This window comes from Marivirga salinae (assembly GCF_030503855.1).
Taxonomy (GTDB): Bacteria; Bacteroidota; Bacteroidia; order Cytophagales; family Cyclobacteriaceae; genus Marivirga; species Marivirga salinarum.
Map to the genome: position 1 here is coordinate 584,216 of NZ_CP129971.1, position 57,671 is coordinate 641,886.

Annotated in this window: 38 protein-coding genes (1 of these 38 cut by a window edge); 4 read left to right on the forward strand and 34 right to left on the reverse strand. The window is 34.6% G+C overall.

Annotated features, from left to right (window positions below):
* The first annotated feature begins 327 nt into the window (after positions 1 to 327).
* Positions 328 to 1,740: an aldehyde dehydrogenase family protein gene (locus tag QYS49_RS02555; protein WP_308350070.1), complete on the forward strand. Its 1,413-nt coding sequence runs from the start codon at positions 328 to 330 to the stop codon at positions 1,738 to 1,740.
* A 140-nt stretch (positions 1,741 to 1,880) separates the two neighbouring features.
* Here QYS49_RS02555 and QYS49_RS02560 read toward each other — a convergent pair whose 3' ends face one another.
* From QYS49_RS02560 to QYS49_RS02710, 31 genes are all read right to left on the reverse strand, one after another.
* On the reverse strand, positions 1,881 to 2,264 hold the full coding sequence (locus QYS49_RS02560; protein WP_308350071.1) for a GxxExxY protein: 384 nt from the start codon (positions 2,262 to 2,264) through the stop codon (positions 1,881 to 1,883).
* 284 nt (positions 2,265 to 2,548) lie between these two features.
* Positions 2,549 to 8,353 (reverse strand): PKD domain-containing protein, encoded by a 5,805-nt coding sequence (locus tag QYS49_RS02565; protein WP_308350072.1) that lies wholly within the window; start codon positions 8,351 to 8,353, stop codon positions 2,549 to 2,551.
* 35 nt (positions 8,354 to 8,388) lie between these two features.
* Positions 8,389 to 9,555, reverse strand: coding sequence for a glycosyltransferase (locus tag QYS49_RS02570; protein ID WP_308350073.1), 1,167 nt, complete (start codon positions 9,553 to 9,555; stop codon positions 8,389 to 8,391).
* A gap of 12 nt (positions 9,556 to 9,567) precedes the next feature.
* On the reverse strand, positions 9,568 to 10,362 hold the full coding sequence (locus QYS49_RS02575) for a glycosyltransferase family A protein (RefSeq protein ID WP_308350074.1): 795 nt from the start codon (positions 10,360 to 10,362) through the stop codon (positions 9,568 to 9,570).
* Positions 10,363 to 10,367: 5 nt separating this feature from the next.
* Positions 10,368 to 11,066, reverse strand: a complete 699-nt coding sequence (locus QYS49_RS02580; RefSeq protein WP_308350075.1) for an FkbM family methyltransferase — start codon at positions 11,064 to 11,066, stop codon at positions 10,368 to 10,370.
* A gap of 109 nt (positions 11,067 to 11,175) precedes the next feature.
* Entirely contained in the window at positions 11,176 to 12,252 is a 1,077-nt protein-coding gene (locus tag QYS49_RS02585; protein ID WP_308350076.1) for a glycosyltransferase, read from the reverse strand.
* A 2-nt stretch (positions 12,253 to 12,254) separates the two neighbouring features.
* A complete protein-coding gene (locus QYS49_RS02590; protein ID WP_308350077.1) occupies positions 12,255 to 13,394 on the reverse strand; it encodes a glycosyltransferase family 61 protein in 1,140 nt (379 codons plus the stop codon).
* Between the two features lie 78 nt (positions 13,395 to 13,472).
* The gene (locus QYS49_RS02595) at positions 13,473 to 14,633 is read right to left on the reverse strand and encodes a glycosyltransferase (RefSeq protein ID WP_308350078.1); all 1,161 of its coding nucleotides are present in this window, start codon (positions 14,631 to 14,633) and stop codon (positions 13,473 to 13,475) included.
* Positions 14,634 to 14,647: 14 nt separating this feature from the next.
* The gene (locus QYS49_RS02600; RefSeq protein WP_308350079.1) at positions 14,648 to 15,580 is read right to left on the reverse strand and encodes a glycosyltransferase; all 933 of its coding nucleotides are present in this window, start codon (positions 15,578 to 15,580) and stop codon (positions 14,648 to 14,650) included.
* Positions 15,577 to 16,209 (reverse strand): acetyltransferase, encoded by a 633-nt coding sequence (locus QYS49_RS02605; RefSeq protein WP_308350080.1) that lies wholly within the window; start codon positions 16,207 to 16,209, stop codon positions 15,577 to 15,579. The genes QYS49_RS02600 and QYS49_RS02605 overlap by 4 nt, the downstream gene beginning before the upstream one ends.
* Positions 16,206 to 17,288 (reverse strand): DegT/DnrJ/EryC1/StrS family aminotransferase, encoded by a 1,083-nt coding sequence (locus tag QYS49_RS02610; RefSeq protein ID WP_308350081.1) that lies wholly within the window; start codon positions 17,286 to 17,288, stop codon positions 16,206 to 16,208. The genes QYS49_RS02605 and QYS49_RS02610 overlap by 4 nt, the downstream gene beginning before the upstream one ends.
* A gap of 158 nt (positions 17,289 to 17,446) precedes the next feature.
* The gene (locus tag QYS49_RS02615; protein WP_308350082.1) at positions 17,447 to 18,388 is read right to left on the reverse strand and encodes a glycosyltransferase family 2 protein; all 942 of its coding nucleotides are present in this window, start codon (positions 18,386 to 18,388) and stop codon (positions 17,447 to 17,449) included.
* 11 nt (positions 18,389 to 18,399) lie between these two features.
* Positions 18,400 to 19,284 carry a glycosyltransferase family 2 protein gene (locus QYS49_RS02620; protein WP_308350083.1) on the reverse strand — a complete coding sequence of 295 codons (885 nt, stop codon included), beginning with the start codon at positions 19,282 to 19,284 and terminating at the stop codon, positions 18,400 to 18,402.
* Positions 19,281 to 20,060: a sulfotransferase domain-containing protein gene (locus QYS49_RS02625; protein ID WP_308350084.1), complete on the reverse strand. Its 780-nt coding sequence runs from the start codon at positions 20,058 to 20,060 to the stop codon at positions 19,281 to 19,283. Before QYS49_RS02625 ends, QYS49_RS02620 begins: the two co-directional genes overlap by 4 nt.
* 355 nt (positions 20,061 to 20,415) lie before the next feature.
* The gene (locus QYS49_RS02630; protein ID WP_308350085.1) at positions 20,416 to 21,498 is read right to left on the reverse strand and encodes a glycosyltransferase family 2 protein; all 1,083 of its coding nucleotides are present in this window, start codon (positions 21,496 to 21,498) and stop codon (positions 20,416 to 20,418) included.
* On the reverse strand, positions 21,495 to 22,250 hold the full coding sequence (locus tag QYS49_RS02635) for a hypothetical protein (RefSeq protein WP_308350086.1): 756 nt from the start codon (positions 22,248 to 22,250) through the stop codon (positions 21,495 to 21,497). The genes QYS49_RS02630 and QYS49_RS02635 overlap by 4 nt, the downstream gene beginning before the upstream one ends.
* Positions 22,243 to 23,490 carry an ABC transporter ATP-binding protein gene (locus QYS49_RS02640; RefSeq protein WP_308350087.1) on the reverse strand — a complete coding sequence of 416 codons (1,248 nt, stop codon included), beginning with the start codon at positions 23,488 to 23,490 and terminating at the stop codon, positions 22,243 to 22,245. Before QYS49_RS02640 ends, QYS49_RS02635 begins: the two co-directional genes overlap by 8 nt.
* A 499-nt stretch (positions 23,491 to 23,989) precedes the next feature.
* The gene (locus tag QYS49_RS02645; protein ID WP_308350088.1) at positions 23,990 to 24,514 is read right to left on the reverse strand and encodes a UpxY family transcription antiterminator; all 525 of its coding nucleotides are present in this window, start codon (positions 24,512 to 24,514) and stop codon (positions 23,990 to 23,992) included.
* 228 nt (positions 24,515 to 24,742) lie between these two features.
* Positions 24,743 to 25,570, reverse strand: coding sequence for an ABC transporter permease (locus tag QYS49_RS02650; RefSeq protein ID WP_308350089.1), 828 nt, complete (start codon positions 25,568 to 25,570; stop codon positions 24,743 to 24,745).
* 733 nt (positions 25,571 to 26,303) lie between these two features.
* Positions 26,304 to 27,221 carry a HEAT repeat domain-containing protein gene (locus QYS49_RS02655; protein WP_308350090.1) on the reverse strand — a complete coding sequence of 306 codons (918 nt, stop codon included), beginning with the start codon at positions 27,219 to 27,221 and terminating at the stop codon, positions 26,304 to 26,306.
* Between the two features lie 108 nt (positions 27,222 to 27,329).
* The gene (locus tag QYS49_RS02660) at positions 27,330 to 27,950 is read right to left on the reverse strand and encodes a hypothetical protein (protein ID WP_308350091.1); all 621 of its coding nucleotides are present in this window, start codon (positions 27,948 to 27,950) and stop codon (positions 27,330 to 27,332) included.
* Between the two features lie 17 nt (positions 27,951 to 27,967).
* A complete protein-coding gene (locus tag QYS49_RS02665; RefSeq protein WP_308350092.1) occupies positions 27,968 to 28,585 on the reverse strand; it encodes a hypothetical protein in 618 nt (205 codons plus the stop codon).
* Positions 28,586 to 28,652: 67 nt separating this feature from the next.
* A complete protein-coding gene (locus QYS49_RS02670) occupies positions 28,653 to 32,360 on the reverse strand; it encodes a fibronectin type III domain-containing protein (protein ID WP_308350093.1) in 3,708 nt (1,235 codons plus the stop codon).
* Between the two features lie 335 nt (positions 32,361 to 32,695).
* Positions 32,696 to 42,640, reverse strand: coding sequence for a T9SS type A sorting domain-containing protein (locus tag QYS49_RS02675; protein WP_308350094.1), 9,945 nt, complete (start codon positions 42,638 to 42,640; stop codon positions 32,696 to 32,698).
* 21 nt (positions 42,641 to 42,661) lie between these two features.
* Positions 42,662 to 43,837 (reverse strand): hypothetical protein, encoded by a 1,176-nt coding sequence (locus QYS49_RS02680; protein ID WP_308350095.1) that lies wholly within the window; start codon positions 43,835 to 43,837, stop codon positions 42,662 to 42,664.
* Positions 43,834 to 44,871 (reverse strand): outer membrane beta-barrel protein, encoded by a 1,038-nt coding sequence (locus QYS49_RS02685; RefSeq protein WP_308350096.1) that lies wholly within the window; start codon positions 44,869 to 44,871, stop codon positions 43,834 to 43,836. Before QYS49_RS02685 ends, QYS49_RS02680 begins: the two co-directional genes overlap by 4 nt.
* Complete coding sequence (locus tag QYS49_RS02690; RefSeq protein WP_308350097.1) at positions 44,858 to 47,989, reverse strand: nSTAND1 domain-containing NTPase; 3,132 nt, start codon at positions 47,987 to 47,989, stop codon at positions 44,858 to 44,860. The genes QYS49_RS02685 and QYS49_RS02690 overlap by 14 nt, the downstream gene beginning before the upstream one ends.
* Before the next feature lies 1 nt (position 47,990).
* Positions 47,991 to 49,451, reverse strand: coding sequence for a DUF4062 domain-containing protein (locus QYS49_RS02695; RefSeq protein WP_308350098.1), 1,461 nt, complete (start codon positions 49,449 to 49,451; stop codon positions 47,991 to 47,993).
* Positions 49,448 to 52,588, reverse strand: a complete 3,141-nt coding sequence (locus tag QYS49_RS02700; RefSeq protein WP_308350099.1) for a hypothetical protein — start codon at positions 52,586 to 52,588, stop codon at positions 49,448 to 49,450. Before QYS49_RS02700 ends, QYS49_RS02695 begins: the two co-directional genes overlap by 4 nt.
* Before the next feature lie 249 nt (positions 52,589 to 52,837).
* The gene (locus tag QYS49_RS02705; RefSeq protein WP_308350100.1) at positions 52,838 to 53,029 is read right to left on the reverse strand and encodes a hypothetical protein; all 192 of its coding nucleotides are present in this window, start codon (positions 53,027 to 53,029) and stop codon (positions 52,838 to 52,840) included.
* A gap of 6 nt (positions 53,030 to 53,035) precedes the next feature.
* Positions 53,036 to 54,166: a serine hydrolase domain-containing protein gene (locus QYS49_RS02710; RefSeq protein ID WP_308350101.1), complete on the reverse strand. Its 1,131-nt coding sequence runs from the start codon at positions 54,164 to 54,166 to the stop codon at positions 53,036 to 53,038.
* A 150-nt stretch (positions 54,167 to 54,316) separates the two neighbouring features.
* On the opposite strand from QYS49_RS02710, the gene QYS49_RS02715 reads away from it, so the two are divergent.
* The gene (locus tag QYS49_RS02715) at positions 54,317 to 54,913 is read left to right on the forward strand and encodes a LemA family protein (RefSeq protein WP_308350102.1); all 597 of its coding nucleotides are present in this window, start codon (positions 54,317 to 54,319) and stop codon (positions 54,911 to 54,913) included.
* 250 nt (positions 54,914 to 55,163) lie between these two features.
* On the forward strand, positions 55,164 to 55,601 hold the full coding sequence (locus QYS49_RS02720; protein ID WP_308350103.1) for a TPM domain-containing protein: 438 nt from the start codon (positions 55,164 to 55,166) through the stop codon (positions 55,599 to 55,601).
* Between the two features lie 177 nt (positions 55,602 to 55,778).
* Here QYS49_RS02720 and QYS49_RS02725 read toward each other — a convergent pair whose 3' ends face one another.
* The 3 genes from QYS49_RS02725 to QYS49_RS02735 are packed head-to-tail and all read right to left on the reverse strand — an operon-like array spanning position 55,779 to position 57,019.
* Positions 55,779 to 56,129 (reverse strand): DUF4260 domain-containing protein, encoded by a 351-nt coding sequence (locus tag QYS49_RS02725; protein ID WP_308350104.1) that lies wholly within the window; start codon positions 56,127 to 56,129, stop codon positions 55,779 to 55,781.
* A 24-nt stretch (positions 56,130 to 56,153) separates the two neighbouring features.
* Positions 56,154 to 56,639, reverse strand: a complete 486-nt coding sequence (locus QYS49_RS02730; RefSeq protein WP_308350105.1) for a hypothetical protein — start codon at positions 56,637 to 56,639, stop codon at positions 56,154 to 56,156.
* Positions 56,639 to 57,019: a RidA family protein gene (locus QYS49_RS02735; RefSeq protein WP_308350106.1), complete on the reverse strand. Its 381-nt coding sequence runs from the start codon at positions 57,017 to 57,019 to the stop codon at positions 56,639 to 56,641. Before QYS49_RS02735 ends, QYS49_RS02730 begins: the two co-directional genes overlap by 1 nt.
* A gap of 49 nt (positions 57,020 to 57,068) precedes the next feature.
* Here QYS49_RS02735 and QYS49_RS02740 point away from each other — a divergent pair, with 49 nt between their 5' ends.
* Positions 57,069 to 57,671: the 5' portion of a 3-hydroxyacyl-CoA dehydrogenase family protein gene (locus tag QYS49_RS02740; RefSeq protein ID WP_308350107.1), read on the forward strand. The gene runs 69 nt beyond the window's last position; the window shows 603 of its 672 coding nt (coding positions 1–603); it begins with the start codon at positions 57,069 to 57,071; its stop codon lies beyond the right edge, outside the window.

A 57,671-nucleotide genomic window follows, 5' to 3' on the forward strand; every position in this document is an offset into this window, starting at 1 on the left:
GCTTCCTTTTGCAACAAAATGGTCAGACGGAATTAGAGCATTGTTTGAAGATTATTGCTTTAAGGAAATTCACCATTCTCAAATGGCTTTTTAGAACCCGTCAGACCGTGTGGACGCAGACTGTTTGCCAAGTGACGGTTCCCATCTTCCTTTAACATTCTCAACTCATCTTTTACTGAAGAGTCAAATTCAAGACAATTAGCGTCTGACCGTTATTCTAAAATAGTTAGGACTTTTCTACTTAGAACACTAAAATTCAACTGCCTTTCCGAATTTAGAATTAAAATGATAAATTGAATGTTCTAAACCGATAGTAAAGCAAACAAAATGATAGAAGCCCCGGCAATAGTTAACACGCCTCTCGATAAACAATCAGCTATATTTCAGGCGCAAAAAGCATTTTTTAATACCCAAGCGACCAAAAGTTACGATTTCAGGAAAGCTCAATTGTTGAAATTGAAAGAGATGATCAAAGCCCATGAACAAAACATCATGTCGGCTTTATCTAAGGATTTTGGCAAACCAAATTTTGAATCATATGTGACAGAAATCGGTTTTTTGTACGATGAAATCAATTTCACTTTGAAAAATTTGAAGTCATGGATGAAGTCAAAAAAGGTGGGTACTGGACTAATTCATTTCCCCTCAAAAAGTAAAATTATTTATGAGCCAAAAGGAGTGACTTTGGTGATAGGCCCGTGGAACTATCCTTTCCAATTATTGCTAGCACCGGTTATTGCTTCCATAGCAGCGGGGAATACTTGCATCATTAAACCACCAGAAGAAACCCCGCATACCTCAAACTTAGTTGCGAAACTAATTCCTCAATATTTCAAAGAGGAGTTTTTGGCTGTGATTATGGGAGAAGGCAGAATAGTGGTGCCAGAACTGATGGAAAACAACCGTTTTGATCATGTGTTTTTTACTGGAAGTGTTCCAGTTGGGCGCATAATAGCAAAAATGGCGGCAGAACAACTAGTTCCGGTCACTTTGGAATTGGGTGGTAAATCACCTGCCATCATAGATGAAAAGACGAATCTGACTGTAGCCTCCCGCAGAATAGTTTTCGGGAAATTAATTAATGCAGGGCAAACCTGCGTTGCGCCTGATTATTTATTGGTTCATGAGAAAATAAAAGATGAATTTGTGGATGAACTGCGAGCTACTATTATGCAGTTTTATGGTATTTCACCTACTCAAAGCAAAGATTTAGCTCAAATTGTAAATCAAAAAAGATATGATAAATTAAAATCCTACTTGAAGGAAGGAAAAGTGGTTTTTGGTGGGGCTTTTGATGATGAAAAAAGGAAAATAGAACCGACTATTATAGAAGGAATTACGGAAGAGGATTCCTTATTTCATGAAGAAATTTTTGGTCCAATTTTTCCTGTTTTCTCTTATAAAACAAATGAGGAGGCTTTAGATTTTATCCAAAAAAATCCTGACCCATTGGCTTTTTATATTTTCACTTCTAATAAAAAAACCGAAAATTATTTCTTGGATAGAGTGAGATTTGGGGGAGGGTCTGTTAATAATACGATTGTTCACTTGGCCAATCCTGAATTACCTTTTGGTGGGGTTGGTAATAGTGGGAATGGTAGTTATCATGGTAAAGCAGGTTTTATGGCATTTTCCAATGAGAAATCCATCCTGAAATCAGGCACTTGGTTCGATCTAAGGAAAAAATATCCTCCTTTTGATAAGAATAGTATGAAGTTGATTCGGTTTTTGATGAAATAGCCCGCTAACCCGCCAGCTGGCAGAGGAATCGCACGGAAAGGCTTTTTTTCCTCGCTAAAGCGAGAGTTTTTTCACGCGAAGGCGCTAAGGCGCAAAGTTTAACGCAACGTTAAAAATGAAATTAAATACTTTGTTAGGAATTATAAGCCATTAACTATTCTTTTGATGCCGTTTTTAAGCAGGTTTTCATTGAAGTTTATCAGCAAGCCTAATTTAATACCACTTAATCTCAAATAAGTTAACAGTTGTTTTTTATGGACAGCTTGCAATGACTCTATTGATTTAAGTTCAATAATTACTTTGTCTTCAACAATCAAATCAGCTTTGAATCCCATTTCCATGGTTTTATTATTCCATTGAACTGGAATCGGAAATTGTCTTTTGATTTCTAAGCCTTCTTCTTGAAGTTCATAAAATAATACTTCTTCATAAACAGATTCGAATATTCCTGGTCCTAATTCGGTATGGATTCTAAAACTGCAATCGAGTATTAATCGGCTGATTTCGTTTTCAGTTAGGGACATGGTTTTGGTTGTTTAAGGTTGCTTCTTCTTTCAATATTTCCTGAAAGCCTAAGGCTTTTTATTTTCACGCAAGACCTGTCCCGTACTGAAGTTGGGAGTCGCAGAGGCGCTAAGTTTTACGCAACGTTAAAAATAATATTAACTTTTAAAAAATAATTAAACTGCTAATGCAATTACTCATATAAATATATAATTAAATTTTACAATTTCTTTGCGAGGTCTTTGCGCCTTAGCGTCTTGGCGTGAGACACCAAAAGCCTTAGGCTTCATAAGCCCAGCGTGCTCTACTGAAAAATAATCTTTTTGACTTTTTCTTCGCCTTGGTAGCGGATGCGGAGGAAATAAATGCCAGGCTTGATATTATCTCTATCTATTTTGATTTCATGATAGCCGGCTTCCAGATCATAAAAATAGGTTTTAACGGTTTGGCCATTACTTTGCTCTAAGCTTAGATCGACATTGGCATTTTCGGGGATGATCAATGGCATCGTGAATTGTGTGGCAACAGGATTTGGATAGATTTCCATTATAATCAGTCCGCTTTCTATATTAGTACAGACTCTGTTGTTATTCTCATTGCTATCACTTCCCTGTGAATTATGCGGAATTGCTCGAATACAAATCTTAGCTAAGCCTCTGATTTGTTCTTCTGTCAGTTTTATGCTTAGGGCAACATTTCTATTTCTTTCTGGTAAAAGTGGTTCTTCTATGGTTTCCGTCACGGAATAACTACCCAAATCAATATCCAAATCTAATCTCTCAGGTACTAGCGTTCCTTTGTTGCTAATGTTTAATATAAAACTGGTGAACTCTTGATCTTGGGTAATTCTCAGATTATTTAATGCGATATCTAAATTAGGTTTACGTATTCTGATTTGCTCGTAATGTGTATCGGAACAGCCTGCTTCATTGGTAATAATTAGACCTAGTAGGTAAGTGCCGGGTTCTGTGATGGTGTGGTTTAATTGAGCAGAAGACGATATAGTATCGTTATTTAGGGTCCAGGTAATGTTGGATGATGGGTTTTGAGGGTTAGAAGTTAGAAGTTGGAAGTTGGAAGTTGGAAGTTGACCAACTGACTCGGTCTGACTAGCGTCTGACCTTGCTTCTGTATCCGTGTTGGCCGGTCTGACTGTCGTCTGACCTACTGATTCCGCATTGAGGTTGAGGGTGTAGGGAAATGCTGCTAAAGTTTGTTCTAATTCGAAAAAGGCTGTTGGGCTTGGGCTTACGCTTATGGTTTTTTCTATGTTTTGAATACAACCGTTTTGGGTTTCTACTTGAAGACCGAGGAGAAAGTCTCCACTATTTGGGAAGGTGTACTGCGGTTGAAAATCAGTGGATATCGTTTCCCCATCCAGGCTCCAACTATAATTTTTCAAAATATTCCCTTTTAAATCAGTTATATTTTCGAGAACAACCGCTTCGTTTGCACAAATCTTACTGACCTGAAATTCCGGTTCTGGTAATGGCAAGATCTCTATAGTTTCCGTAATGGAATTGCTGCAAAGGTTTTCATTTTGTTGACGATAGCGTAATTGATAGCTTCCAGAATTTTCGAATGCATAAGAGAAATTCTCTGACTGGGCGGTAAAGACAACAACACCTGCCTGATTTTGAAGTTCCCAGAAATGAGCTATGATATTGTCGGTATTTTCAGGGCTAAATAAAATAGGATTGTTAAGGCAGTTTTCTTCGTAAGTGAAAGCTGGTTGCGGCAAAGCATTGACCGATACAGTTTGCATGCCTGAGGAAGTACAGCCATCAGCAGTAGTGACCTGCAAGTGGACTTGGTAAGTGCCTGCTGTAGGGAATGTAAATTGAGGATTGGCTTTAGCGGACAGATCAGAAGAAGTACCCGAAATGCCAAAATCCCAAAGGTAATCGGTGATATTGGATTTCTGCAGCACCACCTCTTCATTGAATTGCACCGGTTGGTTTGCACAACCCACTTCCGATTCGAAGGCTACTGTGGCTATTGGATGGACGATAACCTCTTGCTCGAAGGTGTAATCACAACCATTGCTAGTAAAAGCAGAGAGTTGCACATTGTATGTGCCAGCTGAATCGTAACTATGGTTAGGATTTAGTTGCGTGGATTGGGTGCCATCTCCAAAATCCCATTGAAAATTTTGCAAGAACTCGCCAGTACTTTTATTCTCAAAATTAACTACCTGACCAAAACAATCATCATTATAATTGAAATCGACCAAAGGACCAGGGTTAACCGAAATAGTGTCTGTTTTTTCCACTAAGCAGCCCGCCATTTCAATTTGAAAATTGATAATGTATTCTCCTTCGGTTGCATAAATATGTTCAGGATTTTCCTCTGTTGAAGTATTTCCATCCCCAAAATCCCATTGGAATGTGGCGCTAGTAGGCAAATTAGTAGTATTTGTAAAATTTAAGGGTTTTTGAGAGCAAATACTGCCTTGGACTTGCGCTTGAAAACTTGGTTGTGGCTCTGCATAGATGGTTACACTATCTTGAAAAAGATTTTTACAGCCTGCCGTATCGGTTACGGATAGCTGAACTAAATACTCACCAGCACTGCTAAAAAGGTGTGCTGGATTGGCTTCTGTGGAAGCATCGCCATCCCCAAAATCCCAGCTATAGGAACTGATCTCGGTATTGCTTTCGCTTGAAAACTGTATAGGTGCACTTACACATAAACTTTCCCCTGTGGTAAATGCTATTTCAGGTGCTTGATTTTCTGTTACCGTTATTTCCTTGGTGATAGATTTACTCTTACCGTTTTCGTGATAAGCAGTTAGCTTGAGGGGGTAAGTGTCTGCTAAGAAGAGAGAGAGAGTCGGATTTGTTTCTGTGGAGAAATCCGTAGTTGCCGAGCATTCGTTTACAAACTCATATCTAAACAATTTAGATAGTCCAAAATTCATGGTAAAACCTAACCATCTTGAGCTGTCTCTTAAAATTTGGACATGAGCATTGCTAGTGGGAGGAATGATCTCTTTTCTTCCTAAATTTTGCATGATCGGGTTGATATTCATTGACGACCCGAAACTGAATCTGACCAGTTCACCTGCCCTGTACTGGATAAAACCATAGTACTTTTCATCAGTTTTTATCAATTGCAAACCACCAGGAGAAGTAAGGTCTAAGCTGCTAACATCGAACTCGCTTATGGCCGGAGTCGAACTTAGGTCATTTCCGAATTCTAGATAGTAAACATTACTGTTGCCAAATGATGATAAAACTCCAAAATAATTGCCGCTATCTTCAATAATATCTAAGCCCCAAAGCCTATTGCTATTAGGTACATTAATGCTGGTTGCTGTTACTGTATTATTAATAGAATTGCCAAAATCTAGCCTTGTAATACGGGTACCGTTCATTACAAAGGCAAAAATCATATCAGAATATTGCTTGACATGTATGCCATCAGGTTTACTGATTTGACCAAAGTTAGTGAGGTTTATCGCAGTCGGGGTATTTGAAAGAGACGAACCGAATGATAACTTAATAATATCATAGTTGTCATAATTAGTTACCAATGCATACCAATCATCCCCTTCTTGGATAAAATCAATAGCTACGGGACCCCTAAATAAGTCATCAATGTTGCCCAAATCAGTTAAGCCTGGTTCGGAAGAAGGATTTTCACCATAATCCAATCGATAAAGATTATTGTTGTTCCGACCGAAAGTGAACCCAAAAGTGCTATCACCGTCCTGAATAATCTTAAAAGCAATACTGTTATCAAAATTAAAGTCAATTAACTCCACTTCATTTTTATGCTGCTGCCCTAAATCAAAGGGACACAAATCCCATTCGTAACGTGCCGCATTAACAGAAGTGTTTTCTAATTCAAACTGCTCTCCCAAACAAACTTCAACAGGTAAATTAAAATCAGGGGCCGGGCTTTCTGAAACTTTGACTTCAATTGATCTCTGGGCAGTGAAAAGACAGCCGTTTTCCGTTGTGACTTCCAAATTGACTGCGTAAGTTCCTTCGCCCAAAGTATAAGTGGCAGTGTCGGTAGTTTGAATTTCACCATTAACTTCCCATTCATAGCCAAGGTTCTGGGTGCTATCAAAATCATTGTTCCAGTCAATGCCCAGGTCAAAAGGCAGGTTTTCTATGGCTTCAGTCGACATAATACTATCCACCAATTGCTCAAAAATTTGGATATTTTGTGTAGCTGTATTGTCACAGCCGCTGGCATTGCTAACCGTTAAACTTAAGGCATAAGTGCCCGGATTAACATAGGTAACTTGCGGATTTTCGGCCGTACTGCTTTCCCCGTTCCCGAAATCCCACTGATAGCCCGTAATATTGGCTCCCGTGCTTAGGTTGGTAAACTGAATGGCTTCCCCCAAACAATTGTTGTCATAGCTAAAGTCCACCTCAGGCCCCTCTATAATTTCCCAGGTGGATTGATAGGTTTGAATACAACCCAAAACATTGGCTTCCAAAGTTATAATTTTAGTGCCAGGAGTTTCAAAAGTGAAATTTGGGTTTTCTTCTGTACTATTCCCTTCTCCATTAAAATCCCATGACCATGCCACATTCCCCCCATAGTCAAAAGGAGTTGTATTGCTAAAGGCAACGGGCTCAAAAGAGCAGTACTCCGTTTTTGTCGTTATAAATTCCGGCTGGGGCTCGGGCAAAATACTTAAGGTATCATAAAATATATTGGTACAGCCAGCAGTGCTCTCTACTTCCAAAGAAATATAATATTCGCCATCTGAACCATACTGATGGCTTGGGGAAATGGCCGTGCTTGTACTCCCATCCCCAAAATCCCATAAGTAAGAAACAATATTTTCTGAAGTTGAAAATTCAAAAGGAATATTGTTAGTAACACAATAAGCTGGATCAGCTACAGTCTCACCTTGTAAAGGTTGAACGGTGATTTCATTGATAGTCGATGATGAATTACCATCTGCATCATAAGCTGTTAGTTTTATCGGGTATATCCCGTAGGATGAATAAGAAATAGTAGGCTGAAAATCTTCTGAATAAATAATGCTACTATTGCATTGAAAATTATTTTCTACTAAAAAGAACTTTGAGTCTGGGTTATTATTATCCTTTAAAACAACTCCTTTCCATTTTCCTAAATCTCTAAAAAATTTTAAAGCATATCCTTCATTATAAACATTAGACGTTCCATAAGGCTCTACATCACTTGCATTAATAGCAGCTTCAATGTTGGTCAATTTAATTTTACTTAATACACCTTGGAATGTTAAAGTATGAAGATAAACCCCCGTATCAGATTTAGTTAGAAAAATACTGTTTGGATTTCCAGAATATAAATCAGTTCCAATTACTGTTGGTTCTTCTAGATACCCACTCATTAAGTCAGGATTAAATTTTGCCCTATAAATGTTTTTACTATTAAAGTCCGAAATAAAAGAATACCAGCTGTCATTTTCTTTAATAAGCTTGGCATCCCTAGCAGATGATACTCCAGAAATGCTGCTAGTTAAAAAGGTATTTGCTTCTGTTATTGGACTTTCAAAATCATTATTGGTATTTAAAATGTTAATACTTCCATTAGGGTTGTTAACCACTAAATAATAGACGTTATCTTCCTTAAGTATTTGCATTTTAACCAGACTGTTGGATAAGCCAGATTTTAAAATAAATTCGGAAGGGGTGTTATTTAAAATACTATTCCCAAAATTTAAACTTTTTATTGAAGCATCATCGCGATTATATAAAAGTACATACCAATTATTTTGGTGGTACTGCATTTCAATTGAGAGTGCCCTCCCTAAAAAACCTGCACTTAAAGTTATTTCCTCTATCAATGTGGGTGGCATGTCAAGCCCATTCTGAAATATAAATCGATATAATTTATTTGTACTGTAACCGGCTGCAAATCCAATCCATTCACCGTTGATTTTTTTCACATCAAACGCCAAAATTCTACCAGCGCCCGTTAAATTTCCTATTTCCGAAACATTTGTGACCCCATCAAACCCAGAGAAACAAAATTCCCATTCATAACTAGTGGCATTAACAGAAGTGTTTTCCAGTTGAAACTGCTCGTCTAAACATACATCAGCTGGTAAATTGAAATCAGCTGTAGGTGTCTGACTAAAAAGCTGGAAAGACATTACAGTGCAAAAAATTGATATGTAAATACTCTTAATCAATTTAATATTTGATTATAAACTTGACTTACTTTTGCCATACCTCTTAATGATTTTCCCTTATTAATTATATTCGAAACTGAAAAATCAGTGAACTTCTTAAAATAATTTGAATCTTTCTTTTCTTTAATAAAGCCTAATTCTTCCTCTTCTATCCAATGCATTTCATCCCCCAAATTTGGAGTTATTAATACAGGTAATCCACATGCCCAATATTCCCCTATTTTTACAGGACTTAAAAACTGGCTCACATGATTACTTTTGTATAGTGCAAAAGCGAAATCTGCAATGTTTAAGTAGTTGTTCACCTCATTATAAGGGACGAATTTGAAATGTATTCGGTTGGAAGGCAATCGATATTGTTGAATCATTTCATTCAACCAAGATGAATCCGTATTTGTAAGAAGCAATAAATGAAAGTCTTTAATTTGGTTAAATGCTTCTTTAAAAATTTGAAAAGCTTCCTGCTTTAAATATAAGCCACCAAACTTGCCCGCATAAACTCCTACAGTTGCTTCATAGGGGATTTTTAGTTTTAATTTCATCTCCTCTCCCAAATTTTTATCCTTAAAAAAAATATTTTGGTCAACAGCACAAGGCACAACAAAAATCTTATCCTTTAAAATCCCTTCCACGATTAAACGACTTCGATAATTCTCTGCTACCGTGATTATAGCTTTGGAATATTTTTTTTGCTGTTTTTCCCAATACTTTTGAAATAGATATTTCAATCCATAACTTTTCCATTCTCCAGCAGCTTTCATATAATCAGCATGTGGTTCAAAAGATTCCACTATAAATGGAATTTTATTTTCTTTAGTGGCTAAATAAGCCAATGAACCAGCCGGTGCTCCACGACTAATTATAAGATTTATATTATGCTTAAGACATAATTCCTTTATTAACTTCGGGAAATGGATGAAATCATAAATTTTATTCAAAAAATTAAAAGGAAGATTCTTAGAATACAAAGGACTATAATCTACACCCAAAAATTTTATTTTATCAAGACTGTTTTTGGTAGGTTTTTCTCTTTGTGTATTAACAAAATGTAAATATTCAACATTTGGTATTTCCTTTAGAATTTTTAGATGTAGAAAAATAGTAGAATGGGTTAAGCCATCATCTAAATTCCAATAGCCAATAAAAAGAATTCTATTACTCAAATTAAAAAATTATTAAAACCAGACCTTAAATGCTTCTTGGATTGATTTTTTTCTAAGGTAAGCTAATGTCATAGCTCTTTTATATTTCCATCTAAATATCCTTAAATCAGACTTCCCTACTCCAGGCCAACTCTTAATTTGAGATTCTATAAAACGATATCCCTTTTCAAGTGCTTTCAAATTTTTCATCGCAGAATTGGGATTGTTTCGATAATACAATATTGGTTCCTCTGTGAAAGAATAAGTGCCACTTTTCTTTGATAAATTCATATAGAAAAGGAGCTCTTCTCCATGTGTAAGACCTTCTACTAAATGATTTTCAGAAATTAATTCACTTTTTATCATCCAAGTTGGCCCGAAAAAAGATTTCCCTGTTAGATGTATTAAGTCTGTAAATGGATTTCCAAAAAATGAAGGTGTCCAAATAGCCTCAATTATATTTAACTTTGAATCCATTTTAATTACTTTGCCATCTACAAAGGAGGTGTCAGGATTAGTTTTAAAAACTTTCATCCTATTTAATAAACTATTTTTTGGCATCACGTCATCTGCATCCAAAAAACAGAAGTAAATTCCTTTAACTTCCTTTAGGCCTTTATTTCTTGCGGCACTTACACCTTTGTTTTTTTGTTCATAATATCTAATTCTAGAATCATTAAATGACTTTGCGATTTTTTTTGATTCATCTGTGCTGCCATCATTGATTAAAATTAGCTCCCAATCATGGTATGTCTGATTAATTACAGATTCAATTGCCTCTGATAAAAATCTTGAAGCATTGTAAAATGGGGTGATAATGGAAATCAATTGATTTATTTTTTGGGAGAAAGCAAATAATTACATTTTGATAAATCGCTATGAATACCAAAATTTTTAATTTGAACTAAGTCACCATTTCCTTCATCTATTCGAAACAAAATGTAATTTATTTCTTTAATAAAGTTCTCAATCTCTTTTTGGCGATTAAGGCGCTCAATGTTTTCTTTTTTATAAACAGGTAAGACTTCAATGATTATATGAGGTTTATTTCTTAAAATTAATCCTTTTAACCCATCTAAAACTTCTAATTCCGCTCCCTCAACATCTATTTTAATTATTCCAATCTCTATTTTCTGAAAAATTGTGAGATCACTTGGTTTTACGGTAATGATATCTATTTGATGGTATTTACCTTTTCGATAATTCTTGATAAAACTTGCAGATGAGTCAGAAGTAGATTGGTTATCCAATAATAATTTTAGATGGTTTAATTCATTTGATAAAGCTACTGGTATAATGGTAGTATTCTTTAAATTATTCAGTTCTATTAAGTTTAAAAGATAATTTACACAGTAAGGATTAGGCTCAAAACCAACATATTCTACGGTTGGTGAAACTTCCTTGATCTTAATAAGAGTTTGTCCAACATTTACACCAACATCCACAAAAGACTTATTAACCAATTTATCTTTTAACCTGTAGAGTAAATTTGACATCCATGGCTCTGACTCTATCAATAAATCTTTTCCCATACCTTTCATTATCGGTATTTTACGAATGACCTTCCTTTTTTTTAAAATCAGTTTAAAATTAAAGGCATTTAGAAGCTTACGATTAGCCAGAAAATTAATAAATCTGTATTTAAGGGAGTAATTTCTCAATCTTTTCAATTTGCATGTCATAAGTAAATTTAGAAGCAAAATTTTGTCTCTTTAATATCTTATCAGAGGAATTCCACTCTTCCAAATTTTCTACAACTAAATTAAATTTTCTTAAAAATTCATTCTGATTTTTAGTCATCAAAATAATTCCTTCTTTAAATTGCTGTTCATATTCTGAAATCCAAGTGCTAATTATCATTTTCCCTGATGAAAAGTATTCCATCATTTTATGAGGGGTTGCATAATTGGTCGCATATGTTTCATCATATATACTTAACAAAATATCTGATTTCTTAAGGTAAGAGGGTATTTTATCAGCTGAAATTTTTCCTGTTAAAAATACATTTGACTTTTCTAATACATTACTTTTTACTGTATTAGAATTTGTATTTTTTCCACCACCTATTAAGATAAAATCTACAAATGGATGTGTTAAAACTATCTGAAGTAATAATTCCCAATCAATATGAGGCATGGATAAATTCCCCATATAGATTGCTTTAATTCTATTTTTCCCTGCTAAATCTATTTCATCAAACTTATTACCGAAAATTTGAACACCATGAGGGATTAAAATTGTATTTGAATTATGTTTCCTTAACCGGTTTACAATTTTTTGATTTACTCCTATGCATAAATCAGCAGTTCTTGCTGCAATTTTTGTATTGAAGTCCTGATTTAAATCTACAATATGTGAAATACAAAACACATTCTTTGACAATGACGAAAAATCAAAAAAAACAGAATTGTCAAATGACCAAATAATATCGAAATTGGCTTTAAGTTGGTTTTGTAGGTATTTGATTTTTTTTCTAATAATAATTTTCTGCAAAAAGGAAGGTAAAAATCTGAGTCCTTTTAAAAATCCTCTATACTGAATAGAATAAACATTATCAAATTCTGTTTCTTCATAACCAAATTTTCCAGATGGTGGATTAAGAAAAAATACTCTATTGCTTTTTTTAGCTAAGTGAACAGCATAATGATGCTTCGAAACAAAAATATGCTCCCACGACTCTGGAGAGATAATTAAAATATTTTTATTTCCAAAATCCAATCCTATAATTGTTCCTTTAAATGAAATAATATAACTTTTTCTAATTCCTTTACATTTACTTTAATATTTTGTGCTTCATCTGCTTCATCTACTTCAATTAAAATATGAAAATTTTCATTTAACTGGCCAAGTTGATGTGTTTGATACAGAGTTTGAACCATCCTATTAAAAGGGAAAAGCTCTATTATTTTGCAATTATCAGCGTAAATTAGGTTTGTGAAGCCTGCTCCATGGGCTCCAACTATAAATTCTGAAGTGGCAATTATTTTTATCTGATTCGCAACGGTAAATTTGCCCAAAACAATAGTTTCAAACCCATGGTTCTTTAACATTGAAATGACCTCTTGTTCGTTCTTAACGATTCTAGTACCAGCATCAAATTGAGAAATGTAAACTCTTCTTCTTGGGAAGTTTTGCGAATTTATCTCAAGATTCTCAAACAAGAGTTCCTTCATTTTACCTAAATAAAGTTTACTATAAACATGATATGCCCATAGATTATTTATTTTGCTTCTTCCAAATTTATTATTAACTATAAATAATTTAGAAACAAGTAGATTTTGTTTTGCAAAAAATATATCGACTTCCTTTACTCCACACAAAAGTAGGTAGGGTACTGTAAATGGTTTCTTGTTATTAACTAGTAGCTTTATATCAGGATAAGTTTTCTTCAATTCAAAAAAATCTATTACTCGAGGTAAAGAGTCTATTAAAAAGTGAAAAAAATTGTAGGTCATATTACCTGACAAATGAAAGAAAACCCCAGGTGTTTCCTTGTATTTTATACCAAATAAAAAAGGAGCTAAATGTTTAAATACACTTGATTTTCGCAGATAACCAAGTGAATCCAAAATGGTGCTTAAAACCACTTTATTGTTTTTTAAAACTATTCCTGTTTCAGGTATATATCTTACTTTTTTTAAAAAAATCACCCCATGCTCTATTTCAGTATAATTTAAAAGAAACTTAAAAAAGTATTTATTTAAATTGGGTGATATTAGTTTATCATATTTTGGGCTAAACGAAACTGTCTCTTTAAATGACAATAATGTTCTAAGAAATAAGGGTTTTTTATAAATAAAAAAATTAAGAGTCGTTATGCGACATAAAACATCTGAAAATGCTTTTTTTATTTTATTCATGAAGTTTAGGAACTTTATTAGTGTACTGTGCAAGTATGTTTCTTAAATAGAGTCTTCTTAAATACGCTAAGTTTAACTTCATTTTCTAAATTCCTCACTAATATGCATAAGTATTTTATAATATTGCAAGCCTATTTTCTTTCTACCAAAACTATTAATATATTTGGAGCTTTTAGGTGGGGAAACAGAAGTTCTTTGTAATGCCTCCATCCAATCTTCTTTCTTCCATTGATCCAAAAGTTGACCATTACTACCAATGACCTCTGGTAATCCTCCAATATTCGGAGCAATAACAAAAGCGCCACAACTTACTGCTTCTGCACAAACTACTGAAAATGTTTCATAATCAGATGGATGCAAAAAAGCTTTACACTTTTTCATATGGTATGCTATTTCGTGCGATGTTAATTCTTCTAACAGTATAATTTTATTTTCTGCTTTATTTTCAATCACAAAGTTTTTCATTTTGTTCCACAACACGCCATAACCACCTATTTTTAATTGGTAAGTATCTGATATCGATGAACTTAAAAAAGCATCCATAACCACTAAAGGATTTTTGGGAGGTTTCCACTGACTGACAGCAAAGAAGTAATTCTCTTTTTTGAAATTTTTATCAGGATAGAAAATTTTTTCATCTACAATATTATGCACAACGTATGTAGGGAAATTACTCTGGGCAAATTGCTTAATATCATTTGACAAAGCATTACTGACACTTATAACAGGAATATTCTGCTGGAAAATTCTTCTTATTCGAGGTAGTTTTTTTTTTGTCCCAAAATTAAAATGGTATGCACTCCAATGCTCTGTAATTACCACTGGTTTTTTCACCCATCTTTGAATCCAATGCCAAAACGTGAGCATTGGGTAGGCCACATGAAAGTTGATAATGTCATATTTTTTGTGTGTTCGTTTCACTATAAAGATATAAAAAACAAATAAAAAATATGTCAACTCCTTTATTAGCCAACTTCCAAAGGGCAATTTTATAATTGTCTGACATAGACTATTTGACTTCTTTTTGATTACCTCAAAGCCATTTTCACCTAAAATTTCAAAATGGATAACGAAATTTTCACACCTATTATCTAATGATTTGATATGTTTCTGAATCCATAACGCTTCATATTCATTAATGTGATTAGGATACCAATTTGTGATATGGAGTATTTTCAAAAAATTATAAAATATAAATGACTGGTCAAAACTTTTTGTGTTTAACGTCAATGATGGCAATTCGATTATTTTGTTTATTCAGTTCCCTTTGTTTTTCGCAATAGCCAAAATAAATCTCGAAATGAAATATATAAAAGAGGCAACTCAAAAAGTAACAAAAAAAAGCGCCACAACTTGATTATAAAAACTTTCTCTTGTTGAAATTTATTCAGATTATACTGAGCTTTTAGAATGTTGATCGCTTTATCAAAATTATGAGTATATTTATTTTCAAAAAAGCTATCACTTTTTAAATAAATTTCCTTTAGGTGTTTGTAATAATTATAGCTGAAAGGTCTATTGGTAACACTTTTTTCATGTTTTCTATATGCACAGGTTACATGGTTTAAGTAATAAACAGATCCTTTATCGCCTAGCATTATTGTAAATATAAAGTCTCCTGCTAAAACATTTCTGTACCACTGAGGAAAGTCAAAACTATATCTCTTCGATAGAATAGTTCCAATATGTATCTTTCTAATTTTAGCTTCTATTATTTCTTTTAGTGGAATTATTTGTGATTTATCTAAGCCTCTGTAGTCTGAGAATTTGACTAGGTCTCTACCATTTCGGTCAACCTTAATTACATCAGTGAAGCAAAATGATAAAAGTGGGTTGTCAATTAAAATGCTTATTTGCTTGTCCAGTTTCAAAGGATCAGTCCAATAATCATCACCTTCTAAATAGGCTATATACACTCCAGAACATCTACGATAAGTATCTATGAAATTATTCATCATACCTATATTTTCCTTGTGATGAATAGGTTTTATAACTTGAGGATGTATTTTTCTATATTTTTCTATTATTTCTTTTGTGCCGTCAGTTGATGCATCATTTCCGATTACAATTTCTAGTTCAAAATTACCTTTTTGATTAATAATACTTTGCAGTGCTTCAGCAATATAATTTTCTTGATTATAAGTAATTAAAGAGACACTTAGTAAAGGTTTTTTAATTGAATTCATATGTCTCTTATTATTTTCGCAGGAACTCCCACCACTAATTTATTATCAGGGATATTTTCTCTGACCACACTTCCAGCACCAATAACACAATTATTTCCTATTCTAATATTTGGTAGAATTACCGCTCCACTTCCGATAGCGGTATTATTACCAATTCTTACATTACCTGAGATATGTACTCCAGGAGAACATTCAACAAAATCTCCAATTTTTGAATCATGACCTACAGTACAGTTAAGATTAATTAATACACCTTTCCCTATTTTAATGTCTGAGGTAATAACAGAGCCGCACATTATACAAACACCTTGATTAATTTCAACACCAAAAATGCCTACAACAGCTTTTGGAGAAATAACGGTTTTTAGCTTCCCCCCTAAAAATTCAAATTTATCAGTCATTTTTCTCCTAAGCTGAGGTGATCCTAACCCAAGAGCAAAATATGGGTTTTCGGCCAAGATGTGTTTCGTTTCTTCAATTGATTTAATAATAGGAAATTTCCCAAATAAATTATCCCCAAGATCTTTAGAAATGTCATCAAAAAAGAAGATGTCTTTTTCATTATTTGATTTCTTCATCAATACAGTTAAAAGTTCCTTTGAAAATCCTTTTGCACCAATAATGATCATCCCTTGAAAAAGTTATTTATAATAAATATCACCTTATCTAATTCTTCTTGAGTGATATCGTGAAATAATGGCAAGCATAAGACGCTCTTTGAAATAATATCTGAAATAGGGCAGGCCTGTTGATTATCTAGATAATGCAAGCTTGTCAACGATGGATAGAAATAACGCCTTGGAAAAATTTTATTAGACTCTAAAATAGCTTTTAACTCTAATGTCTCACTTTCGCCGGATAAAATTATTGGATAATAAGAATAATTGTTATTAGCATTTTTATTATAAGTTGGTTTTTTAATAAATTCCCATGCTAATTTATCATCGTAATATAAAAAGGCTCTCTTCCTTCCATTAATAATTTCAGAAAAATTATCCAATACGCAGTGACCCATTGCGGCATGAAATTCTGACTGTTTACCGTTTATACCGATTCCATCAAATTCCTCATATCCTTTATGGCCAAAATTTCTTAATTGCTTGATACGATAAGCATGGTCATGTGAGTTCGTAATCAGGGCCCCCCCTTCAATTGAGTGAAAAATCTTTGTTGAATGGAAACTTATTGCAGATATGTCACCAAAGTTAAGAATTGATTCGTTTTTATATTTGACATCAAAACAGTGAGCGGCATCATAAATAACTTTTAAGTTGTACTTTTTTGCTATTGAATCTATTCCTTCTACTTCACAAGGGTTTCCATAAACGTGAGTAGCCAAAATTGCGGTGGTTTTACTAGTTATTAATGTTTCAATTTTCCTATGATCGATATTTAATGTTTCGCTATCAATATCGCAAAATACCGGTTCACAATTTTGCCATACCAAACTTGATACAGTTGCCACATAGGAAAAAGGAGTGGTAATGACTTCATTTTTTAAATCAAGAGCTTTAATGGCTAACTGTAGAGCCATTGTTCCATTATTTACACATAATAAATTCTTACTACCTAATTTATTACTTAGCCTGTTTTCTAAATCAATCAATAAACTTCCATTATTAGTTAGCCAATTACTATCCCAAATCTTTTTGAGGTAATTGTTATACTCTGCTCTATCAGGAAGAAATGTCTTTGAAACATTTATCATATCTTTATTTTATATTCAATTTGTTTTGAGGTCATTTTTTATAATATAATTCAATTTTTTATAGTGGATGATAATATTCTTATGAGTATATGAATCAACAAACAATTACAAAGAGATATCCTGATAACTGCAAACCACATATAATTCAAAAAAAAGAATTACACTATTACTTTTCGTCTTAAATACATACTAAACAGCATATTTTTAAACGTAATATAAGTCTTAAGATTGAATGGGTGCCTTCTTATACATATAAAAAATGTATGTATTGCTGCCCCATACAAACCGATAGAAATAAACCGTGCTATTGCTTGATCATATTTCAAGGTCGGATTACTATTGTACTTATGTTTTAATTTATTTTTTAGTTCTCTATATTCCCAATCTTTTCCCTCCATTAAAACATCACTACCAAACTTCTCTCGTTGATTCTTTAGGATTCGCATAATTTCAAAGTTAATAAACCGCTCATCATCGATTAAATCGACCCTATTTGTTAGAGAATCTTTATGTATTCGGTAATTATACAAGGTTGCTTTTAAATTTGTTGTGACAAAATTCTCACTTATACGTTGTGATAAATCAACATCCTCAGCATGTAAAAATGCTCTATATAATCCCCCTATATCCTCAATTATATCTGTTTCAAAAATCATTGTAGGCCCATGAAATTGGCTACCACTATTTAAACCTTCCACTATTTTGCTATAACTAGATTGCATAATAACCGGTTTTAAAAACGAACCGTCTTTATTCACAATATTAAATGAACAGCCACACATTTTAATAGACCTCTCTTTTAGAGTCTTAAGTTGCAATTCAAACCTATTCTTTTCTGACCAATCATCTGCATCATGTATAGTTAGATATTTCCCTCGACAACTTCGCAAAAGAGAATTTACTGTTGCAACTTTCCCCTTATTTACATTATTTCTGTAAATATTGATGCGAGAATCCAATTTGCTGCAATGCTGAATTATTTGCCAAGAGGCATCCTCACTTGCATCATCACAAATGTGAAGTTCCCAACTTTGATAGGTTTGATCTCTGATGGATTGAATTGCTTGTTTAACATATCTATCAGCATTGAAAACAGGCATTATTACAGATATCATCTTAAAAGATAAAACAAATTTTTAACACCCTTGCAAAGCCCAAAAAGTTTAAAATTGATTATTAAGTTCTTTATAAAAAAGAATACTGTATTTTGAGCTTTAAATATGATATGCAGCTTTCTAAAAAGCAATGTGTTAAACTCTTCAAAAAAAACATCTTTTTCATTTTTATTTAGTTTTCTTAAGAAAGAAACTAGCCAAATTAAAAATAAACGATCTGCCTTGATTTTTTCAGGTTTATTATTGCTCGGATTAGATATATGTAAATCCGATTTTCTGAAGTATATCAATTTACTATTAAAATAAAAAATCCCATTTGAATGCAAGCTGATATTTAGAATAGTTGCTATATCTGAATTCCATGCAGCAGGAAAATTAGTAATTCCTACCTTGCAATAAACACTTCTTTTATACAAAAAATCTGACATTGAAGTTTCATTGATACTAAAAGCTCTTAAAAAGTCCTTAAAATTAAGTTTCTCTGTTCCAAAATTATTTTTTTGTAACCTTTCAATATTAGAAGCTTTGTTCAGTCTAATTAGACTTTTCTCAGTATTCAAAGCTGGAATGATAAATTCTATCGTCTTTGAACTCATAACATCATCGTCTCCAAACAACCAAATCCAGCGTTCATCATTTATTAAATCAATACATCTCTCCCATTGTGCGACTAGATTTTGAGAACCTAAATTCTTATCAAATTTCTTGTACGTATATTGTACTGTTTTAAGAGTAGAACAAACAATATCTCTTAAATTATCGGGGCTATCATCATCTCCAATGTATAGTTGGAAATCTTTACAAGTTTGATCTTCAATAGACTGTAGTGTTTCTTTAAAATATTTACCTTTAAAAGCTGGTATAACAATGGCTAAACTCATTTTGAAATACGCCTCAACTTGCTGTAAATTTTATTTTTTTTGAAATGGGCTTTTTTAATTTTACTGATTTCTTTTTTATCAAATACTTTGTAAAAACCTTCAGCTGTAACCTTAGTGTTTAAAAAATCACTTACATCCTTTGCAATTTTATGTGGATTATTTTGTAAATCTTCAATATCAAATAACAGAATATCACTTGGGTAATCCTTATAAAAATCAATTAGCTGTTGATTATAAATTTTCCAGTCATTTAAAAATTGAGATTTCAATGTGGCCTTCTTGAAATGAAAATTGATTAATAAATTATACGCATTAATTATACTTCTTCGTGCTGGTGGAAATGTAGATTTATATCTTCTCAATAAAGAATCTACAACCTCGTCAGGATTTCTAAAAACTGCCAGTATTTTTAAATCTAACTCTTTTTTATACTCATTAATTAGTAAAGTTGATCTTGGCTCTTTCCAAATGAAATGCTTTTTATTCTGTAATGCAGCACCTACAATCGATAAAAATTCTTTCATGCTATTTTCCTGAAGAGTTATCGGAATGAAATTCTTAAGTCTCAATCCATCATCATTATGTCCGTGTCTCTTTATAATTTTACTTGCAAAATTAAGAAGTTGAATATTTTCATAATGCCCATATTTATTTGATAATGTGCCACCCAAGAGCTCCCCACTAAAATTTAACCCTTCAGTTGCCAACCACATAGCAGTTAAGGAAGTGCCTGATCGGTGCATACCGGCCACATAAAATACAGATTTATTTCTCAAGATACAATTTTTCTTTGATGAACTGATAAATTGATATTATTAAACTAAGGTATTTTTTGGAATCAAATACATTGTCACTTTTAAGTTTCAGTCGGACCCCATCCTCAATTTCACCCGCTAATTCTTTGTTAATGAGTAATTGAATATCAAAATTATATTTACCTTATTTGAGTAATAGTTTAGGAATACAGCATCTTTATTTTCACAATAGAGCAACTTTTATGTTCAGCTTTCAAATTTGATTGAATTCCTCATTTCGATATTTAATTTTATCTCGATATAAATTTTAAAGATTTAACAGGAGATTTTCACATGAAAAAGGCTTTAGGCATTTCGTATTTGGCACATAGAATTTTCACTTAAGTTTTTTGTTAGTTTTAACAATACCTAATCTTTTCAATTCAAGAATAACACATTTTTCTGTACCCTCACTTATTAATTTACCACCTCCCCAAATATGCAATTTATATTTGTGTAAAAGAAATTTCCTAAATTGATAAAATCCTCTTATTTTTTGCAAATTGAAAAGATAAGAAAAGTATACTAAATAAATTCTCAGCAATTCAATTGGGGTGTAAATTTTCAGCATACTTAGCCTAATAAGATTTGACCAAGCTATCTCTTTTTTATTTCTATCAAATGCTGTTATAATACCCATAATAAAAATAGATTTTAGGTTGGTCAGTAATTTCTCATTTGTCTGATCAATGAGGTTTAAGCATTTAGTTCCAAATCTTATTCTATTTTCATTTTGAATTGAAAAATGGTTTGAATTTGAAATTCTATTTATGGATCGTATTATCGCAACATTATCCGGTTTCACCGTGTTTTTTAGGTTGAGGTATCTACCTTTACTTTTCAAGATACATTCAATATGAAAGAATGTGTCTTGAAGTTGAATTAGTTCTTCGTCAAAAAGTATTTTCTCTTCAGTTAAAAACCCTGTTTTGTAAATGGGACCCATTATTTGCCATGCGCCAACGCCTCGTAACAGTTGATGAACATCAGGTTCTTCAAGAAACCTGGAGGAAAAAGCTATAGTTTGATTCACAATATTAAATATTGTCCCTGGGAAAATCAAGAACTCATATAGGTCACTATATTTTTCAAAAAATTTCGTTCTCCCCTTAAGACAGTCCGATAACAATATATCATCAGAATCTAAAAATATCAAATAATCTCCATTTGCGTTCTCTATTCCTATATTTCTGCAAGTAGGGGCACCTTTTGGCGTTCTGCTTCTTTTTAAGAATTTAAATCTGCTATCTTTTCTTAGATAGGTCTTTACAACTTCAAAGGTGCTGTCCTTTGAACCATCATCAACAATAATACATTCCCAATTCTCATAAGTTTGGGATAAAACTGAGTCAAGGGTTTTTCTAATTATTGATCCTCTATTAAATGTAGGAATAACTATTGAAACTAAAGGGCTTTTCATTTTACAAAACCTTTTGCTATGCCTTTGCCAATATTTACTATTCCTTCTATTTTAATCTCATTATTTCCCTTCCACTTTCTCAAAATTTCCATTTCACTATCTCGAAATGCATCATCTAAAAACCATAAAGCATTCTTTTTACAATAATTCAAAATAGAGGGCAAAGTGTTTAACCTTGCCTCCCACGCTCCATACGGTGCATCGATAAGTACAAAGTCTATTTCTCCATATTTTTTAATAATGTTTTCAATTAGCTCATGATTCAGCATAAAACCATTATTCCCTGTTGGGAAATTCATTGGATGATGTGTTACGTTCGTTAAATCACTCCTTAGAGCATTTAAAGTTTTTGTTAAATAGAATTGATCTTGATCAATAGAAATCAAGAGAAATTGATTTTGAGGGTACTCAGCAAAATACTGATAAAAAAGCTTGGTACTAATTCCAGAACCAAACTCCAATATAATTTTTGGTTTATTTATATTACACTCAGCCCAAAGGAAATTTAAAGTTTCAGCATCCAAAGTCCACAAATTATCTGTACTTACTTGGATTTGGTTCTTTAATTCAGAAGTTAAGATATTTTGATTATAAATTTTTAAAAGTTGGTCGTTTTCAAGACTTAAAGTATCACCCTTAAGTTTTATTCCTTTATTCATAAAAATCTGAACTGTTTTCCAATACCACCAAGGTCTCGATTTCTTTTTGGTAAAAGAATTATGCCATTTTTTGAAAGACTCGTAATTAATCATTGATTAGTCTAAAGTTTTGTTCTACCAAAACCTGTGCTTTGCCAGCAGCGGGCAATCTACCATTCTCATAATAAAGTCCACTCTCAACCATAAAACTGAATACTCCTCTTAACCAATCATCAATAACCCCATTTTGTGTTAAGTGTAATGTGAGTGTGTAAATTCCTACCACAAATGGTAATTTTTTGAATTCAATATCAATAAAATTATTTCCTGGTTTTAAACTAAAATTTTGTTCTGTGAAATTATTACTGAAATGCGTCATCCTATTACCAAAAGCATCATCTATCCCTGCTGATAATTCAATATTTTGCATTGCTTTTTGATTTAAATTTTCAATTTCAATTCTAAAAGCAGATTTATTTCCTATAGAAAAAAAATCTACAGGATTTTCGTTTTCTATAAGTTCTATTGATTTTATTTTAAGTAACCCTCTACCTTCTCTTTTAATATCGTCTGTGATAATTAATTTTCCTTCATTAGTTAAACTAAACCTGTTTTTGTATTTGTTAATAACCGTTTCCATTAAATCATTTTCAATTAATTTTCCTTGATCCAACAAGATTCCTCGATCACACAAATTCTGAACAGCCCCCATATTATGGCTCACAAAAAGCACTGTCCGTCCCTCATTTTTACTTACCGAATCCATTTTACCAAGGCATTTTTTTTGAAATTCGGCATCTCCAACAGCAAGCACTTCATCTACTATAAGAATTTCGGGTTCTAAGTGGGCTGCCACTGAAAAAGCTAATCGTACTTTCATACCCGAGCTGTAGTGCTTAACGGGTGTATCTAAGAATTTTTCTACTCCACTAAAATCTACTATTTCATCAAATTTTTGTTTGATTTCGGCTCGCTTCATGCCCAAAATAGTGCCATTGAGGTAGATGTTTTCTCTGCCTGAAAGTTCTGCATGAAAGCCAGTGCCTACTTCAAGCAAAGAGGATACTCGTCCGTTTATTTCAAAGCGGCCTTTGCTGGGGTCGGTTATGCGGCTGAGTATTTTAAGGAGGGTGCTTTTACCTGCTCCGTTTCGGCCAATAATGCCTACCGCCTCGCCTCGCTTTATTTCAAAGTCGATGTCTTTTAGTGCCCAAAAAACTTCTTTCTCACTAGCATCAGGTTTGAAAATACCTTTAAGTTTATCGCCTAAAGCATGGCGGAATTCTCCTTGCTTTTTATGTCCGATGATGTAATGCTTGCCTAAGCCTTGTACGCTGATGGCGGTGTCTGTCATGTTTTGTTATTGTTTTTGCTGCAAGGGCTTTCTGCTTTTACTTACACCCCTATAATCTCCTCGAAGGGATAGTCTCACAGATTTATTAAAGTAGTGTAAAGGAAATATTAATACTATTATATTAACCAAAAATTTAAGAAAGCAACACTTTATAATATTAAAAAAGTAAAGCAATTTGTGCTACTTCTTAATTACTAATTATTTATGGCTCCGCCCTTTCAGTCCCAGTTTTGGTACTTAGCAAGTTGATAGTGGGCACGCGTTTGGAAACGCGCGCCAGCGGAGGAGATAGTCTCACGGATTTATAGTTGTAGAAAATAATAAGTTCATCACTATTTTCTACTTTATTGGTCAGACGGTTTCAACCGTCAGACCAATGTGCTAAAATGATCCTCTCAATGGTTCAAGCGTCCGCTTGGACCAGCTATCTCCACAATACAAGCTTTTCAGTATCTGCAAACAAGCACAAGCGGACGCTTGAACCATTGCAGTAACTCCATTAGAAATGGTATTTCCCACTTTTATCGTCTTCCTCTTTTCCTAATTTCTTGACCTTCGCTTTGCTTAGTTCTGCTTTTAAGCTTAGTCCTAAACTTTCAATATATACAATTACTCTATCTTTCTGCGTTAAAATTACTTTACCTTCTTGTCCTTTCATACCTCCGTGCTGTATTTGCACTTTATCTCCTTCTTTTATAGGTTCTAGACTTACTTCTTCATATTCTCCTAACAAATTTTGTATGGCATCAATTTCAATTGGTCGGATTTTAGCATCTGCGCCCAAATAACGTACGAAATTGACTACTCCGGGAGTTTGTAATATCTTGAGCCTTTCGTGCTCCTCATTAAATTTCACGAAAACATAAGAGGGAAATACGGCAACTTTCACTTTCTTCTTCCTGTCGGACCATTGGCGAAGTACCGTTTGGGTTGGGCAATAGACTTCTATATGCTGATCGGCAAGCCTATCCGCAACCTTCTTCTCCATTCTGGATTTAGTGTAAATGGCAAACCAATATTCCATACTATGCATTATAACATGTAAAATTACGTTTTCAAACAGTTTATTAAAAGGAATTTATTTGATTTCGATGGATTGAGTTGGTGGGTTGACGAGTTAGCTTGTTAAGCCCCTTAATCCCCAAAGGGGAAATTAGTACCCCAATGTTCAACTGCGAAAATAGTCACAAGGGAGACACTTGCATCAGCTATTGACTTCACCCTAAAAGAAGATGAAAAGCCTCTAGTTTCTCTAGACAATATCTGCCATGACCTTTTCTACTCTTTTGAAATAAAGAAGTCCCGTAATGAAAAGAAGGATGACGATGCTGAAGGAAAAGTAAGCGAAGATGCTTGGTGGATCTCCACCCAAAAGGCTCCATCTAAAGCCTTCCACAATTCCTGCCATAGGGTTCGCATAATAGATAAATGAACCCCAATCAGGTAATCTTTTGATAACGTCCTTAGCTTGATAGCCCACTGGGGTAGCGTAAAGTCCAAATTGCACTAGAAATGGCACAACATGCTGAAAATCACGATAGCGTATCGTTAAGGCACTTAACCAAATCCCAACTGCCAAGGCTGAAACAATGGTTAAGACTATAAATATCGGCAAGTAAATAATATTTGCAGGTGGGATAAATCCATAATAAATCATCAAAATCACCACAAATAATAATGCAATGGCGAAATCCACAAAACCCACTAAAGCTTTAGACAATGGAATGACCAGGCGTGGAAAGTAAATCTTCTTCACCATTTCCTGGGCTCCTATGATGGAATTCCCAGATTGGTTGAGAACAAAGGAAAAATACGACCAGGATGCCATACCGCAAACTGCAAATAGAGGATAAGGCACTCCACTTGTTTCTACTTGAGCAACTTTCCCAAATACCACTGTGAAGATCGTTAGCGTTGCCAATGGCTGAATGAAAGCCCAGAGTAGCCCCAAAAATGTTTGGGCATATCGAACTCTCAAATCCCGATAGGCTAATATGTAAAACAAATCCCTGTAAGCCCACAATTCTTTCAAATTGATGTGCCATTTTGGTTTGGAGGCGTCAACAACTAATTTTTCCATGTTTATGAGTATTGAAAAGTGAGAAAAGGGTATTGAGATATCCACTTAGCTCAGCTTATACTTTAATTTACAAATATAGTAGAAAGAGTTTGGAGATGGAAGCGAGAGTTGGAAGTATGACTAATGACCATCTCCACTTAGCAAGAGGAAACACACCTGTATTCCTCGGTAAAATTAGAATACTTCTCTTTATTGGTTTAAAAGCACTTTTTCAATGTTTAATGGTGTCCCAGAGAGCAGAATCAAGCAATAAATTGCCAATTTTTGAATTTTAATACTAGCTTAATCATTCATACTTTTTCCATTGATGAAAAAGTAAGCAAAAAATCTAGGTAAAATGATGCTACTTCCCGCAAATGCCATAGCCTGCCCGCCATTTTACCCTCCAGCCCGCTTTTTCGCTTAGGGCGAAATTGGGGGAGTTAGCCATAAATGAACTCATCCGGTAAATTCAGCCCTATTATACCCTTATAATAACCTCTTTTCAGGATGCTTTTAGAATATTTGACAAAATATTTATACTATGAATAATTAGGGTGTCCCTGCAAGGAAAAAGGGTATTGAGATATCCACTTGGCTCAGCTTATACTTTAATTGACAAATATAGTAGAAAGAGTTTGGAGATGGAAGCGAGAGTTGGAAGTATGACTAATGACCATCTCTAAATTAGCAAGAGGAAGCACAAGCTGTCCTAATTACTGCTTATGTAGGATTAAAATTTATCAGGTTCTAATTAGTAAACATTATTATTAAAGGAATAGGTGTCATTTTCATCAAACCATTTTCTCAGGTCTGTTAATGCTTTTTCATAATCGTCCACCATTAATTCTCCATATTCGTCTGTAGGGATTGGGAATTCTTTGATAGCATGAGGCAGTTCTTCCATTATTCGATAAGCACAAGTGATTTTTTGGTTGCTATCGGGATTGGCTACACTGCAATTGGCTTTATCACTTTGGATTTGAACTTCCAGAAATTCAAATATTTTAGGCTGTCGAGTATAAACTAAACCTGGTACAATATCATAAGCAAAGCCATCATTGATGGGTGCTTTTTGTAAGCGGTTAATGATGTAATTGATTGCGGTTTCATCTCCCATTCGAGCTAATGCTAATCTAATATTCCATCTTGTGACTGCGCTTTTTTTTGCTACTAATAAGCTTTCAAGTCTTGGTATAGCCGAGTTGATTTGTAAGAATCCTATCAGTTTTACGAAATCATTGAAATGAGGAGTTTCAGCATTTAGATGGCTTAAAATTAGGGACTTCTGGCTTTCGGTAAATGTGGTGTTTTTGAAATTAGTTATAGCCTCAATTGCATTTCCTGCAATTCCTCTATCCACATCATTTAATGATTTGATTTGCTGATCAATAGCTTTTTCTTTTACTGCCTCAGCATCCGAAATACGTGCAAAACGATTGCTTAAGTTATAAGCTTTTGAACGAATCCGAGCCGTGCTATCGGATTGATATTTTTCCAGTTCTGAAAGTAGTTGATTGAAATCATTTTCTTGATCAAACAGGCTTTGGGGTGCTGTGGTATAGCTGCCATTTTTAGCTTCTTGAAAATATTGGTTGAGGGTAGCAACTGGTGATTGTGCCCATAAAGAAATGGTTATGAATTGTAGGGTTATGGTTAGGAGGGTTTTCATGGGGTTAGAATTTTTGTTTTTTTTTAAATAATAAATTTGTTAAAAATCTACGTCTGATTTTAATATCCATCCTGTAACTAATCGGGATCCCAAATATTCTATTTTAAGCTAATCATCTTTTTCTTTTAATATTTTAGGTACGTCACCTGACACCAAATACATTTTAGTAGGTTCATTTGGGGAAGAATAAATAACAGACTTTTCTACTATTACTTCTGCCACTTTTATATTTAAATACTCTGAGATATAGTCACGTTCAACTTTCTTTCCTTCTTGATATAGATATTGAATAGCTCTACTTGGCAATCTCTCCAAACGAGTATACTCTATCAAATCTCTTGCTTGAATATATAACCCTTTATCATCACAGCCATCATATTCGGGGGTTAAAAAATACAATGCCTTAAAGACACTATCTCGATTCATATCACCTTTAAATAATTCCACATAATAATCTCCTTGTGATTTTAAATCTTTATAATTAACTTTTCCTAACTCATTAGGATTATAATCTAAAAAGCCTATTACTATTTCTGATATCATTATTTCTTTACCATTAGGTAGATAACTTAATGTTAAACTATTATGGTTGTTCTTAACTGAAAATGACTGAAGTTCATCCTCTCTGTATATTTCCCAAATTCCTTCCATGCAATCTAACGGCAACTCTTGAGCATTGATGAAAGCTGAATTAATAAATACGCTTAAAAATAGAATTGATCTTTTCATAGTAAAAGTATTTAAAATCATTCTAAATACTCACTTAACATATTTAATCCTTTTTTTACTAATTCATTATTTGCATTCTTATTTTCCGTGATAATTTGTTTGATTATTCTCTTATTGATAATTTGTTTACCTAAATTATTTGGAGAATCTCGAAATTCCGAATAACCATATTCTAACCAATTATCATAATTGTATTTTACTACAGAATTTCTATAAATCTCATTCCAGTTTTCTTTATCATTTTCATATAAATAGGTATATAAAAATAGGTAATCAATGTCTTCTGGAAATGTTAAATTCTGTTTTATAAAAATAGCGTAATTTTCCACTTTTGGTTTTGGGAATTCAGGAATCTCTAAATTTTTAAAATATTCATAAGAATGTGGAAATTTCTTTGAAAAGTCTTCTTCTTTAAGGATCCGAACTTTAAGGTCTTTAAATTGCCTGTAATTCATGTATTTAATAGAATTAGCTATACGACTGTCAAATCGATTTTCTAATTTTTTCTGAAATTTTTTTATCCCAGAAGTATCATTCTCCAAGTAATATAGTAACTCTTGTTTGGCAAATGATAGTTCGAAAATTTCAACACTATTTAAATTGTTTTTTATGTATTTCAATACATCATTACTCATGTTTTGACCATTACATGACACAGTAATTATAAAAACTAAAAACGTTATATACAAACGTATTGATTTTTTAACCATTTGTTTCATTTTGTTCCGTTATTATTAAAGTTTTCTTTACGTTTTTAATTTCTGGATTATTAGCTTTTATTTCTATTTCTCTATCTCTCACATAATTATGTAATTCTATGGAAAATTGCTCACTATCATCCACATTATTTGTTCTCTCAGTTTTTTTTGCGTCATCCGCATCAGTTGATGGGTCATTTCGCATAACTAATATACACCCATATGACCATATTCTTGCATTTACTCCACGATGCATTAATATTCCAGCTCTTCCTGGTACATTAAACACCCTTAAAGATTTATTTATAAATCTTTCTTTGTTAGAATAAGTGGTTAAATCAAATTTATAATTACCTTTTTGTATTCTATGGCAATTTCCATTACTTTTTCTTTCTACTGTGCAACCTGTTTGACATTCCTCATTAGTACCTTTTGGCAACTCCAATGTATAACCTGAGAAAGCACCATTATCAACATCTACAATACCAACCGTTCGATTATTGTTATATTTTAACCTTCTCACTTCTATAATTATTTCGTTACTTTCAATTACTTCCGTATTATTATAAAATAAGTGAGGAAATAGATATTCTTCGAACTTTTCAGAATCCTCTTTTGGTACTATAAATGAATAAATTGATGGAAGCTCTTCATTCATTTCCTCATTTACAACATCATAATTGCCGAACTTATAAATAAAATTAAAATCATTATATTCTTCTTTTTTGTAAATATCACTACCAAATACAACTTGATTAGATTCAACATTATTTACAAATGTTAATTCAGAAATTATTTGATCATTTGTTAATTTAAAATCATAAAATATACCACATTCAACTTGTTCACCAGACCAATTTATTTCAACTAGATCAGGTTTTTCATTATTTACTGTTCGAATATCATCTAACAAATTAGTTACAAATGGAGTGCAGAAATCGCCCATCTCCCCCTCCTCATCATCCTCAAACCACCCAATCATACTTTCAGGATCATGCACCAAATCCCATTGGTATTTGTAAAGGTCGGTGCCATCAGGGCGGTAGTCCATAAGATTGTCGGTGCTGTTTTTAGAGGCTATAAAGCCTTCCTCGCTGAAGGTGTGTCTTAATCGGAAGGCTCCATGAGCCAACTCATGGGCTATTGTTTTGGTGAAGTTATCTGCATTGTCCTTGAAGATGTAGCCAAACTGTCTTTTGAAGGGCATGATGCCCGCTTTATCAGAATAGTCGCCTTCTAGTACAAACAGGTAATAGGCATCCTTGTCAAAATTATCTTTACTGCGCTTAAACTCTCTGTTGAACTGACGCATGTTCTTCGGAAAGCTTGCGAAGATGCCGCTTTCTCCTTCATCTAATGTTTCCAATATATCTGCTGGAACCTCATATGGTTCTTTCTCTTGGCTCACCTCCCATTCTGTTACTGCTGGGCCATAAATACTGTTGAGTTCCTCCTGTAATAATGAGGCATTAGGTATCTGGGCACTGTTGATCGGTACTAACACTATATTTTTTCTGATCAGCTCATATTGCTTTACTTTCAGCTTTCCGACTGTTATGCTTACTTCTTCCGTTTCACCCTCTTCATTGGTGCTTTCCTGCAGCACATATGCTGTGATTTCTTCCTCCTCTGTAGTTGTCTGGATAGTGACGGTCTTTTCTGTTGGAGACTCGGAAGGATTAGTGGCTAAATTTGAGGATAGGTTTCTAAAGCCTATCATGTCTGGAAATTCATCCTTGCCAATTATTTCTGCTGTAATGGGATCAGTTGACCCCATTTTGATGGATTTCCAAGGAATGCTATAATTCTCCCCATTGATCTGCATTTGCTCATATCTCGATGAAAGGGCCTCATGCTGTTTAAAATCAAATCCGTATTGCTGATTTTCATTTTCTTTAAATTGCACCATGAAATCAATGGGCGTATCGTCTGTTATGGTATCAGGATTAGATTGATGCGGCCCACTCACTTCCCCATTATCATTCACCACATAAACATTCCCCTTATCATCCTCTATCACGATGTTACCATCCTGGTTTTCATCTGCAGTTTCGGAATCAATTTCGGTGGTGTTGCCCTCTGTATCGGTCACGGTAATAGTGCCTTCCTCTTCGTCATATTCTACATCCGCTATTTCTCCATCTATGTCAATATCCGTCTCGGGTAAATCACCTATATCTTCTTTTTCACCATTGTTGTCCTCTCCATTTCCGAATTCCTCGCTGAGCTCTTCTCCTACAACATCTACATCCAAAATAAAGGGGCCATTGGGATTGAGGGTGCTTTCCACATTCCCGCCTATCAATTGTTTGTCGGTGTTGACTTTTATGTTGTTCAGCATGGCCTCCACTCTGGCTGAATTGAAAAGCGGTACTTCTATCATGCCCATGCCTGTATAAGTATCACCTGTTTTGATTACTTCCGTCAGTATGACGGTGAAGCCCGCTGCTGTAATTCGATCTCCTGGGTTTAATTGCTCAATAGGCTCCCTGTTTTCTATTGTTGGGAGATCGGATTCTGCCCCGCATTCAAAATCATTTAATTCTTGCTCGGGGGTGGAAAGAGTAAGGGTGCTTTCTGCCGTTCCTTCAATGGCGCCACAGCTGGGGATTACCCTGATCTGGTATTCGGTAATGGCTTGAAGGTCATAGATTACCTTGGTCTCTATATTGGTTCCATAGCTGATCCATTTTTCTTCTCCTGTCTCCCTGATCTGAGCTATGTAGCGGTTGTGGTTCCAGCCGCCTTCCCAGTTGATGCGGATGCGGTCTGTGCCTAAGGCTTCTGCCCCCAGGTTGGTGATGGGTAAGCATTCATCTCCATATTTAAACCATCTCACTTCGCTCTTGCCCTGGTTCTTGAAAAGGTCTCTTCCATTAAGATTAATTGCTTGTACCTGCCAGGCATAGCTCCTGCCGGGGATCAGCAAAGCATCGTTCAGTCCATAGAAATAACTGGTGGTCATCACAGTTCTTTCTAAAAGGGGCGGGGTGGTTCTCACCACTTCATTGGGGTTTCGTCCTTCTGGCCATATTTCCCAAAGCCTGAAAATATATTCGGTTTCAAAAGCGCTATTGGGTGAGGAAGTATGTCTGGGAGTCCATTGGAATTGTACTTGCTGCGGGTCTTGAATTCTGAGCTTTTCTTCAAAAGGTAAGTTCAATAAGGGTGGATCATTCAGCACCAGCCATGCCATGGAAGTCCCTGTATTGCTGACTTTGTTATTTCTATTATAATCCAATACTTCAATCTTAAACTCATAAAAGCCCTCCGGCAGTTTTTGGGTGGAAGCCAGTTTGTTGCGGTTGATCCCGCTGACTTCCATATTTTGGATATTGAGGTAGTTGCTTAAATCCGTTTCATCTACTTTATAAGGGAGTCCAGGTTCCAATCTGATGGGGCCGGGGCTGTAACCTTGACGAGTTCTTAACCTTATACCTGCTCCTTCAATGGTAATTCTTAATTTAGCTTGGTAACTGGTCTGGGTGAAATCTTTTAACAATAATTGAATGTTCCATTTATTTTGGTTGGCATCGCTATAATCCGAAAGGTAAAGGCTGTAGGGTGGTATCAGGTTGGAGGTGACCTGCACAGGGTCGGCTGAGTTTTGTGTATATGCAGGGAAAGATAAAAGAAAGCAAATGAGTAAGCTGGCAATTTGCTTCGAAATGTAGTTAAAGCACGCGCTGGAAGCTCGCGCTAGCTCTAGCATTTTTGCAGTAGAACTAACTATTTGCGCTAGTATTCGGGAAGGGTATGGTTTTGGTTGAAGTTTAATGTCTGGGGATGTTTTGGTTCGTTTTTATAGTTATTTTAAATCCAAAAGTATGGATTTTGGGGCGAATTCAAAAAATATAATATAATTTTTTTAGTATTGTATTGAAATTAAGCAACAGAGAAGTTTAAACTTAGGATCACGAGCTGGAAGCTCGCGTTAGCTATGGGATTAGATGTGGGAAGAAAAAAGTCTAGATTCCAGGATGTGGAAACTGGTGCCTAGAATCTAGACTCATTCATAATTAAAAAATTCGAAATTTTAAATTCTTTTTAATTAGTAACGGCAAATTTCATCATTTTGTGTTCCCCTTTTTGATTGGTTAGGATTAGATTATACATGCCTGTTTTCAATGTGGATGTATTCAGCTCATAAAAACTTTCACCTCTTCTTAATCTAAATTCTTTTATGATTTTTCCGGTTATGTCAATCACTTTAGCTTTAGCTTCCTGCTGAAGTGGGATATCCCAGCGGATATTTAAGTTATCATGCGCTGGATTTGGATAAAGCCTTATATCTAGATCACTTAATTCCTTTTCAATAGCCGTTACATTTGAAAATGTAAGCTCTGGGAAGCCATCTAAATAAGCAGACTGAAGGATTTGACCAGTTTCCGTATTCTGCAAGAATGCCACTATGGCCAAAGCATTTTCATCAGATGGACGACTCGCTTTGAAATTAACAGTCTGTTGTCCGCTAGAGCCCGAAACTTCAATACCGCTATTGCCAGGCAATAGTTTGCGTAAAACGTTATAATAAGTCACAGTAGGATCGGTGCCTTGAGCTCCATCACTGATCTCTTTTTGAAGTATTGCGACATATAAATTGACATTTTCACCTAACTCCTCATTTGATTGAAAGTTAACATCTATTCCTAATTCATTTTCATTTACCAGAGATACATCCAATTCAATCCTTGAGATACTACTACTAAATAATCTAGCACGACTTAAATCATTAGCGCCTACTTCAGTGAATTCATTTCTGATTTCACCATCTATAGCAAACTGATCTGCAAACTCATAGGCATCATAATAATATACTCTGGAAAGCATGGAAGATGATTGTTGCTGATACAAAGGATCGTTTTCGTTTACTCTGTAGTTAATCCAAGCAAAATTACCTTTTTCAGTAAACTCGGTGTTGATTGCTTCCATTTCTATAGCATCCTCAGATCTTGTGTAATCTCCAAAATACTCAATTAATACATTTCTATTCAGACTTTCAATTTTGAAATTATCAAAGGCTGCTCCATCTCCATTCCCAAAATTATTTTCACTTGAGGTTGATTTAAACTGGAACCTAAATATCAAACTGTCTCGGTCCTCTATTTCCTCTAAGGTATGTTTAGCGTTTACAGATTCAATGCTTTCTGCATTACTTTCAAAAGACCATCCAAAACCGAAAGGGTTATTATTATTCGTTCCTGGCAAAGCCTCAATAGCCGTAGCATTATACCACTCCAAGCCAGAGGAAACATTATCTGAAATATTACCTAAAACTTGCCAGGTCTTTTCAGGGTCTTCAATTGTTTTCCCATCAGTAGAATATTCCAAAATAAGACCGTCTTCATCTTCCGCCATATTAATCCAAAGATCAAAACTCACAACAGGGCGCTCTATATTACTAATATCCATGGAAGGAGAATACACATAAGAAACAATATCTGATTCATATGAACCTTCAGCATTGGTAATCCAAACCGGCTTGTTAGATTCAAAAGTGGAAGCGCCAGTCGGGATAGCAAAATCCCAAAGCCTTTTATCAGCATCAGCTCCATTTCTTTTAAAACCACTGCTCACCCAACCTTCTGTTGAATTTTCAAACTCAAAATTATATTCATTAGCTAGATCCGCTTCTGGTAAAATGATGATTTCCTTTGTTACATCAGCAGAGCAACTATTTACGGTAGAAACATTAAAATTGACGCTATAACGCCCTGCTCCGTAGCTATTGAAATCTACTGCCACAGTTGAATCGTTTAATTGAGTGATAGCATTCTTATCTACTTCTATTTCATCACCAATTTTGGTAATAGTCCACTCGGCTGTTGCCAGATTAGTTTGATTAGGCAGGCCTTTGAAAATGATATCTTCATCACCGAAAGTTGACTTGTTCCATTCAAAACCCGGATTATCTATTCTTCTGTAAGTCACTTTAGTTGGTAAACTCACACAAGAAGGGTCTTCTTCCCCTTTACTATCCACATTCAATCTGAATACATAAAAGATTCGTGTATTTCCAGCGGCAAAGAAATCTGCATCAGGAACGAAAGTATCACCAGTAGCAATAACTGCATCTGGATCGGTTGTAAAGTCATCACTCGTTAACCATATTAGTTCTTCATCAGGTTTACCACCATTATATTCAACCCTGGCAGTATCAATAACACCGTCAACAACACATAAATCTTGTGATTCTAAAACAGGTTGAGAGGGTTGTCTCCATACTACGAAATTATATATTCTAGAATTGACGCAGGAATTCTGATTTGTTAAAGTATACTCTACAAAGATTTCAATCGAATCTTGATTATTATCAGTAAGGTATTGATCCAATGGTTTAAGATTCATTTCAAAGCCCTCGATACTATTGCCTAACATAAGAGTATCTGATAATTCTTCATTAAGTAGATTGAAAGAATAATTGTCACCATTATTGCCAATTGGCTCAAACTCTAGATTTTCATCATAAGAACATAGATTAGCTTCAATATCATCAATCTCTAATACAGGTAATGGGTTTACGGTTACAATTTGTTCACCCACATTTGCTACATTATTGGCAGCGTTATTCGGATCCTCAATAGAATAGGTGATAGATATTAAACTAGGATTTTCTGTATCTGGATTATTTTCGTAAGCAGTAGCAGGATCAAAAATTACTCGTAAAACAGAAATGGTATCCGTTCCTACAATTACATCGGTATAGCCTAATTCTGTGATGCCCGGACCATCAATGGCACTTACTATAAATCCATCGGGAACAATGGCATTATCAACACTGATAGTGTCGGCTTCATCTAATTGACAATATTGTTCTGCTAATGCAGGGAAAATTCTTTCGGCATCAAAGACATTAAATGCTATCGTATCTGTAGAAGAACAGCCAAATTCATTAGTAAAAGTAAAAAAGACTTCATGTATATCTTCTTCATCCGTAATATCTGTTACGCCTAACTGGCTACTATCTAAGAAATAATCACCATTGCTGTTTTGAATTACACCACGCCCGGTAAACTGACCATTATCCGCAGTGGCCTCAACTAAGTTCCCTTCTACTCCGCCTTCTCCTTTAAGAGAAATTAATTCTGCACTATTAGATATAGTGGTAGTTGAATTATATTTAATATTAGCTATTGGCAATGGCTTTAACGTAATGAAAAATGTATCTGGTTTGCTAATACAGCCAGTGTTTGGATTAAATTCTTGAACGACTAAGGTGTCTGTAGTTTCCGATTCTACACTTCTGAAATTAACAAATACTAAATTACTATTGACAGAACCATCAAATTCATTTTCTTCTCCCGTAAACTTCCATTCAAATGTGTTTCCAGGGCTAGAAGGATTCATTCTAAATCTAACTTCCTGCTCGCTTGCGCACACAATTTCAGGACCAGTTGATTTTGTTGGATCTGGCTTGTCATTTATTCTAATATTTACTTCTCTTGGGTCTGATAAAGGTCCGCAGCCAACACCTGATAGGAGAACGGGTAAAGCCTCAACAGTTGAGCGGCCTTCTTGTACTTCCTGAGGACTTGCTTTATAAATAGGATTAAGTGCATTTGAAGTCAATGAATAAGTAGCTTGATTTTCATCATCTTTAAAGCCCCAACTGCCATCATGGTTTACTGCCTCATTAAATTCATCTACTCTAGTCCATTCAATTCCCAAAATATCTGATGCTGAACCTCCTGAAACTGCGCTATTTAATGTTGTAACTGCATATTGGACACCGTTTTCATCCTCCTCCAAACAAACTGAGACATTTTTATCGGTATTTACTGAAATGGATTCTACAAATCGAAGGATTACAAAATCATTAGTTCCAACACAAGGGTTTAAGCCTCCGGGATCATCTGAAGTTAGTTCTAGCGTAATTTCACCTTTAATACCATCAGCAAAGCTTGCATAATATTTAACCGTATCGGGTCGATCCGTTTGAACAGATTTTAGAGAAAAATCAGGTGAAAACCCACCTCCATTTGAGCTTGGTCCATCATCTATAGTCCATGTTCCTTGCTGAACATCTCCTGTAATGCTTGGGCTAGTAGTCACCAAAGTTTGATCAGAAAAATCGACTATGCTCGTATTGGCACCACAAAGCTCAATAATTCCATAATCATTCTCTTGAGATTCAAATCCACCCGCGTCAACTCTAGATCGGATAAATTTCAAAATTTCTACATCAGCACCTAAATCAGGTGCACTACAAGTATTAAGATCATCATCTTCATCCGTCAAAGACAAAATGGTGACATTGTTACTTGCAGGATTAGGAGGAACAACTGAAAAGGTTTGATTTTCTTCATAAGCCGTAATGGTGATTGGAGTTTCAGAGTTGACTTGATAAACAAGTGTATAAACTCCAGAACCTCCTACAATATCTACCGTAAATTCCACTTCATTTTCATTACCTAAATCATCAATATCGCATATTTCCGAATTAGATGGATTCACCAAAGTTAGCTGAGCGCTGCTTGGCCCAACCTTAATTGGGTCAACGGAAGTAGTACTTGCATCTTCAGTATTTCCGGCTTGTCCATTTTGTTTATCCAAGGTAATTGTTCCTGGTTCAGTTCCAGCAGGTACGGTAAACTCTATGTTTTCATCATCTATTATGGTGAAAGTAGAGATTGTAAAAGGCGTAGTTCCGTTGATGTTCGTTCTAATTCTACTAACTCCCGTAAAGTATTGACCTTGGATTGTAAAAACTTCCCCTACGCAGGCTCCAATAGAAAAATCATCTATTCTGGCAGGCCCAAAAGTGGTAAATGACCAAATATTATCGGCTGTAAACCCTGCAAATTCATTTCCAGCACGGTCTACTAAAGCTCCTGGATCAAATACGATATAGTATTCTGTGGAGTCTTCTAACAGATTTTCAAAAGAATCAAATTCTAAAGTATTGCTAGTGTTATTTGTAAAAGCAGTTCCTGCATCTAATACCGATATAACCGTGGTGGTTTGTTTATCAATTATTGAGATATTAGCAGTTTCTTGACCAGAAACAGGCTCGTTCATCTCAATAGTAAAATTCAAAGATTGAGAAACATTAAACTCTCCATTTGTAGGATTGAAAGGATTATTTGCTAATTCAGGGTCTTCGGTATCGATTGTAATACTAGTGTTCCCACTTAAAGAACTAGCACTTGCAGTCGCTGGTAAATCTAAATTAGCAGCAATCCCTACTGCATCCACAATTGTTCCTCCATTAAGGTTTAGGCTATTTATATCTGCATAATTTAAATCGGAAACATCTACAATAGCACCACCATCAGATGCCTCAACTGTATAATTAAAAGTAAGAATTGTAGAATTGGAGCCGCTTGCATATTCGGCATTGGACCCAGAATTTAAAGCCAGTAATGGTGTACCCGTAACCTCTACATCCTCATTAAACTCTATAGTTATTTCGATTTGTTCACCCGTTGAGAAAAATCCTTGATCTGGAGTTGCTGTCACATTTACAATATCTGCAGGATTTGTATCCACTTGAATAGCTGCATTATCTTGAAGTCGTTTAGGGTCAACTGGTAATACAATTTCAGCATCATTGTTTGCTAAATCTCGAATAGTGCCGCTATTCATATCAAAAGCATCCACATCCAAACCGAGTGTGTTTTCACCAGAATTAACGCCTTCAACAGTATATTTGAAATTTACTATATTTCCTGCAACGCTTTGAAATTGTGCTTGTCCGCCAGAGTTTAAATCTAATAATGGTGTTCCACTGACGTCTACATCTTCATCGAAAACCAGTTGGATATTGATTTCATCACCTGGGCCATATAATTTGTTATCACTTGTGGATACAATTTCAAGTAGCCTTGGTTTTTGAGTATCAATAGAAAAATCTCCAGATTGTTCGGTAACGGCAATATTTCCTACGATATCGGTTCCACCAGCAACTTCTATAATTACATTCTGGGTTTCTTCTTCTGTTAAATCATGTGTAAAAGTAGCCTCATATTCTGTTGCTGAATTCCATCCACTTGAAACTAAGTCTAAGTTTGCAGTACCATTCACATTAAAATTAACTATTGAGTTTTGGTCCATAGCCTCATTATAGGTGGCCGTAAGTACCAATTGATCATCTAAGCGAGAAACTTCAGCAATATTAAAGCTTATATCTATAGCTGTTGGATTTTCTGTGTCGATAGTGAATAAATCAGTTTCTGTGTAATCGCTTAATACATTTCCTGATTTATCTTCAGCATTTTTAATCAAAACATCTATATTTTCTATTAACTCATTTGCATCTGTTAAATCGAAATAGAAAGTATAAAAAGTATTATCTAAAGACCATCCTGAGTTGCCATTAGGGCCAGTTAAACTATTGGTAGGATTTTCTGCAGGATTAGGAAAGGAGATAATTGGAATAATGGAATTATCCATTATCTCATTAAAAGTAACCTTGATTTCAAGCGCATCAGTTCCGTCATCCGAATCCGACAAAACCACAGGGGTAGCGGTAATTTGACTTACTTCAGGCTTGGTAACATCCTTAAAACCATAGGTTTGGGAGAAATTAGCTGCATTTTTATTCGGTGAATTACTTAATCCAATATCTGAAATATCCAATCCTAAAGTTAAATCAGGCGTGTCAAATTCATTTACACTATTCTCTACATCTAAAACAAGAAAGTAATTATAAGTTCCTGAAGTTAGGCTCTCAGATAAACCCGTAAAAGAAATGGTATTGGCCACATTATCGACTGTTGGTGAAGAGGCAATTACACCATCTGTACCATCATAAGTATTATCATTTGAGCCTACTAATTGAATATTACTGACCTTATTTGTTAAATCAATATTAGTAGAAAATTCAATAGAATTAAATTGAGTAGATCCTAGAACATCAATTGCAAAACCTAATACTGCTTGATCAGTCGTGCTACTTTCTAGTGTTCCATTATTTAAGCCAGCAGTAAGTTCTGTTAAATCTATAGTTGGATTCACCGTTACAGAGATAGAAGAAACGTCAAAAAGATTGCTTCCATCCGTTATGGTTAAAGTGCCATCACCACTACCTTGGTAATTAAAGTTAGCAGGGAATTCGAATTCTCCATTAGTAAAACTTGGTGTTGCAGGTAAATTATTCATTGGAATATTATCTGCATTTGAAATGGTGAAATTACCATAGTTAAGATCTAAATTACCATTAATATCCTTTGCTTGTACAACTGCTTGTGGTGTTACATCTACACCAGCATTTACTGGATCAGGAGGATCTGTTGTAAATTCAAATTGGGTTGCTTGCACAACAATTTTATTATTGCCGTTTCCGGAAGAAATAGTTGTAGAAGCCGCATCAAACGTACTCGAATTATCTTCAACCAGAACATCAGCAGGAGCTAACTCAAATACCAGATTTTTATTATCAATCTCAGCTGCACTGATCACTTCATTTAACCTGACTTGAAGTTGAAATCTGACAGTTGTGCCCTCCTCTAAAAATCCAATTTCAGTATTATCATCATTTTGATTGCTTGGAATATCAACTGTAATATTATCATTATTTACCGTTACATCATTTGTTTGTGTGATGTTATTAGTCACATTAACCAATCTAGCCTCAGCAATAACATCGCTCCAGGCTATATTTAAACCTCCAAAGTAGTCTCCAGCGGCTCTTGAAAAAGTAAAATACTCAAGTTTAGTATCCACTCCATCATTACCTACTTCATTACCTCCTTCAACAGCATCAAAATCTAAAACCGTAATAAAGTTTCCACCTGTATTGTCATTATCTACTGAGCTTATAGTTGCCGCTCCTCCGTTAAAGTTCAGGGTATTATTAGATGCTACTCCATCCGTTGTTGCAGTAGTTGTTCCTGGAGAGGCAGGGGTTACATAGCAATTGCCAGATGAGTTATAAGCAAACACAGCAAAATAATATGATGTATTTATATTTAAGCCTGAAACCATAACGGAATTACCAGTTCCATTATATACAGCATTATTTCCTCCTCCTTGCACTTGAACAGCTTCAGTATAATCACTGTCCACACCTGTTTCATAAGGAGTACCTATTACCGGCTCAAAATTCACTGGACTTTCTTCTCTCACCACCACCAAATATTTATCAGCACCTGAAACAGAGGTCCAGCTTACCTCAATTGTAAGAGGGTTTATATCTGCTGCATTAATTGGGTTAAAAGAAGATTGGGCATCCGGAGGAGCACAATCAGTTGTAGCCAAAACGGTTTCTCCATTAGTATTATAGCAAAAACCATTAGGATTGTATTCGTATATATCAAATGCATAATCCGTAAGAGCATCCAGATTTGTAACTGTAACACTGGACCCACTACCGGAATAAACTACATAATTACCCGTTCCAGTTTGGGCTGTACCTCCTCCATCTTCAAAACTTGAATTTACATCGTAATTAGTATTAAGAGATGGAACTTCAGCTGCTGTCAACTCCAGCCTTGCTACCACCAATACGTCTACCGCCCCTGAACTTTTAGTCCATTCCACATCAAGTTGATTGGAGGAAATATTGATGGCTTGCTCTCCGCCTACTGAAGTGGTTGCAGGATCACAGCTCGTCTGTTGTGTTATGATTTCCTTGGAGCTATAACATTCTCCATTATCATTATATAAATAAACATCAAAAGTATAATCTTCATAATCACTTAGATTAGTCACATTTACGCCAGTACCTGTATTATTGTAGACCACATAATTTCCAGTGGTTCCAATTTGTTCAGAAGAGTAATTACTATTGGCATTATATATTTGATCATCAACTAATGTAGCTGCTATTTCACCTGTAATACGAGCTACAACTAGAACATTTAAGCTATCTGGATCATCCCAAGTGAGTTGAATACTATTTGAAGTTACGGTTCCTATTTGCAGATTGCTTACAGTTTCTGTAGGCGTAATACAGGATGTTAAAAATGTACCCTCTTCTGGAGCAGTTTGCGTAAAATAGTTTATCGTAGAAGGATCAGCAGCCTCTGCATAAGGGATTACATAATAATAATATGTTCTATCTGCCTGCAATCCTGTTAAGGTAGCTTGACTATTGGTGACAAATTTTGAACCGACATTTCCGGAGAAATTAAGATTGTCTGGAGTTGTTCCATCTATCACATTGTCTAATTCCGTAGTAATTGCATTTTGGTCCTGAGTGTAGATTACTACATAACCAGTAGCGTCCGTTACATCATTCCAATCGAGATCAACAGAATTAGCCGCTATATTATTTTCAGTGCCTAAAGTGGTTATGCCGGCAGGTGGGGCGGACAACGTCCAATATGTTCGAACTGGGGCTCCACTTTTTAGAAAATGAAATGTTTCATCATCATTTCCATTAGTATTATAAATAGGTAGTATAAATGTATATTCAACTCCAGGGCTTAATCCAGCGGTACCAATTACAGTTTTAGTATCGTCTGGTTCAAATACTAAATTAGCTCCAGCAATCTGTGTCTCAGGTCTATCACCATTTTTTAAATCGGTTAAATCTTGTGGTGTAGTACCTTCTTTATAATATAATAAAAACCCACCATTATCAGGAAAAGTATAACTATCAAAAGTAAGGTAAATGCTGTCAGTGAATCTATTAACCCCTAACTCTAGGTTATTTACATGCGATGATGGTTGTGTTGATAATGTCCAAAAAGTAGATTCTGCAGTCGATTGAGTTGAAGCAGGTGAGGTGGTACTAGCCGTAAACTTATAAAAATATTGTTCACCAGGAGTTAAACTGGTAAGTCCTTCACTTACTTCACGACTTATATTTACAGCAGTTTCTGAGCCTGAAACAGTTGTATTATATGGCCCCCCTGCTGTAGTTCCATAATCAAAAGAATAATTCACGTCCGCTGAAGCATCAGTATTAATTTCAGCATTAAGTGTAATGGACACGTCTAATGTATCAGTAGGGTCAATTAAATTTACACTACTCACCTCTTGTGCTGAAAGCTTTTCAGTTGTACAGATAAATAAGACTGTAAATAATATCAGTAAAAATTTCTTCATATTATAATTTCCTTTCAACCTCTAATTCACTAATTCGCCAAACTTATTGGTTTTAATCAATAGCAAAGTATTTTCTATTCCTATAACAGTAGATCCAATGGAATAAATTTTATCATTGACCATCACTGCATCGTGCAATTCTTCATCAGCATCACTCCCAAAAGACTTTGAAAACCCTTCTGCTCCACCTGGTGTTCTTCTTGACAAATAGAAATCTAATTGATCACTAGAGCCTTCCTCAGAAATTTCAGTTGAACCCGCTATTAAATATCCATTTTCAATTTTCTTAACTCCATTTAATTGATTTTCTCCATCTCCTCCAAAAATGAAAGGGGCAATACCGGAATATGCCCTGTAGAAAAATAACATCCTTTGTCCTTCACTATCTAGCTCCCCTAATATAATAATTTGACCATCGTCCGTCTCGATTAATTTTTTTGATACTACATCTCCAGCACCATCAAAACTTAAATCATCAGTATTTTCAATCTGATGCATCTCTCTATTATTACTTCTAACTAATACAGAATTTCCTGCATTATAAGCCCAAATCAAACCACCACTTGCATCTTCTAAAATAGGAGTAGCGGGCAAGGCTCTTGCTTTATTACTTCTATAAGTTTGGTCGATTGATAGATCGGAAGTATTCATTTCACCAAATAATGTAAACTCATCAACACCATTTGTCCATTCTGATCCACCAAAAAATATTTTAGAATTGGCTTCATCATAAGACAAGCCTGTCAATTGATAATTTTCAAGATTAGAGCTGTAATACTGACTATTTACAGAGTCGAGTTGTGCGTTTACTTCTAAGAAAAATAAACTATCATTTGATCCCACAGTACCTCCAATTAAAATTCTGTCATTGTCCATAAGCACAACATCTTTGGCATTCCAATTTTGATCAGAGTTTTCAGGATAATATTTATCACTACCGCTAATGACCTCCCCACTTAAATTCACCCTTAAGATCCGTACTTTGTTTGAGAGATTTTCCCCTTTCACTATTGTACTATTGGACACTATCAATAAACCTCCTTTAAATTCTTGTATAGATAATGGAGCATCAGTACCCTTTCCCTTAATAATTTTTATATAAGAATTTTGGGGAGCAGGTGCTAGCCCTTCTTCAGTATTACAAGCACTAAATGCAATTATTAATAAAGAAAATATGGTTACTATTAAATATTTCATTTTATTAATTCCGGATTAAAACGTGGGAAACGTAAACCTACTCTCAGTATCAGAGCATGACCCTTATATTGATTTTCAGCATAAACAGCATCTTTCAATATCCAATTGAGTTCTGCCCGATCAACATTCATATTTACTTCATCTATAAATCTATATTGATATAGGGCTTCTACAGTCACAAAGTTTCTTCCTAACCTTTTGAAATTGGCTCTTAAGCCTAAAATACCGCTTACATTAAGTTGGTTTCTATAAACCATCATGTCTATATTATTGATTTCACTGCCTGGGCCTCCTCGTACACTTAATCTGGAAGAAAGTAGGTAGTGAAAAGAAGGGCCTCCAGTGGCTTCCAATAAAAAGTTCTGTGCCATTGGTAATTTATAATTCACTAACAATGGAACTTCTACCCATTGCTGGATTTCACTTATACTTTGAATACCGGTTGAATTTCCTTCTGCGCTCTCGGTGTTTCTGTTTAGTACCGTGTTTCTAAAATTATAATGCGTTTCAAGATTAGCTGAAAACTCTTCATTAATAGGATATTGGAAAAATAAACCAACTGAAAACCCAATAGGAGGCTCATAGCTACCACTGTCTGCTAAATTATAAATAGGTTTATATTCGGTAATTTCTATTAAGTTAAAGGCAGACCCTAATTTAAACCCGTAGAAAAACTTAGGATCCGTATCATATCTTTCCGATAAAATAATGAGTTCGGTTGGGTCAGAGTCTAAATTTACTTCATATTCAGGCTCTATCTTCAATAATCTCAAATAAGAGGCTTCCGCTTTTTCTTGATCTTCATTAAATAAATAAGAAAGGGTAACTAATCTTAAAGCTTCTACTTTTTCTTCATCAGAAAAACCATTGTCAATACATTTTAATAATAACTTTGGCAAATCATTTAATTTCCCAGCATCATAAAAATTTCTGGCTTCTCTTAAATTTTGAACACAGGAAGTTTGTGCATTACTAATGAATGGGAATAAAACTACCAAGGAGATAGAAAACAATATAATTTTAATTAGCCGCATCAGAGAGTTTTTCTAAATTTTCACAGGTTTTTTCATAAGGCAAATCTTGTCCAACATAAGTGGCCCATTCTGTGGTGGTCATATTGCGATCCAATTCATCACAAAGTTGATTTCCCATTAAGTCAATAGAATAAGGCCATACATGCACCATTCCATCTTCAGAAACTGAGAAAATCCATTCATTATTCACACTGAAATCTGTTGACCATACCCAATCGCCATGATCAGATAATACAATGGGGGCTTGTGTGATTTCAGACAGATTCCAAACTCTTACTGTTTTATCTTTACCAGCTGATAGCATAGCAGCCCCATTTTCACTTATCTTCAATTCGTCTATCCCACCAATGTGTCCTGTTAAAGAATTTGAATTTGAAAAGTCATAGTCGGAGAATAATCTAACTCCTCCATTTACATCACCTATAGTTAAGAAATGATATTTTGAGGTAATTGCTGAAATAGATTGGCCATTTTGATACATAATGGTATCATTTTCCCCGCTTTTATCTATACGATATAAATCCCCATTATCAGCAGCCAACCAAATATAAGGCTTGGTTTTATCTACTGCGAAATCATTAATTTTAACATTTGATTTGTACAGATTTTGGCTTTTACCATTCTCCATGGTTTTGATTGATTTCCCAGCTTCATCCAATATCCAAAGCTTACCATCAGCGAAATACATTTTAACGAATGCACCTTTTACACCTTTAATAATTTCTGGACTTCTAGAATTTGTATTAAGATCATATTTCTCTATGATGGACTCACCGTTTTCTGTGATGAATTGCCCAGCAGCATAAATATGGTTTTGATCTTGATCAAAGATCATGGATTTCACTACTCTTCTATTTCTTAATGGTGCTATAGTATCTGCTTGCCAATGATTTTGAACTTTATTCCATTTCAAAATACTACCCTGAGATCCTGCAGTAAAAAACTCTTCATCACTTGTTCCGCCTAGTACTACTTTAGCTGATTTTTCATGCCCCTCTATTTTTTTAACTAAGGGATGATTAAATTCTTTAAGTGCATAATACAATCCATCATAAATTTCTGGATCATAATTATAATTACTGTTTCGCTCGTCAAATTCATAAGCTTGTTGAGCCAAGAGTCCTTGCAATTGCGGATCATTCAGCTGGGTTGATTTTACTGCCATGGCATTGGCAATTGCTAAATACCGCAATTGGTCTGCCTTATCTTTTTCTTGCTGAGCCACCTCTTTTTGAGCCAAAGCCTCTTTTTCCGCTTCACGAGCCGCAATTGCAGAAGCACTTGCTTTACCCTCCGCTTCCTCTGCTTCAACTCTTCTTTGCGCTGCCAATTCTGCCGCTCTAGTTGCTCTTATCTTCTCTTGTTCTGCTAATTCAGCATTCTTAACCGCTTTTTCTTGTGCTGCAATTGCTAGTTTCTCTTGAGTAGTTGCTCTTTCTTTTTCCCTTTCAGCAATTTTAGTCTGTTCCTCAGCTTCCAGTTTTTGTTCGTGTGCTATTTTAGCTTGTTCTTTTGCCACAGTTTGCTGATAAAATGCGTACACTAAAAAAAGAATTGAAACTACTGCAGCCGATGCCATAATTAAAGCTGTAACCCTTGCAGTTCTCAACCTTCTTTTTTGCTGTAGTTCTTTCGCTCTCTGTTCTATTTCATATTCCTCAGCTGAATGTTCCAGAAAAGAAATGGTCCTTTCATAAGCTGGGTGATAGCGCTGCCCCCAAATCAAAGTTGGGTTATGCTTTTCTTTCCAATTCATTGCCAATTGCAAATCTGGCGGCCTCCACAAACTGGTTTTGCCTTGTTGAAACATATCCGCAGCTTCAGCCAATCTTTTATACATGGTTACCGCATCTGCTTCATCATTCACCCAGTTTTTCAAGCGGTTCCAAATTCTCATTATACTTTCATGAGAAATATCAATAATGGATTGACTATGCAATGGAACACCATATTGAGGTGTTAATAAAGACCTTCCCGGATCACGGAACTTCTCTATTACTTGAATAATTTTTTCTTCAGAAGTATTCGCAATTGCGGCAATTTCATTGAGTTTAGTCGGCCTTCTGATTCCATAGCTACCGCCACCTCTTTTTTCAGTGATAGCTTTAAAAAGAAACTCACAAATTCTTTGTTGTTCATCATCCAGCTCTTCAAAGGCCTCATTCGCATGCATGGAAAGGGCTTCAGACATAGTGCCGATAGCTTCATAATGTTTTATATCAAGCGACTCATCATCATAATCTCTAAAATGGCTCCAATAATCCCATGTACGCATTAAAGCATGTTGCAAAATGGGTAATTGATCAGGATTATCGCCTAAGTCATTTAAAAGTTGCTGGGTTAACCTTGGAGCAATTTGAGCATTTCCTACCGCCACTGGTCCTGTAATAGCTCTCCTTTTTTGTTCCCTTGTCATTTGAGGGATCAAATATTGGCTATCATTGATTTGCCTAGTTAATTCTGGAAACTGAGAACATTCTCCAATGAAGTCTGATCTCATCGTAATAGCCACATAAATAGGTACATCCGCATGATTGATGGCTTCCATTAATAAGTTAATAAAAGCTAAGGTCTCATTAACTGATTGTAGGTTAGAAGAATCCTTAAATCGGAATAATTCCTCAAATTGATCGACTAATATTAAATAATTCTTTTCTTTATCTCCTTTGAACTGCATGATGGTTTCCACCAGCCCAACAGAGGAGCTTCTTAAAAGTGAGGAAATTATGGTTTTTTTGATTTGTTTGTCTTCTTCTGACAATTCCTTATCTACCAAATCTGTTTTGAGAAGTGCTTGAGCTAAATTATCAATTGGCGCTGCCCCAGGACGAGTCACTACCACTTCCCATTCTGTTGATCTGCCTGTTAAAAAACCACCGTATAAAATGGGTAATACACCACAATATATAAATGAAGATTTACCACTTCCTGAAGGACCAATAACACCAACAAATCGGTGTTTGGATAATTTTAATAATACCTCATCACTTTGACCTTCTCTGCCAAAAAATAAATGGCTTTCTTCAATCTTGAATGGACGCAAACCTGGGAAAGGATTGTTTTTCTTTCCGTATTTCGACTGTGGTTTTTCTAATATGGTAGTCTTTTCCTCCTTCATTTTAGCTTTCTGCTACTATTTCTAGCTGCGTTTTTTCAAATGCAACTTTAATTTCCTTTATAAATTTATTCATCTTTTTCGAATCTTCACTACTATCTACCTCAACTTCATACCGGTTAACATATTCATTCTCAGCACCTTTTGCCTTTTTCGACTTGAACATTCGGCCTAAAATGGGCTTTGATCTTCCAAAGCCAGGCGCCTTTAATAAATCCAACAATTTCATGTAAACCCATTGATGATTGACATTTTCCTGGAATACAATAGCAGCATCCATTTGTTTTAGCGCATCGATATGTTTATTTCTCAATGCCATTAAATCTCCCTTATTATCCAAGGTTAAGATTTTCACTTGCTGATCATCAATATTAGAAATGAGTTTTTCGGCTTCTTTTTGATCTGACTCATCATAAATTAAATATATGATTGGTAATTTTTGATCTTCTTGAGGATAAGTATCTCTTAACTTTTTATTGAGTCCGCTATCTAGCAGTTCTTCCCATAAGGTGTTTTTAAAATCCTCTAGAGAAGTTTGTAAAACCTCTGCTCCGAGAGAAGCTTTAGCATCTCTTTTTATATTATGAATAAATGACTTTTGTTTTTCGCTAGCAAATTTCAAGGATGGGCTAATCCAAATTAGGCGACTAAAACCTTGTGGATTCTTTTCGTAATGATCAGAGGCTAATCCGTTTTGAAGATCCATCACAGATGAGTCCGAACCATGAGGAATTGAGCCATAAGAAGCTCCAACCATATGAATAGAAAACTGGCATTTTTTTAAATCCTCCACTATAGATTTTTTCATTCCTGAAAAATCATGAGGTAATAATCCTTTAGGATAAACCTCATATCCATGTCGACTTAATTCTCTTTTAATTATGTTCCTAGCTCCTGCTAAATCTTGTCCAGTATCAGCTAAATATACTGACCTTCTATTATGAACTAAATCTCCTTTATCATCTTGATTGCTCATTTTCAAAACAGTTTCATAAATATCAAAACATAAATCCACCATTTTCATCCAATATCCTTTTTCAGCTTCTTTACTGAAAAAGTCTGAGAGTTCTTGTTCGTGGTTTTCATAATCCAAATAAAAAATATAGGCTCTAAGAGGTCTGAGCTTTTCGGGGATATCCACAAAATCTAATGGGGATTTAAATACTGGGAATATCCTATCGTGGATTTTTTCATTATTGCCATTAAGAAATAAACCTTCCAGCCTATCTAAACTGACTCCTGACAATATAAAATTTGGTGATAAAATAGGAATATAGAGGCCGTCTTTGAGTGTAGAGTTTTCCAAAGAATCTGACAACAAATTAATTTTAAATTGCCTATTCATGGTTTGCTTGAGCATCATGTTTAGGAACTTCTCAAAATAACTAACCCACCCTTTATTTTGCATGATAGGTTTATTATCATCCTCAGCGTATAAAATATTTATATTCAGTTTTTCACTCATACTAATGATTGATAATGTTGGGTTATGGCCGTAAAAATTTGATTTGTAAACTCTTGACTTCTAGACATCAGTGTATAGAAATTATTAATATTCAATTGAAAAATAACTGAATCAGATTCAGCTGTAATTTTATTTGCTTTCAGATGTTTTTCAGGAACAAATAACTCTCCATAGACATCATTTTCTTCCAAAATTATATCTGCTTCATATTTCGTTTCCAATTTGAATTTTCCTTCCGCTATTACATAAATTGCGTTATTTTCAGGATCCGTTAAATCCAATGATTCACCTTTTTTCATTCGAATCACATGCGTATTATCAGCCAAATCACATAGTTGAGCCCCGTTGATGTGTGAGAACACTTTGATTTGTTTAAGAAACATTACAATTTCAACTAAAAGAAAATACCCGTCATTTAATCCATCTTCTAATTGATTATGTGCAATGGTATCAATCAGATCCTCTTGGTCTTCTTGTACAACACGCTCAATTACCTGTTCAAATTTATTTGGAGACCTATGATAAATCAGCCATGCCGCAACTTGTTGCAACAACTTATCATCGTTAAAAATGTGGGCTATAACAGCAAAATCAGGTTCATATTCTTTTTGAAAGGCTAGATTGTAAAGTGCGCAAGCCTTTATCCATCTTGATAATTGATTAAAATCTCTATTTAAAATATTGTTTAGAAGTCGCAATGGCTCAAATTTTTCTCTTGGGTAAAAATGTTCCAAGGCTTTTATTTTCTCAGTTACTGAAATATCATCCACTAAAGGAAATAGCTTAGATTTTAATTCAGAATTAATGAACATGTCGAGCAACTCAATACCATAAGCAATACCTTCTGAGGTTTCAGAAAGTATGTTTTCCTTCACCAGCGAAACTGATTCGGTATCATAAATTAAGGACAGTAATAAGAAAATTTGTTCGTAATTATGACCTATTTCTTCTTTAAAGGCTTGCCGTAAAACATTATATCGATCTTCTTTGGGTAATTCGGTTAGAGCAGCCATGTTCCAAACGGTCTTACCAATTTCATCTTCAATTAATGTGATAATTATTTGGGCTTGGTTTCCTTCAGCATTGAAATCTTCATAACCAAAACCATTCAGCATTTCATATACTATTCTTTTGTCTGGAAAATCAATTTTCTTTAAAAGCAGCTTTTCCGCTTCTTCTCCTCCAATTTTACCCATTATCCTTACAACAGCCATTTTAATTTTGTCTGATTGACCAGATTTATGAAAAGCTGACTCTAGGTGATGTAACACATCTTCTCCTGCAGCAACCAATGCAGCAGCAGCGGCATGTCCAAATTTTTCTGAATCCAACATATCAATCAGCACATTCCATGTTTCATGGCGCTTCAAAATTCTGGAAGTTTCTATCGCTTCCATCCGAACTTTTAGATTGGCATCTTTTAATAAATCTAAAAGCAAAAATATGTTTTTAGCATCGGCATGTTGCCTGAAAATTCTTGCTGTATAAAGCCTTTTATCCGGTTCTAAAGACCTGGCCCAAGTGCTCAATTGCTCAAAAGTGACAGGAGTTACATCTCTAGACTGACTTTCCTTTAAGGCCTTTTCTGCCAATTTTCTTAAAGTTAAATCTGAGCCTTCTGAAGAAGCCTGATTTCTTTCCCCTATATATTCCTGCATTTTAGGAGAAATATCACCTTTAAATTTTTCTTTAAAAGATGAAAACTCTTCCGGTTCGAGTTTTTCCATTAACTTTAAACTATATAGGCGTTTATATTCTTCTTTACTATTAACCTGCTTTTGTAACAATCGGCTAATAGAATTTTCATTTTCATCAACCTTATTTTTTTCCTTATTTCTTACTAATGTCCCTTGAAGTGTTGATCGGTAGCCTTTATGCAATTTCTGTGTTACTAAATACCAAATTAATAATAAAGGGATTACAGCAATGGAAATGGTAAGTAGGTTGAAAACCTCTACATTATTAAGCAAAATAATGATAGCACCGGCAATCATACCAGCAAATGCATTCACTAAGCCCTGAATTTTTACTTGAATATCAAATCGATTTTCTACATCTAAGGGTAAGAAATAGAGTTTAAATGCGGGTTCATCTAATGCATCCTTTAATGAAGTAACAAATAACTTACTTACCGCAATGATAACAAAGAAGAAAATGAAAGTAGGATCATCTGGCGTGAAACCAAAACCTGCACCAACTAAACAAGCGGCACCCACCATGATCAATATTAAAATTGGATTGATCAATAATGAAACTTTCAATCCATATAATGCAATAATTTTATCCGTTGCAAAAGTTTGGAAAAGGAAGCTGAAAATAATGATAGTACCATTAAAATAAGCAAGAAAAGTAGCCAAATTACTTTCATTAAATTGAGCCGAGGCTACACTAAAGAATGAATAATCAATAAAGGTTACGGCTACAACACTTACTAAAACAAATGCTACCATCAACAGCATATATTTGTCCGTAAGTACTTTTTGATAAGGCACAAATTTATTTTTACCTGCTTTAATCAGAAATTCTTTTGAGCTATTCATGAGCCATAGGAATGATAAAAACATTCCACCTAAGCTAATCACACTCATGGTAATTAAATCCTTTTCTGCAAAATCAGGTCTGTTTAATAGATAGGGTATAATGATCAATAACGCTAAAATTGATGCTGTTAATTGTCCTGTATCAATTCCACCAATAATTCTTTTTGATTGTCTCAAATCAAACAAACGACCAAAAGCACCCCAGAAAATTAAAAGTATTAAATAAGTAAAAGGAAGTACGAAGGTAAAAGTGATGAAATATAAAGGTGAAACATCAGGAAGGTATGAATAGGCTATTTCAACACTGATTAATAGTAAGAAAATGACAAGTAGTGTATAACCTGCTAATCGAACAAAACTGGTTTTTGATTGAAAATAATTGAATAGGTATGTAGCAACTACTCCAATTAAACCAGAAACAACAATCGCCAAAGGCAAATCCGTTTCTTCATTAAAATTATTCAAAAACAGAGACTCTGCTCCAACTGATAGGCCAGACACAAAAAAGCCCATAAAGAAACCCATAAGGAGTAATAAAAATACTCTCTTGGATTCCGGCTCTTCTGCATTTAAAATGTTGAGGACCAGCTTCTTCAATTGAACTTAATTTTCTTAGTTTAACATCTAAATTAAGTCAAATATTCATATTGTAATATATTTTCTGTAAAAAAGTACTTTTTATTTCGATGAGCGGTAAATTTGGGAGGATGGTTTTCAATAAGTGTTGTAACACCTATCCATTCTTGAGTAAGATTTGCTGACCAAAATCACAATAATTGAAATTAAATTGGCTGATGAATTAAACCCTACATCTTTTTAATGGATAGTTAAGATTTAATACATGTTTTACTCTTCCTCATTTGATTTTATTTTTCTTATATATCTATTCAAAACAAAAGCAGCTGTCCAAAACGCTAAGGCCACTAGAGTATATTCCATAGCTTGCTCTCCTGCATAGCGCAAACTATAGTAAAACACCATAATCATGATGGCAACCAAGATCCAATAAATAATTCTCAATATTTTCGTGAATTCCATTTTTCTCTATTTCAATAGTTCATAAGCAGCCTCCACATAGGTATAAACATCATTTGGATGTTCATCTGTATAAAGCTTGCTTCTACTTTTTCCTAATCTTACAACCACAGCATTTTTGTCTTTTAACACAAAAATATATTGTCCTAAAATACCTCTTGCATATGGAATTTGCTTTCCATTATAGTTCAAAATCCACCACTGATAACCATAATGAGGAATGCGTTCTCCAGACCTGATCAAGCGCGCTGGCATGGTGGCCATTTCAATATAATCAGCTGGTACTACTTGTTCACCATTCCAGTTTCCTTTATTCAAAACCAACTGACCAATTCTAGCAAAATCTCTGGCAGTACTATTAAAACAACAAAATGCTTTTTCCATTCCTCCTTCTTTATCTAAACTCCAAAGCGCATCATGTTCAGCTCCTATTTTTCTCCATAAGCGGTTTGTAGCATAATCGCTGATAGATTGCCCTGTAGCCGCTTCCAATACCTCAGCTAAAATTTGTGTATTGATACTTTTATAAGCAAATTCTTGAGACGGTTTATTCGAAACCTCTAATTCTGCCACTAATTTCTTTAAGTTATTTCCATAATAGGCATCAGTTGTTTTGGAAAAAGGGCTCATATAAGCTTCATTCCAATCAATGCCAGAACTCATGGTTAACAGATTTTTAATAATGATTTTTGACTTTTCACCTTCGTTAAAAGATTCTATAAAATCGGAAACAGGCTGAAATACGCTTTCTATTTTTCCTTCATCAATAGCAATTCCCACTAGCAAACTCACTATACTTTTGGCTGCCGAAAAGGAATTGGATATTTCATTTTCATCATATCCTAAATAATATTTTTCATAAAACAGTGCTGTGTCTTTCACTACCAAAAAGGCAGTGGTTTCGTAATCATCTAGCTTATCTTGATAAGTTCGCCCCATTTCATATTGATTATATTGAGGGGATTTCTCCCAAGGCTGCGGATCACTTGCAGCTACTGTCCTATTCTCAAAAATTTCATAATCATCAATATTGGCAGTTAAATGAAGAAGCGCTTTTTGTGCGTAATTGGGCAAGAAGAAGTAAATAATTCCTAATAGTATGACTACCAAAATGCTGTAGCCGCCAATCTTTTTCAACATAGTAATTTTGCTTTTTTAGAATAGATGTAAAAATAAGGTTTCAAAATTCATTTTTTAGCATTAATCTAAAATGAATTTATAAATCAACATTTCTCTTCTACCTTCGTAATGATTATCTTGTTGAATAAAATAAAACTTAATTTAATTAATATGAAAAAAGGACTTTTAATCACCATAGGCGTAATAGCCGTTATTGTTTTTATTCTTTATCGAGTATTTGCAGGTTCGTATAACAAAATGGTCACAAAAGAAGAGCAAGTGACTGGAGCTTGGTCACAAGTAGAAAATGTATACCAAAGAAGGGCAGATTTGATTCCTAATTTGGTGAATACCGTGAAAGGATACGCTGATTTTGAGCAAGAAACTTTGCAAGGAGTTATTGAAGCAAGATCAAAAGCAACAGGCGTAAATGTAAATGCTGATGATTTAAGTCCTGAAAAATTGGAACAATTTCAGCAAGCACAGCAAGGATTAAGTTCTGCTTTATCTCGATTGATGGTAGTGGTAGAGAGATATCCAGACTTAAAAGCGAATCAGAATTTCATCAAATTGCAAGATCAGTTGGAAGGAACAGAAAACCGAATTGCAGTAGAAAGAAGACGATTTAATGAGGTGACACAGGAATACAACACTTACATTAGAAAATTTCCTCAAACAATGTTAGCTGGAATGTACGGCTTTGAAAAGAAAGGCTATTTTGAAGCGGATGAAGGTGCGGATGAGGTTCCTGAAGTGAGTTTTGATTAAAAACGTTAAGGCAAGTTAAGGCTTCTGAACCATATTCAGAAGCCTTTTTTTTTGACAATAATAGTTATATTAAATGCTATTGTAATTTAAATTACCGTAATCTACATTACAATATAACAACTAAATCTATTTGAATAGATTGCATCTATACTCATATCAATAATGAAAGAATTAGATTTCCTCATTGCTCAAAATAATAACTATTGCTTTTCTGCATCGTAAATCATTTGAGATTTATTAACTTTAAACCATGGCAAAAGACGCATTTACCGAAGAGGAAAAAAAACGAATTGTAAACGCAATTAAAGAAGCGGAAAAAAACACATCTGGAGAAATCCAAGTGCATTTGGAAAACCACTGCAAGGAAGATGTAATGGATCATGCAGCCCATATTTTCAAAACCTTGAAAATGCACAAAACCGAACTGCGCAATGGCGTTCTATTCTACATGGCCATCAAAGACCATAAATTTGCCATTTTAGGAGATGCTGGAATCAACAATAAAGTGCCTGAAAACTTCTGGGATGATATAAAAGAACATATGCTTTCACATTTTAAAAATGGAGATTTAACTGCAGGGCTGAGTGAAGGCATCAAAATGGCAGGCGAGCAATTAGCTGCTCATTTTCCTTATCAAAAAGATGATGAAAATGAATTGCCTGATGAGATTTCTTTTGGAAAGAATTGATGATGCTACTTTTTTTTAGTTATTATAATCCAATTGGCACTCCCTTCCGATAGCCTTAGGCGGGTTTTTAGCTATGAAACGCCCCTTTTGTTCCTAAAGCAAGCTGTTGTATTCCGTGCAAGAGGCACAAGTAACGATCACTAGCCAAGGCCTAGCGATAGACCAGCTATTTTGAATTTACTTCCCAATCTCCCCCAAGTGCGTAAACTTAAAGCCTTTCTCATACTTTAAGCCGTAGCCAAATATTCTGTCCATGCTGGCATGGCCGAATAGAATAATACCTGAAAGCAATAAGTAATCATTAGTCAACCACCAGCCTATTGAATACACTAAAATTGCAATCCCTTTGTGATGGAAGAGATTATAAGCAAAAGCGCCTATTTTGTCACCAAAGATATACCCTATCATTCCAATGTCTGGTGCTAAAATTAAAACAGGAAACCACCACCAAGCAAAAGGAAGCTCGGCAAAAAGCAAAATGGATAAAGCAAACATTGCAGCTTCTTCCAAGCGAATTAAGTCTTTCATCAGCACTACAATAAAATTAAAAAATTAACCGATCAAGCGCATCAACTCTTTTCGGCTTTTGTGATAGGCATCATTAAAGCGTGAAAGAATTAAAGCATAACTGGCTACTAATATAATAATAGGAAAAATTATAGTTAACCAATCATCTCTTTGAGCAAATGAGATGATTGAAAAAAGAACCATTAAAATGATCCAGAAAATCAGGAAATACTTAACGCTAGGAAAAAGGCTAAATTCTAAATGAACTAAACTCCCGCTATCACCTCCTTCTACTTTACCCTTGATTAAGGGTAAAAAATTATTAGGTCTGTTTACTATTTGAGAAATAGCAAATTTATTTATGCCCACTTTTCCATTAAATAAATAAGCTTCGGCTTCAATATCATCTAAAGACTGGTTTTTGAAGGATTGATATTTCACAGGCTTTACGGCCAGCTCCATGCGTCTTATGATTTCTTTTTCCCCTAAAGGACTAAGAAACATTTCCGATTTAGCTGGCCATAACTGCATTATTTAATTGCAATACAGCTAATTTCTACATTCACGTCTTTAGGTAAACGTGCTACTTCAACCGTTTCTCTTGCTGGCGGGTTTTCTTTAAAATACATGCCGTAAGCTTCGTTTATTGTAGCAAAATTACCCATATCCTTTACGAAAATACTGCATTTTACCACATCAGAAAAGCCCATTCCTGCTTCTGAGAGAATAGCTTCAAGGTTTTTCATGACCTGATGGGTTTCCTCTGTGATATTCTCATTAATCAATTCTCCTGATTGTGCGTCCAAGGCTATTTGTCCTGAAACATATAATGTATCCCCAGCTAAAATTGCCTGATTATAAGGTCCGATTGGTGCAGGTGCTTCTTTTGTTTGAATGATTTGTTTACTCATCTCGCTTTTTATGATTAGTTCCTTAACTTTGGTTCAAAACTAACAAATTATGAAGATACTTGTTGTTGGAGACCCCAAAAACCAAGAGGAAATCACAGCAAAATTTGGTGAAAAACACCAAATTCTTTCTTTTGACGATTTAACAGAGATTACAAAGGAAGCTTTTTTTGAAGCAGATGTAGTTTTTGATTTTTTCGTGGCAGAAGAACCTGAAGCACTTACATTTTATGAGCAACGTCCAGACTTGACCATATTCACCCATATGGCGGTGAGCTCTTTCGGAAATTTACAAATCTTTCAACATCAAACCCAAAATACCGTTTTCGGATTTAATGGTTTGCCTACATTTATCAACAGAAGTGTTTTAGAATGTACACTTCAAAATGAACAGGAAAAAGAGAAATTAAATCTAATCTGCGGTAAGTTAGAGACTGATTTTGAAATAGTGGAAGACAGAGTGGGAATGGTTACGCCTAGGATAATTTGCATGGTTATTAATGAAGCCTATTATACCGTTCAGGAAGGAACTGCAGAAAGAGAAGATATTGATTTAGGGATGAAACTCGGCACTAATTATCCATTTGGTCCTTTTGAGTGGTGTGAGAAAATTGGACTCGTAAAAGTTTATGAACTTTTGGAGGCCATTTACGAT

Excerpts from the sequence above, each read along its gene's own strand:
- QYS49_RS02630 (WP_308350085.1), bottom strand. The coding sequence starts at position 21,498 with ATGAAAAGCCCTTTAGTTTCAATAGTTATTCCTACATTTAATAGAGGA.
- QYS49_RS02610 (WP_308350081.1), bottom strand. The coding sequence starts at position 17,288 with ATGATAAATGTTTCAAAGACATTTCTTCCTGATAGAGCAGAGTATAAC.
- QYS49_RS02615 (WP_308350082.1), bottom strand. The coding sequence starts at position 18,388 with ATGCCTGTTTTCAATGCTGATAGATATGTTAAACAAGCAATTCAATCC.
- QYS49_RS02680 (WP_308350095.1), bottom strand. The coding sequence starts at position 43,837 with ATGAAATATTTAATAGTAACCATATTTTCTTTATTAATAATTGCATTT.
- QYS49_RS02735 (WP_308350106.1), bottom strand. The coding sequence starts at position 57,019 with ATGAGTAAACAAATCATTCAAACAAAAGAAGCACCTGCACCAATCGGA.
- QYS49_RS02600 (WP_308350079.1), bottom strand. The coding sequence starts at position 15,580 with ATGAATTCAATTAAAAAACCTTTACTAAGTGTCTCTTTAATTACTTAT.
- QYS49_RS02555 (WP_308350070.1), top strand. The coding sequence starts at position 328 with ATGATAGAAGCCCCGGCAATAGTTAACACGCCTCTCGATAAACAATCA.
- QYS49_RS02730 (WP_308350105.1), bottom strand. The coding sequence starts at position 56,639 with ATGCAGTTATGGCCAGCTAAATCGGAAATGTTTCTTAGTCCTTTAGGG.
- QYS49_RS02640 (WP_308350087.1), bottom strand. The coding sequence starts at position 23,490 with ATGACAGACACCGCCATCAGCGTACAAGGCTTAGGCAAGCATTACATC.
- QYS49_RS02715 (WP_308350102.1), top strand. The coding sequence starts at position 54,317 with ATGAAAAAAGGACTTTTAATCACCATAGGCGTAATAGCCGTTATTGTT.
- QYS49_RS02645 (WP_308350088.1), bottom strand. The coding sequence starts at position 24,514 with ATGGAATATTGGTTTGCCATTTACACTAAATCCAGAATGGAGAAGAAG.
- QYS49_RS02580 (WP_308350075.1), bottom strand. The coding sequence starts at position 11,066 with ATGGGAAAAGATTTATTGATAGAGTCAGAGCCATGGATGTCAAATTTA.
- QYS49_RS02695 (WP_308350098.1), bottom strand. The coding sequence starts at position 49,451 with ATGAGTGAAAAACTGAATATAAATATTTTATACGCTGAGGATGATAAT.
- QYS49_RS02705 (WP_308350100.1), bottom strand. The coding sequence starts at position 53,029 with ATGGAATTCACGAAAATATTGAGAATTATTTATTGGATCTTGGTTGCC.
- QYS49_RS02590 (WP_308350077.1), bottom strand. The coding sequence starts at position 13,394 with ATGAATAAAATAAAAAAAGCATTTTCAGATGTTTTATGTCGCATAACG.
- QYS49_RS02565 (WP_308350072.1), bottom strand. The coding sequence starts at position 8,353 with ATGTCTTTCCAGCTTTTTAGTCAGACACCTACAGCTGATTTCAATTTA.
- QYS49_RS02685 (WP_308350096.1), bottom strand. The coding sequence starts at position 44,871 with ATGCGGCTAATTAAAATTATATTGTTTTCTATCTCCTTGGTAGTTTTA.
- QYS49_RS02670 (WP_308350093.1), bottom strand. The coding sequence starts at position 32,360 with ATGCTAGAGCTAGCGCGAGCTTCCAGCGCGTGCTTTAACTACATTTCG.
- QYS49_RS02650 (WP_308350089.1), bottom strand. The coding sequence starts at position 25,570 with ATGGAAAAATTAGTTGTTGACGCCTCCAAACCAAAATGGCACATCAAT.
- QYS49_RS02720 (WP_308350103.1), top strand. The coding sequence starts at position 55,164 with ATGGCAAAAGACGCATTTACCGAAGAGGAAAAAAAACGAATTGTAAAC.
- QYS49_RS02605 (WP_308350080.1), bottom strand. The coding sequence starts at position 16,209 with ATGATCATTATTGGTGCAAAAGGATTTTCAAAGGAACTTTTAACTGTA.
- QYS49_RS02620 (WP_308350083.1), bottom strand. The coding sequence starts at position 19,284 with ATGAGTTTAGCCATTGTTATACCAGCTTTTAAAGGTAAATATTTTAAA.
- QYS49_RS02675 (WP_308350094.1), bottom strand. The coding sequence starts at position 42,640 with ATGAAGAAATTTTTACTGATATTATTTACAGTCTTATTTATCTGTACA.
- QYS49_RS02560 (WP_308350071.1), bottom strand. The coding sequence starts at position 2,264 with ATGTCCCTAACTGAAAACGAAATCAGCCGATTAATACTCGATTGCAGT.
- QYS49_RS02635 (WP_308350086.1), bottom strand. The coding sequence starts at position 22,250 with ATGATTAATTACGAGTCTTTCAAAAAATGGCATAATTCTTTTACCAAA.
- QYS49_RS02660 (WP_308350091.1), bottom strand. The coding sequence starts at position 27,950 with ATGAAAAGATCAATTCTATTTTTAAGCGTATTTATTAATTCAGCTTTC.
- QYS49_RS02710 (WP_308350101.1), bottom strand. The coding sequence starts at position 54,166 with ATGTTGAAAAAGATTGGCGGCTACAGCATTTTGGTAGTCATACTATTA.
- QYS49_RS02690 (WP_308350097.1), bottom strand. The coding sequence starts at position 47,989 with ATGAAGGAGGAAAAGACTACCATATTAGAAAAACCACAGTCGAAATAC.
- QYS49_RS02725 (WP_308350104.1), bottom strand. The coding sequence starts at position 56,129 with ATGAAAGACTTAATTCGCTTGGAAGAAGCTGCAATGTTTGCTTTATCC.
- QYS49_RS02655 (WP_308350090.1), bottom strand. The coding sequence starts at position 27,221 with ATGAAAACCCTCCTAACCATAACCCTACAATTCATAACCATTTCTTTA.
- QYS49_RS02665 (WP_308350092.1), bottom strand. The coding sequence starts at position 28,585 with ATGAGTAATGATGTATTGAAATACATAAAAAACAATTTAAATAGTGTT.